The 55,133-nt window shown below is 67.0% G+C and carries 52 protein-coding genes, 1 tRNA gene and 1 riboswitch (1 of these 54 running past the window's edge); of the genes, 25 read left to right on the top strand and 28 right to left on the bottom strand.

Translation table 11 applies throughout. The features are described 5' to 3' along the window. Window positions 1-525, bottom strand: the 5' portion of a protein-coding gene (locus AC3WR5_RS29020; RefSeq protein WP_492489012.1) for an AraC family transcriptional regulator. Its footprint begins 402 nt before the window's first position; 525 of the gene's 927 nt are visible here — the first part of the coding sequence; it begins with the start codon at window positions 523-525; the stop codon falls past the left edge of the window. Between the two features lie 222 nt (window positions 526-747). Here AC3WR5_RS29020 and AC3WR5_RS29015 point away from each other — a divergent pair, with 222 nt between their 5' ends. Both AC3WR5_RS29015 and AC3WR5_RS29010 read left to right on the top strand, forming a co-directional pair. Continuing rightward, a complete protein-coding gene (locus tag AC3WR5_RS29015; RefSeq protein WP_492489010.1) occupies window positions 748-1,560 on the top strand; it encodes an SDR family NAD(P)-dependent oxidoreductase in 813 nt (270 codons plus the stop codon). After that, window positions 1,557-2,120 (top strand): DNA-3-methyladenine glycosylase I, encoded by a 564-nt coding sequence (locus tag AC3WR5_RS29010; protein ID WP_492489009.1) that lies wholly within the window; start codon window positions 1,557-1,559, stop codon window positions 2,118-2,120. The genes AC3WR5_RS29015 and AC3WR5_RS29010 overlap by 4 nt, the downstream gene beginning before the upstream one ends. Here AC3WR5_RS29010 and AC3WR5_RS29005 read toward each other — a convergent pair. Further along, complete coding sequence (locus AC3WR5_RS29005) at window positions 2,114-5,821, bottom strand: patatin-like phospholipase family protein (protein WP_492489008.1); 3,708 nt, start codon at window positions 5,819-5,821, stop codon at window positions 2,114-2,116. The genes AC3WR5_RS29010 and AC3WR5_RS29005 overlap by 7 nt on opposite strands. Before the next feature lie 233 nt (window positions 5,822-6,054). Here AC3WR5_RS29005 and AC3WR5_RS29000 point away from each other — a divergent pair, with 233 nt between their 5' ends. Continuing rightward, window positions 6,055-7,629, top strand: coding sequence for a methyl-accepting chemotaxis protein (locus AC3WR5_RS29000; protein ID WP_492489006.1), 1,575 nt, complete (start codon window positions 6,055-6,057; stop codon window positions 7,627-7,629). Window positions 7,630-7,753: 124 nt separating this feature from the next. After that, a complete protein-coding gene (locus tag AC3WR5_RS28995) occupies window positions 7,754-8,863 on the top strand; it encodes a beta/gamma-crystallin (protein WP_141286305.1) in 1,110 nt (369 codons plus the stop codon). Window positions 8,864-8,920: 57 nt separating this feature from the next. Here AC3WR5_RS28995 and AC3WR5_RS28990 read toward each other — a convergent pair. Both AC3WR5_RS28990 and AC3WR5_RS28985 read right to left on the bottom strand, forming a co-directional pair. After that, window positions 8,921-9,010: transfer RNA gene (locus AC3WR5_RS28990), tRNA-Ser, on the bottom strand. 23 nt (window positions 9,011-9,033) lie between these two features. Next, window positions 9,034-9,855 carry a symmetrical bis(5'-nucleosyl)-tetraphosphatase gene (locus tag AC3WR5_RS28985; protein WP_492489004.1) on the bottom strand — a complete coding sequence of 274 codons (822 nt, stop codon included), beginning with the start codon at window positions 9,853-9,855 and terminating at the stop codon, window positions 9,034-9,036. Window positions 9,856-9,925: 70 nt separating this feature from the next. Between AC3WR5_RS28985 and AC3WR5_RS28980 the strand changes: the two genes are divergently transcribed. Together AC3WR5_RS28980 and AC3WR5_RS28975 are read left to right on the top strand one after the other, a co-directional pair. Continuing rightward, complete coding sequence (locus tag AC3WR5_RS28980) at window positions 9,926-11,230, top strand: hemolysin family protein (RefSeq protein ID WP_492489003.1); 1,305 nt, start codon at window positions 9,926-9,928, stop codon at window positions 11,228-11,230. After that, window positions 11,227-11,976 (top strand): SapC family protein, encoded by a 750-nt coding sequence (locus AC3WR5_RS28975; protein ID WP_492489002.1) that lies wholly within the window; start codon window positions 11,227-11,229, stop codon window positions 11,974-11,976. Before AC3WR5_RS28980 ends, AC3WR5_RS28975 begins: the two co-directional genes overlap by 4 nt. Before the next feature lie 78 nt (window positions 11,977-12,054). On the opposite strand, the gene AC3WR5_RS28970 is transcribed toward AC3WR5_RS28975, so the two are convergent. Beyond that, a complete protein-coding gene (locus AC3WR5_RS28970) occupies window positions 12,055-12,648 on the bottom strand; it encodes a tRNA-uridine aminocarboxypropyltransferase (RefSeq protein WP_492489001.1) in 594 nt (197 codons plus the stop codon). Then, a complete protein-coding gene (locus AC3WR5_RS28965) occupies window positions 12,645-13,058 on the bottom strand; it encodes a hypothetical protein (RefSeq protein WP_492489000.1) in 414 nt (137 codons plus the stop codon). Before AC3WR5_RS28965 ends, AC3WR5_RS28970 begins: the two co-directional genes overlap by 4 nt. A 911-nt stretch (window positions 13,059-13,969) precedes the next feature. Between AC3WR5_RS28965 and AC3WR5_RS28960 the strand changes: the two genes are divergently transcribed. Continuing rightward, the gene (locus AC3WR5_RS28960) at window positions 13,970-16,006 is read left to right on the top strand and encodes an alpha/beta hydrolase family protein (protein WP_492488999.1); all 2,037 of its coding nucleotides are present in this window, start codon (window positions 13,970-13,972) and stop codon (window positions 16,004-16,006) included. 47 nt (window positions 16,007-16,053) lie between these two features. On the opposite strand, the gene AC3WR5_RS28955 is transcribed toward AC3WR5_RS28960, so the two are convergent. The 3 genes from AC3WR5_RS28955 to AC3WR5_RS28945 all read right to left on the bottom strand — a co-directional run bounded on the left by AC3WR5_RS28955 (window position 16,054) and on the right by AC3WR5_RS28945 (window position 19,512). After that, window positions 16,054-18,585, bottom strand: a complete 2,532-nt coding sequence (locus AC3WR5_RS28955) for a GspE/PulE family protein (protein ID WP_492488997.1) — start codon at window positions 18,583-18,585, stop codon at window positions 16,054-16,056. A 135-nt stretch (window positions 18,586-18,720) separates the two neighbouring features. Further along, complete coding sequence (locus tag AC3WR5_RS28950; RefSeq protein ID WP_141286291.1) at window positions 18,721-18,945, bottom strand: anti-sigma factor family protein; 225 nt, start codon at window positions 18,943-18,945, stop codon at window positions 18,721-18,723. A 6-nt stretch (window positions 18,946-18,951) separates the two neighbouring features. After that, window positions 18,952-19,512 carry a sigma-70 family RNA polymerase sigma factor gene (locus AC3WR5_RS28945; RefSeq protein WP_141286289.1) on the bottom strand — a complete coding sequence of 187 codons (561 nt, stop codon included), beginning with the start codon at window positions 19,510-19,512 and terminating at the stop codon, window positions 18,952-18,954. A 204-nt stretch (window positions 19,513-19,716) separates the two neighbouring features. On the opposite strand from AC3WR5_RS28945, the gene AC3WR5_RS28940 reads away from it, so the two are divergent. The 4 genes from AC3WR5_RS28940 to AC3WR5_RS28925 are packed head-to-tail and all read left to right on the top strand — an operon-like array spanning window position 19,717 to window position 22,262. After that, window positions 19,717-19,998: a BufA1 family periplasmic bufferin-type metallophore gene (locus tag AC3WR5_RS28940; RefSeq protein WP_141286287.1), complete on the top strand. Its 282-nt coding sequence runs from the start codon at window positions 19,717-19,719 to the stop codon at window positions 19,996-19,998. Window positions 19,999-20,035: 37 nt separating this feature from the next. Next, on the top strand, window positions 20,036-20,914 hold the full coding sequence (locus tag AC3WR5_RS28935; protein WP_492488995.1) for an MbnB/TglH/ChrH family RiPP precursor modification enzyme: 879 nt from the start codon (window positions 20,036-20,038) through the stop codon (window positions 20,912-20,914). Further along, window positions 20,911-21,750, top strand: a complete 840-nt coding sequence (locus AC3WR5_RS28930) for an HvfC/BufC family peptide modification chaperone (protein WP_492488994.1) — start codon at window positions 20,911-20,913, stop codon at window positions 21,748-21,750. The genes AC3WR5_RS28935 and AC3WR5_RS28930 overlap by 4 nt, the downstream gene beginning before the upstream one ends. Beyond that, window positions 21,747-22,262, top strand: coding sequence for a DoxX family protein (locus AC3WR5_RS28925; protein WP_492488992.1), 516 nt, complete (start codon window positions 21,747-21,749; stop codon window positions 22,260-22,262). The genes AC3WR5_RS28930 and AC3WR5_RS28925 overlap by 4 nt, the downstream gene beginning before the upstream one ends. A gap of 23 nt (window positions 22,263-22,285) precedes the next feature. On the opposite strand, the gene tolA is transcribed toward AC3WR5_RS28925, so the two are convergent. The 10 genes from tolA to ribD form a co-directional block, all read right to left on the bottom strand. Beyond that, window positions 22,286-23,236 (bottom strand): cell envelope integrity protein TolA, encoded by a 951-nt coding sequence (gene tolA, locus AC3WR5_RS28920; protein ID WP_492488990.1) that lies wholly within the window; start codon window positions 23,234-23,236, stop codon window positions 22,286-22,288. Window positions 23,237-23,240: 4 nt separating this feature from the next. Continuing rightward, the gene (locus tag AC3WR5_RS28915) at window positions 23,241-23,669 is read right to left on the bottom strand and encodes an ExbD/TolR family protein (protein ID WP_492488989.1); all 429 of its coding nucleotides are present in this window, start codon (window positions 23,667-23,669) and stop codon (window positions 23,241-23,243) included. Window positions 23,670-23,685: 16 nt separating this feature from the next. Continuing rightward, the gene (gene tolQ / locus AC3WR5_RS28910; protein WP_141290446.1) at window positions 23,686-24,372 is read right to left on the bottom strand and encodes a protein TolQ; all 687 of its coding nucleotides are present in this window, start codon (window positions 24,370-24,372) and stop codon (window positions 23,686-23,688) included. Then, window positions 24,369-24,800, bottom strand: a complete 432-nt coding sequence (ybgC, locus tag AC3WR5_RS28905; protein WP_141290448.1) for a tol-pal system-associated acyl-CoA thioesterase — start codon at window positions 24,798-24,800, stop codon at window positions 24,369-24,371. The genes tolQ and ybgC overlap by 4 nt, the downstream gene beginning before the upstream one ends. Window positions 24,801-24,880: 80 nt before the next feature. Next, window positions 24,881-26,182: a serine/threonine-protein kinase gene (locus AC3WR5_RS28900; protein WP_492488988.1), complete on the bottom strand. Its 1,302-nt coding sequence runs from the start codon at window positions 26,180-26,182 to the stop codon at window positions 24,881-24,883. Window positions 26,183-26,252: 70 nt separating this feature from the next. After that, complete coding sequence (locus AC3WR5_RS28895; protein ID WP_492488986.1) at window positions 26,253-27,437, bottom strand: pyridoxal phosphate-dependent aminotransferase; 1,185 nt, start codon at window positions 27,435-27,437, stop codon at window positions 26,253-26,255. Between the two features lie 66 nt (window positions 27,438-27,503). Beyond that, window positions 27,504-27,998, bottom strand: coding sequence for a transcription antitermination factor NusB (gene nusB / locus AC3WR5_RS28890; protein WP_231011806.1), 495 nt, complete (start codon window positions 27,996-27,998; stop codon window positions 27,504-27,506). After that, window positions 27,995-28,459, bottom strand: a complete 465-nt coding sequence (gene ribH / locus AC3WR5_RS28885; protein WP_141291016.1) for a 6,7-dimethyl-8-ribityllumazine synthase — start codon at window positions 28,457-28,459, stop codon at window positions 27,995-27,997. The genes nusB and ribH overlap by 4 nt, the downstream gene beginning before the upstream one ends. Window positions 28,460-28,525: 66 nt before the next feature. After that, a complete protein-coding gene (ribBA, locus tag AC3WR5_RS28880; protein WP_231011805.1) occupies window positions 28,526-29,623 on the bottom strand; it encodes a bifunctional 3,4-dihydroxy-2-butanone-4-phosphate synthase/GTP cyclohydrolase II in 1,098 nt (365 codons plus the stop codon). A gap of 87 nt (window positions 29,624-29,710) precedes the next feature. Further along, a complete protein-coding gene (gene ribD / locus AC3WR5_RS28875) occupies window positions 29,711-30,832 on the bottom strand; it encodes a bifunctional diaminohydroxyphosphoribosylaminopyrimidine deaminase/5-amino-6-(5-phosphoribosylamino)uracil reductase RibD (protein WP_492488983.1) in 1,122 nt (373 codons plus the stop codon). 200 nt (window positions 30,833-31,032) lie between these two features. On the opposite strand from ribD, the gene AC3WR5_RS28870 reads away from it, so the two are divergent. From AC3WR5_RS28870 to AC3WR5_RS28850, 5 genes are all read left to right on the top strand, one after another. Then, entirely contained in the window at window positions 31,033-31,614 is a 582-nt protein-coding gene (locus tag AC3WR5_RS28870; protein WP_492488981.1) for a GspH/FimT family pseudopilin, read from the top strand. A 114-nt stretch (window positions 31,615-31,728) separates the two neighbouring features. Beyond that, entirely contained in the window at window positions 31,729-32,295 is a 567-nt protein-coding gene (locus tag AC3WR5_RS28865) for a GspH/FimT family pseudopilin (RefSeq protein WP_492488980.1), read from the top strand. A 44-nt stretch (window positions 32,296-32,339) separates the two neighbouring features. Continuing rightward, on the top strand, window positions 32,340-32,852 hold the full coding sequence (gene pilV / locus AC3WR5_RS28860; RefSeq protein ID WP_492488978.1) for a type IV pilus modification protein PilV: 513 nt from the start codon (window positions 32,340-32,342) through the stop codon (window positions 32,850-32,852). Beyond that, window positions 32,849-33,736 carry a PilW family protein gene (locus AC3WR5_RS28855; protein ID WP_492488976.1) on the top strand — a complete coding sequence of 296 codons (888 nt, stop codon included), beginning with the start codon at window positions 32,849-32,851 and terminating at the stop codon, window positions 33,734-33,736. The genes pilV and AC3WR5_RS28855 overlap by 4 nt, the downstream gene beginning before the upstream one ends. Continuing rightward, window positions 33,733-34,290: a pilus assembly PilX family protein gene (locus AC3WR5_RS28850; RefSeq protein WP_492488974.1), complete on the top strand. Its 558-nt coding sequence runs from the start codon at window positions 33,733-33,735 to the stop codon at window positions 34,288-34,290. The genes AC3WR5_RS28855 and AC3WR5_RS28850 overlap by 4 nt, the downstream gene beginning before the upstream one ends. A 75-nt stretch (window positions 34,291-34,365) precedes the next feature. Here AC3WR5_RS28850 and AC3WR5_RS28845 read toward each other — a convergent pair whose 3' ends face one another. Continuing rightward, entirely contained in the window at window positions 34,366-34,563 is a 198-nt protein-coding gene (locus AC3WR5_RS28845; RefSeq protein ID WP_492488972.1) for a hypothetical protein, read from the bottom strand. 40 nt (window positions 34,564-34,603) lie between these two features. Here AC3WR5_RS28845 and AC3WR5_RS28840 point away from each other — a divergent pair, with 40 nt between their 5' ends. Together AC3WR5_RS28840 and AC3WR5_RS28835 are read left to right on the top strand one after the other, a co-directional pair. Then, a complete protein-coding gene (locus tag AC3WR5_RS28840; protein ID WP_492488971.1) occupies window positions 34,604-38,221 on the top strand; it encodes a pilus assembly protein in 3,618 nt (1,205 codons plus the stop codon). 34 nt (window positions 38,222-38,255) lie between these two features. Beyond that, window positions 38,256-38,702, top strand: a complete 447-nt coding sequence (locus tag AC3WR5_RS28835; protein WP_492489114.1) for a type IV pilin protein — start codon at window positions 38,256-38,258, stop codon at window positions 38,700-38,702. Between the two features lie 36 nt (window positions 38,703-38,738). Here the strand turns inward: AC3WR5_RS28835 and nrdR are convergent, their stop codons facing one another. The 3 genes from nrdR to AC3WR5_RS28820 form a co-directional block, all read right to left on the bottom strand. Then, entirely contained in the window at window positions 38,739-39,182 is a 444-nt protein-coding gene (gene nrdR, locus AC3WR5_RS28830) for a transcriptional regulator NrdR (protein WP_141287540.1), read from the bottom strand. Between the two features lie 125 nt (window positions 39,183-39,307). Then, window positions 39,308-40,558 (bottom strand): serine hydroxymethyltransferase, encoded by a 1,251-nt coding sequence (glyA, locus tag AC3WR5_RS28825; protein ID WP_492488968.1) that lies wholly within the window; start codon window positions 40,556-40,558, stop codon window positions 39,308-39,310. 77 nt (window positions 40,559-40,635) lie between these two features. Further along, window positions 40,636-40,753, bottom strand: a riboswitch (ZMP/ZTP riboswitch). A 135-nt stretch (window positions 40,754-40,888) separates the two neighbouring features. Next, window positions 40,889-41,863 carry a lytic transglycosylase domain-containing protein gene (locus AC3WR5_RS28820; protein WP_231011798.1) on the bottom strand — a complete coding sequence of 325 codons (975 nt, stop codon included), beginning with the start codon at window positions 41,861-41,863 and terminating at the stop codon, window positions 40,889-40,891. A gap of 262 nt (window positions 41,864-42,125) precedes the next feature. On the opposite strand from AC3WR5_RS28820, the gene AC3WR5_RS28815 reads away from it, so the two are divergent. The 4 genes from AC3WR5_RS28815 to AC3WR5_RS28800 all read left to right on the top strand — a co-directional run bounded on the left by AC3WR5_RS28815 (window position 42,126) and on the right by AC3WR5_RS28800 (window position 47,492). Further along, a complete protein-coding gene (locus AC3WR5_RS28815; RefSeq protein WP_492488965.1) occupies window positions 42,126-43,700 on the top strand; it encodes a UbiD family decarboxylase domain-containing protein in 1,575 nt (524 codons plus the stop codon). A gap of 481 nt (window positions 43,701-44,181) precedes the next feature. Continuing rightward, complete coding sequence (gene msrA / locus AC3WR5_RS28810; protein WP_492489113.1) at window positions 44,182-44,733, top strand: peptide-methionine (S)-S-oxide reductase MsrA; 552 nt, start codon at window positions 44,182-44,184, stop codon at window positions 44,731-44,733. 6 nt (window positions 44,734-44,739) lie between these two features. Beyond that, window positions 44,740-45,141: a hypothetical protein gene (locus AC3WR5_RS28805; protein ID WP_492488964.1), complete on the top strand. Its 402-nt coding sequence runs from the start codon at window positions 44,740-44,742 to the stop codon at window positions 45,139-45,141. Window positions 45,142-45,344: 203 nt separating this feature from the next. After that, window positions 45,345-47,492, top strand: a complete 2,148-nt coding sequence (locus tag AC3WR5_RS28800; RefSeq protein ID WP_492488963.1) for a TonB-dependent receptor — start codon at window positions 45,345-45,347, stop codon at window positions 47,490-47,492. A gap of 99 nt (window positions 47,493-47,591) precedes the next feature. On the opposite strand, the gene pdxH is transcribed toward AC3WR5_RS28800, so the two are convergent. Then, window positions 47,592-48,227 (bottom strand): pyridoxamine 5'-phosphate oxidase, encoded by a 636-nt coding sequence (pdxH, locus tag AC3WR5_RS28795; RefSeq protein WP_492488961.1) that lies wholly within the window; start codon window positions 48,225-48,227, stop codon window positions 47,592-47,594. Between the two features lie 160 nt (window positions 48,228-48,387). Here pdxH and AC3WR5_RS28790 point away from each other — a divergent pair, with 160 nt between their 5' ends. The 3 genes from AC3WR5_RS28790 to eda all read left to right on the top strand — a co-directional run bounded on the left by AC3WR5_RS28790 (window position 48,388) and on the right by eda (window position 51,734). Continuing rightward, on the top strand, window positions 48,388-48,999 hold the full coding sequence (locus AC3WR5_RS28790) for a nucleotidyltransferase family protein (protein WP_492488959.1): 612 nt from the start codon (window positions 48,388-48,390) through the stop codon (window positions 48,997-48,999). Window positions 49,000-49,225: 226 nt separating this feature from the next. Continuing rightward, window positions 49,226-51,055: a phosphogluconate dehydratase gene (gene edd, locus AC3WR5_RS28785; protein WP_492488957.1), complete on the top strand. Its 1,830-nt coding sequence runs from the start codon at window positions 49,226-49,228 to the stop codon at window positions 51,053-51,055. A gap of 55 nt (window positions 51,056-51,110) precedes the next feature. Then, window positions 51,111-51,734, top strand: coding sequence for a bifunctional 4-hydroxy-2-oxoglutarate aldolase/2-dehydro-3-deoxy-phosphogluconate aldolase (gene eda / locus AC3WR5_RS28780; protein ID WP_492489111.1), 624 nt, complete (start codon window positions 51,111-51,113; stop codon window positions 51,732-51,734). Between the two features lies 1 nt (window position 51,735). Here the strand turns inward: eda and AC3WR5_RS28775 are convergent, their stop codons facing one another. The 4 genes from AC3WR5_RS28775 to AC3WR5_RS28760 form a co-directional block, all read right to left on the bottom strand. Continuing rightward, complete coding sequence (locus AC3WR5_RS28775) at window positions 51,736-52,383, bottom strand: FMN-binding negative transcriptional regulator (RefSeq protein ID WP_492488956.1); 648 nt, start codon at window positions 52,381-52,383, stop codon at window positions 51,736-51,738. A 71-nt stretch (window positions 52,384-52,454) separates the two neighbouring features. Continuing rightward, a complete protein-coding gene (locus tag AC3WR5_RS28770) occupies window positions 52,455-53,420 on the bottom strand; it encodes an MBL fold metallo-hydrolase (protein WP_492488954.1) in 966 nt (321 codons plus the stop codon). 59 nt (window positions 53,421-53,479) lie between these two features. Then, entirely contained in the window at window positions 53,480-54,685 is a 1,206-nt protein-coding gene (locus tag AC3WR5_RS28765; protein WP_492488953.1) for a hypothetical protein, read from the bottom strand. A gap of 181 nt (window positions 54,686-54,866) precedes the next feature. Next, on the bottom strand, window positions 54,867-55,133 hold a 267-nt coding region (locus tag AC3WR5_RS28760; RefSeq protein WP_492488951.1), incomplete at its 5' end, for an ExbD/TolR family protein.

Raw genomic sequence — 55,133 nt, 5'->3', positions numbered from 1 at the left:
GCGGTACAGGATCTCTTCCTGCAGCAGCGGCGCCAGCGCCGGGATGTCGCGCGGCGTGTCCAGCAGCCGCATCAGCCGCAGCGTGGCCTCCAGCAGCGCCGGGCAGGCCTTGTGCACGGCCACGCCGCGCGGCGCCCCATGCGCAGGCGTGAGCGTGGCCGGTGGCAGGCGGCGCAGCAGGGCTTGCAGGCGGTCCGCCGGAATGGCCATGCCCAGCCCCAGGTGCGGTCGCTCGGGGCTGGCTTCGAGGATGCGCGAAACGACCGGCAGGTCGACCGACATCAGCAGGTAGTCGCCCACGCCGTAGTGGTAGACCTCGTTGCCCACGGTCAGGCTCTTGCGGCCCTGCAACACCATGCCGAAACACGGCCACTGGGCACCGAAGGACGTGGCCGCGCCTGCGGTGCGGCGGTGGCAGCTGAAGCCTTCGATCTGGGTCTCGCAAGGGCCTTCCTCGCTGGCCTGCTCGGTAAAACGGGCAAGGCGTTCAGTCAGCTCGGCACATTGGGCGTCAATCGAGGGCATGCAAAAGGCTTGGCGGGACAGCGGTATGGGCAGGTTCTCATCTTGCCGCAGCAGCGCGGTCCAGGCAGCGGCACCGAGGCCGGTTTGCAGGATCGGGCAAGACACTCGCAGGAACAAGCTACCGCCGGGTGGGCGAGGCGCCGGATCATGCAGGCCTTCACGCTTGCGGCCGAACTCGCCTTGGCCAGCCCCTTTCAGACGCTCCCCACGCCCTTGCCCACGATGCCGCTTGCCACGCTTGCCCCGCCGCCTTCACCTGCCCGCCGCCCCGCCCTGGCGCTGCCGCGCCCGCCCGGCCAGCGGCTGCGCGGGCGCGTTGCACTGGTGACCGGTGCCACCCGCGGCAGCGGCGCGGCCATTGCCCGCGCCTTTGGCGCCGAGGGTGCGGCGGTGGTGGTGCACTACGCGACCGACCGCGCCGCCGCGCAGCGCGTGGTGGCCGACATCGCCGCCCAGGGTGGCCGCGCCTTCGCGGTGCCGGCCGACCTGGCCAGGCCCGATGACGTGCGCCGACTGTTGATCGAGACCCGCGCGGCTTTTGGCCGGCCGGACCTGGTGGTCAACCATGCGGCGATCCGGCGCAGCGTGCCGATCGAGCAGATCAGCGAGGCCGAGATCCGCCAGCTGTTCGAGGTCAATGTGTTTGGCGCGCTGCGGGTGGTGCAGGAGGCACTGAAGCACTTCGGCCCGGAGGGCGGCTGCATCATGAACATTGCCGCGCCCGAGCCTGCCCCTGGCGGCGTGCCGGCCAGTGCCCATGCCGCCACGCAGGGCGCACTGGCGCAGCTCACGCGTGGCCTGGCGCATGAGCTGGCCGGGCGCGGCATCCGCGTCAATGCCATCGTGCCGGCGCCGGACCTGCCGCTGCCAGCCGATCCCGATGGCGAGCTGACCTGGGAGCCACACGCCGCCAGCGACGCCGTGGCCCGCCAGGCCCTGCAGTTCGCACTGGCCGGCGCCGCGCCGGACGAGCTGCCGCCACTCCCCGCGCCGCGCACTCGCCGCCGGCCGGCTGCGCGACACTCCAGCCCATGAGTGTTTCCACCCCGCCCACCCGCTGCGCCTGGGCCGGCAGCGACCCCTTGATGCAGGCCTACCACGACACCGAATGGGGCGTGCCCGAGCATGACAGCCGCGCGCTGTGGGAAAAGCTGATGCTGGACGGCTTCCAGGCGGGCCTGGCCTGGATCACCGTGCTGCGCAAGCGCGAGGCGCTGCGGGCCGGTTTCGCCGGCTTCCAGCCCGAGAAGGTGGCCCGCTTCGGCGAGGCCGACGTGGCGCGGCTGCTGGGCGACGCCGGCATCATCCGCTCGCGCGCCAAGATCGCGGCGACCATCAAGGGCGCGCAGATCTACTGCGAGATGGCCGAACGCGGCGAGTCCTTCAGCGAGTTCTGCTGGGGCTTCACCGATGGCCGTGTGCTGATGGGCGACGGCCACCAGCGGCCCACCGAGACGGCGCTGTCGCAGCAGATCTCCAAGGCGCTCAAGCAGCGCGGCTTCAAGTTCGTCGGCCCGGTCATCGTCTATGCCTGGATGCAGGCGATGGGCATGGTGAACGACCATGACCACGCCTGTTTCAGGCGCGTTCAGTAGCCCGCTGGCGCCTGCGCCGTGGCGGCAGGTGGCGCCAGCCAGACCTCGATCACGCCCGGCGTGGGCGTGAGGCGCGAGGGCAGCGGCTGGATGGTCCAGCTGCCTTCGACCTTCACGCGGCTGGTCAGCAGCTTGGCGCAGGCGTCCCAGTCCGGTGCCTGGTGGTCATGCACCACCAGGCGGTTGACGGCCGCGGCCTTGGGCGCGTGTCGGCCGTTGCGCCGTGCGCTGTCCCACACGTCTTCCACCGCCGGCACCTTGGCGCCCAGCAGTTGCCACTGCTCGCGCAGTGCGGCCACGCTGTCGCGCTGCTCGGGCCCGAAGATCTGCACGTACACCGTCTTGCCGGCGCACAGTTGCGACGGCGGTCGCTCGACCTTCTTGCCCGGCTGCGGTGGCGGCGGTGGAGGTGGAGGCGGCAGGGTTTCGCTGGCCGGGCCGTCGGGGCTTGAGCCAACGATCACTGGCAGGTCTGGTGGCGGTGGTGGCGCCGTGGGGGCGGGCTCCGGCGGCGGGGGCGGCAGGGCCGCGGTGACCAGCTTCGGGGCAACCGGCGGGCAGTTGACACGGTCTCCGGCCGAGGCGCCGTAGTCGCGGATCCAGTACTGCGGCAGGCAGACCGGCGTGGCGTCGTCGAGCAGGCACGAGAGGTTCTGGTCGCGGTTCAGCAGCAGCTCGCAGGATGGGTGGCGAGGGGACGAGGCCTTGCAGCTGTCCCGGGTGCTGGTCAGGATGGTCTGCAACAGCCGCGATTGGTGGAAGGCCTGGCTGTTGCTGTCGTTGCACGAGGCATCGCTGATGCGCAGCAGCGCGGTGGCGATCTCGCCCAGCCCGGTGTCCGCCGGGTGCAGGCCGGGGCCGGGGGCCAGGTGGCCGTAGAGGTCGGTGAGTTCCTTCAGCACCACCGGATCGACGCTGCGGGCCTTGTGCACCTTGTCCAGCTGCTCGTTGATCGCCTGCCAGCCGGTGGCGCCCAGCGTGGCCATCGCGCCCAGGCTGATGGACGCGGTGACGGCGCCGGTGGCGGCAATGCGCGAGGGCAGGCGCTTGGGGGCGGTCTGGCTGTGCTTCTCGCCCGAGGTGTCGGCCACGGCGATGCTGCCGTCGTCCGGCTCGAACCAATCGCCGGCATGGTGGCAGAGGTGGCAGATGAAGCTGTGGGTCAGCTGGCGGCCCAGTGCGTCGCCCAGCTGGAAGTAGCTTTCCCACTGGGCTTCGCTGAAGAACTGGTCGGTGGTCGGCTCCTGCGGGAACAGCGGGTTGTCGGCCTTGAAGTTGACCAGGTCGACCGGCAGGCCGTCGCACATGTTGGGCTTGACGATGACCAGGTGGCCGGTCTTGCCGCTGCGCCGGTAGTGCACCTGGGCCAGCGCCAGGCAGGCCTGGCTGTCCGCGGAGGCCAGGTCGTTGAGCGAGCCGAAGGCGGTTGGGACCTGGGTCATCGGCGGTTCGCAGGGTGGGCAGTCGGCGGCTTCGGGCGGCGGGGGCGGTGCGGCGAATTGCTGCAGGCGGGGCTTCAGGAAGACGATGTCGGCCTGCAGGTCGATGCGGGCCTTGCGCACCAGGTTTTCCAGGTCACCGAAGGCGTAGCGCGGGTCGGCTGCGCAGTCGGCCAGCACGATGAGCCGGCATTCCTCGCGCAGCAGGGCGTAGGCGCCGGTGTTCTCGAAGTGGCCGCCGTCGCTGAGGAACCAGTCGCGGCGCAGGTCGCCATCAAAGCGGCCGCGCAGCTCGGCCAGCAGCTGGCCGTACTTGCCGGTGATGGGCGGCAGCGGCTCGCCAGCGCCGCGCTGCACCGGGCTGCTGTCCCACCAGTGGCCCAGGCGCACGCCGGCCAGCGTGAGCAGTGCGGCCAGGCCCGAGCGGGTGCTGGCGCCCAGGCCGGGTGCCACCGCGGCGCCGGAAATGGCGGTCCAGCTGCCCAGGCTGAGGCAGCCGGGCGCGGCCACGCTGCGCCAGTCGCCCGGGCCCACGCACACCTGGCCCTGCGGGCCCACGCTCATCGGCAGGCCCTTGCGGTCCTGGTTGAACAGGCCGCCACGCGGCACGCGGGTCTGGTTCAGGCAGACGTTGATCAGGTGCACAGGCCCGCCGGCCAGGTGGGGCTGGTAGTCGGCCATGGGCACGTCGTCGGCCGGGTGCACTTCGGCGATGGCGACCTGCAGGTCTTGCGCCGAGAGCTGGCGCGGGTAAGGCGCGGTGGCGGCGGATGTGCCGGGCGTGAAGCGCTGCACGTTGGCAGCACCCAGGTAGCTGCGCACCAGCCGTGCGCGGTAGAAGGCGAACAGCGAGGAGCGATTCAGGAACTCGCGGTTGTGCGCCGAGACCAGCAGCATGCCCAGCGGCGGCAGCACGCCGATGGCCAGCCACTCCCAGCTCAGCCGGTACTGCAGCAGCTGCGAGCTGCGGTTCAGCGGGAACAGCGAGAGCGTGGCGCTGCGGTGCAGCAGGCTGATCCAGAACACCAGCAGCACCAGCACGGCCAGCGCGCCCAGCACATTGGCCAGGTCCATCAGTCGGCCGCGCATCGCAGGCGTGAGGCTGCGCGGCAGGTCCGAGATCTTGGGCAGAACCGCGCGCAGCACCACCACCGTCAGCGCGATGGCGGTGCCGGCCGCGCCCTGGTTCCAGTCGGTCACCTTGGCCAGGGTCCAGGCCAGGCTGTCGACCAGGCCCAGGCCGGCGATCACCAGGCCGAGCTGCAGCGTGGCAGCGAGCCGGCTGGTCAGCTGGTTGCGCGAGCGGTCCGGCTCGCTGGTGGCGGCGCGGGTCAGGCGCCAGGCCTGCAGCGTCCCGGCCGGCCAGGCCAGCAGCATGCCGCCGGCGCAGAGCATCATCAGCGCCGGCACCTGCAGGTCGCCTTCTGCCGCAGCGCCGTCGGCGCCCTGAGCGTCCTGCCACTGGTAGACCAGCCAGAGGCACAACGCGAGGCTGAGGGCCGCGGTGAGCCAGCGCGAGCCGGGCAGGCAGCGGCCGGCGGTGGCCGGCAGGATCCAGTAGGTGGTGGAGAGCACCGCGCCCCACCAGACCAGCGGCGGCAGCAGCAGCCAGGGGGTGGGCCAGTTGGACAGCACGGCCAGCGTGTCAACCGAGACGCCCGGCGGCCGCCAGCAGCCGGGGCTGCCGTAGATGCAGTCGGCCCAGGCCCAGATGGCCAGGTCGAAGCCCACCAGCAGGCCGCCCAGCAGCAGGCTCATGACGGCCAGCTCGACGTGCACGCCGACGAGGTTGCGGCCGAAGTTGGCCGCCGCGAACAAGGTGTCCTGGCCGCCGCGAGGGATCAGGTAGCGGCCGTTGGCGCGCAGCCAGAAGGCAAACCAGCGCCGGTCGGCATCGGCCAGCGCCTGCTCGATCTTGTCCGCCCCCTGGCCGCTGCTGCGCGCCTCCTGGAACAGCTTGCCGATCATCGCGCCGATGTAGCCGCCGCCCGAGACGGTGGACATCAGGTCGAAGCGGTGGAAGATGCCGTTGCCGGCCAGCGCCTTCAGCAGCCCGAAGCAGAAGGTGGCACTGCGCACGCCGCCGCCCGACAGCGCCAGGCCCCAGCGGCCGCTGTCCAGCCCGGCCTGCAGCTCGGCTGAGAGTTTGGCCCGGCGTGCGGCCACCAGCGCGGCCATGCCGTCGGTGGCGGCATCGGCCGGCGGCGCTGCTTGCGTCGCTGTTTCAGGCGGCTCGGCGGGCGAAGGGACAGGTGGCGTCATCGAAGGCTCCAGGGCAGGCCTGGCCGCCTGCGGGCGTTGGCGCCAGCCTGCGCGCCGCCCCGGGGCGCGGCAATCCCTCTTCGGAGTGAGCAGGTGCACCCGCCGGGCAGGCTGCGCCGCCTGCGCGCACCGAAGAGTGCGGCAAATCACGCTGCGCCCATGGCGTCCCTTGAGCTTGGCGTTTCGGTGCCGATACAGCGCAAGATCAATCGGCATCGGCAAGGGAGCGTGTCATGGGCATGACCAGCAACATGAAGATCGGGACCCGTCTGTCCCTGGGGTTTGGCGTCGTCATCGCCATTGCACTGGGCATGGCCGGCGTCGGCTTTGCGAAGCTGTCCGAGATCCAGCGCTCGGTCGAGCAGCTGACCAGCGACCGCCTGGTCAAGGTCGACCAGCTCTCGCAGACCAAGGACAACATGAACGTGGTGGCGCGTGGTGTGCGCAACATCGTGCTGATGTCCGAGCCCGAAGGTCGGGCCAAGGAAAAGCAGCGCATTGACGAGATGCGGGCCAAGAATGCCGAGCTGGCCCGGCTGCTGGATGCCTCGGTGCACAGCGAGCGTGGCCACGCGCTGCTGGCCGCGGTGCAGGCAGCGCTCAAGCCGTATGAGGTGGCGATGGACAAGGCCATTGCGCTGGGCATGGCCAACGACGACGAAGAGGCCACGCGCATGCTGCTGAAGGACGTGCGGCCCCTGCAGCAGGCGTATTTCAAGGCAGTGGACGAGCTGGTGGCGATGCAGCAGCAGGAGATGCGCGACGCGGTCACGCAGATCCAGGGCGACGCAGCCTCCAGCAGCGTGCTGATGCTGGTGCTGGCCACGGTGGCGGCGGTCTGCGGTGGCCTGCTGGCCTTCCTGATCCGCCGATCGGTGGTGACGCCGCTGCGCCAGGCCGTGGGCGTGGCGCGCACGGTGGCCTCGGGTGACCTGAGCTCGAAGATCGAGGTGACCTCACGCGACGAAACCGGTGAGCTGCTGCAGGCAATGAAGGACATGAACGAAGGCCTGGTGCGCCTGGTCTCGCAGGTGCGCGACAGCAGCGAGAGCATTGCCACCGGCTCGGCCGAGATCGCCACCGGCGCGGCCGACCTGAGCCAGCGCACCGAGGAGCAGGCCAGCAACCTGCAGCAGACAGCGGCCTCGATGGAGCAGCTGACCGGCTCGGTGCGCAACAGCAGCGATTCGGCCCGCCAGGCCAGCGAGCTGGCCGCGCGTGGCGTGGACGCGGCGCTGCGTGGCGGTCAGGCGGTTGGCCAGATGGTCAGCACGATGGCAGACATCTCGCAGGCCTCGCGCCAGGTGGCCGACATCCTGTCGGTGATCGACGGCATTGCCTTCCAGACCAACATCCTGGCGCTGAATGCCGCGGTCGAAGCCGCGCGGGCCGGCGAGCAGGGCAAGGGTTTTGCGGTCGTGGCCAGCGAAGTGCGCACGCTGGCGCAGCGCTCGGCCGACGCGGCCAGGCAGATCAAGACGCTGATCCAGCACAGCGTGGAGCGGGTCGAGGCCGGCACGCGGCAGGTCGCGCTGGCGGGTGGCGAGATGGACGCGATCGTCGCCGAGGTGCGGCGGGTCAGTGGGCTGATCGGCGAGATATCCACTGCCAGCGCCGAGCAGAGCACCGGCATTGGCCAGATCGGCGACGCCGTCAGCCAGCTGGACGACGTGACCCAGCAGAACGCCGCGCTGGTCGAGCAGAGCAGCGCAGCAGCCGAGAGCCTGCGCGAGCAGTCGGCGCGGCTGGCCGGCCTGGTGCGCGCGTTCCGGCTGGAAGGCGCAGCGGCCGTGCCGATGCCGGCCTGAGCCATCGCACTACACCCGCTTACCAACACGCCAACAGGGCCTTGTCATCAGGGAGGGCGGGCGGTGCGTTGTGCTGACCGGGCCGGCTGACGCTGGTCCGGCTTTCCACAACGACATTCGCCCGATGAAACCCCTCTTCAAACTGGCGCTGGCCGTGTTGGCCACCGCGGCCGCCTGCCACGCCTCGGCCGAGATCACCTTCTTCGAGCACCCCGACTTCCAGGGTCGCGCCGTCACGCTGCACCACCCGGTCGACAACTTCGAGCGACGCGGGTTCAACGACCAAGCCTCCTCGGTCATCGTGCGCGGCGAGCCTTGGGAGGTTTGCGAACACGCCGATTTCGGTGGGCGCTGCGTGGTGTTGCGGCCGGGCGAGTACCCGTCGTTGCATGAATTCCACCTGAGCAACAAGCTCTCTTCGGCCCGCGAGGCTGGCCGCGATGAGGGTCGTTACGACCCACCCCCGCCGCCGCCCATTCAGGCGCAAGGCCAGGTCACGCTGTTCGAGCATGACGGCTTTCGCGGCCGCTCATTCAGCGCCGAGCAGGACATCCCTGACTTCCGACGCTTCGGCTTCAATGATCGAGCCTCGTCGGTGACGGTGGCCGGCGGTGCCTGGGAGGTCTGCGAGCATCCTGAATACAGTGGTCGCTGCATGATCCTGCGACCCGGCCGTTACCCGGATCTCGGCTCGATGGGCATGAACGACCGCGTGTCGTCGATGCGCTGGCTGCGTCCGGCGGCGCACTACGAAGAGTGGCGCTACGCCCCGTCACCAGTGCCGCTGCCTGCTCCGGTTCCGGTTTACGACTGGCACCGCCGTCCCCAGGAGCGCCTGGTCGAAGTGCCGGTGAGCGCGGTGCATGCGGTCTACACCGGACCGCAGCAGCAGCGCTGCTGGATCGAGCGTGAACAGGTGGTGCAGCGCGAGCCCAATCCGGCCGGTGCGCTGGTGGGCGGCGTGATTGGCGGCATCCTGGGTCACCAGATCGGTGGCGGCCACGGCAGTGGCGCGGTCGGGGCTTTTGCGGGCGCGGTGGTCGGCGCCAATGCTGGTGGTGGGACGGTGGTGTCGACCCAGGGTGTGCAGCGCTGCGCCAGCAGCCCGCCGCAAGGCCGCCCGGACTACTGGGACGTGACCTACTACTACCGCGGCGTGGAACACCACGTGCAGACCTCGAATCCGCCCGGCCCGTCGCTGACGATCAGCGAGGACGGTGAACCGCGGCTGTGAGGGCTGGGAGTGCTTTCGCCAGAGCTGCTGAACGGGCCGCGGAGCGGCTGGTAGGACTGGCGGAAGCGGTGAGATTCGAACTCACGGAGGGGATGAACCCTCGCCGGTTTTCAAGACCGGTGCCTTAAACCGCTCGGCCACGCTTCCATTGCTGGGGCAGCGATGGTAACTCAGCCCGGGGCCTGCGCCTGCAGGCACTGGACCTGAATGACCTCGCGGCGGCCGCCGTCCACCCGCACGGCGGTCAACTGGCCGCCCCAGATGCAGCCGGTGTCCAGCGCCAGCAGCTCGGGGCTGTCGATGAGGCCCAGCGTGGACCAGTGGCCGAAGGCCATCGGCTGGCCTGCCGTGAGGCGGGTTTCGTGTTCGAACCAGGGGCGCATGCCGGGTGGGGCGGCGTCGGCGCCGTCCTTGGTCGCGAAGTCCAGCGTGCCGTCGGCCGCGCAGAAGCGGATGCGGGTCAGCACGTTGACGACCGCGCGCAGGCGGTCGTTGCCTTGCAGCGTGTCGTCCCAGCGGGCGGGGCGGTCGCCGTACATGACCTGCAGGAAGTCGTTCAGGCCGGGGCCCTGGATCATGGCCTCGACCTCGCGCGCCAGCGAGAGCGTCTGCCCGGGGGTCCATTGCGGCACCACGCCGGCATGCACCATCAGCCAGCCGTCGCTGAGGTCGGCCAGCTTGCGCTGGCGCATCCAGTCCAGCCAGGCTTCGCGCTCGGTGTCTTCGAGGATGGGTGCCAGCGTGTCCTTGCGGTTGGGCTTGCGCACGCCAGCGGCCACGGCCAGCAGGTGCAGGTCGTGGTTGCCGAGCAGGCAGGTGGCGCTGCCGCCAAGCGCGCGCAGGCTGCGCAACGTGCCGAGTGAATCAGGGCCGCGATTGACCAGGTCGCCGAGCAGGTGCACGTGGTCGCGAGAACGCGAGAAGTCGATCTGGGCGAGCAGGCGCGCCAAGGCGTCGCAACAGCCCTGGAGGTCGCCGATGAGGTAGTGCATGGGGCGATTCTGCTACGCTCGCAACCCCATTCACTTCGCGTTGCGGCCCGGAATTTGCAGGCCGCGTTCCATGGACTTTGCCCTACTTGCGTTCCTGATCTTCATCAACGGGCTGTTCGCCATGTCGGAAATGGCGCTTGCCGCCAGCCGCAAGGCGCGGCTGCAGGTGATGGTGGAGGCCGGGGAGCGCGGCGCGAGCGCAGCCATCGCGCTGCACGAGAACCCCACGCGCTTCCTGTCCACGGTGCAGATCGGCATCACTTCGATTGGCGTGCTCAACGGCATCGTCGGTGAGGCGGCCTTCTCGGCGCCGGTGGCGTTGTGGCTGAGGTCCATCATTCCTGCGCTGGGCGAGCGCGCCGCGGACCTGACGGCCACCGCGCTGGTGGTGATGATCATCACCATCCTCAGCATCATCTTTGGCGAGCTGGTGCCCAAGCGCCTGGGCCAGATGTACCCCGAGACGGTGGCGCGGCTGGTGGCGCAGCCGATGCAGTGGCTGTCGATCGGCGCACGACCGCTGGTCTGGCTGCTGGCGGCCTGTACCGAGACCACGCTGCGGTTGTTCGGCATCAAGGGTGGCCCGTCGCGCAGCGTGACGGAAGAAGAGATTGCCGCCAGCCTGGAAGAGGGGCTGGATGCGGGCGTGATCGAGGCGCAGGAGCACCAGATGGTGCGCAATGTGTTCCGCCTGGACGACCGGCAGATCGGCTCGATGATGATTCCGCGCGCGGAAATCACCTGGCTGGACGTCAACGCGAGCATCGAGGAAGTGCTGCGCGTGGTGGCCGAAGAGGAGCACTCGCGCTACCCGGTCTGCCGCGGCGGGCTGGACGATGTGATTGGCGTGGTCGCCGCGCACAGCCTGATCCGTCCGGTCGCTGAGAGCCGGCTGGCCTCGCTGGCCGACCACTTGCAGCCGCCGGTGTTCGTGCCGGAGACGCTGTCGGGCATGGAGCTGCTGGAGCACTTCCGCACCACCGGCGCGGACCTGGTGTTCGTGGTCGACGAATATGGTGCGGTGCAGGGCGTGATCACGATGCGCGAGGTGATGGAAGCCATCACCGGCGAATTCAGCAACCCGGGCGAAGAAGACGCCTGGGCGGTGCAGCGTGCCGACGGCAGCTGGCTGGTCGACGGCCTGATGCCGACGCCCGAGCTGAAGGACCGGCTTGAATTGAAAGAATTGCCCGAGGAAGACCGCGGGCGCTACAACACCCTGGCAGGCATGATCATGCTGTTGCTGGGCCGGCTGCCGCACACCACCGACACGGTGGAGTGGGGCGGTTGGCGCTTCGAGGTGGTGGACCTCGATGGCAAGCGCGTCGACAAGGTGCTTGCCAGTCGCCTGCATGAATCTGGAGAACCCGATTGATCAACCCTGAACTGCACAAGAAACCCACCGCGCTGGATCGCGACAAGCATCGCAATCTGAAGCTGCGCACGGCCCTCAGCAACCTGAAGGCTTCCGCTGGCCTGAACTCGCTGTTCCTGACCACCGCCGAATTCGGCGATGCGTGCAAGGAATACCCCATCCTGTTCCTGGCCGCTGGCAAGGACGAGCAGGGCAAGGAGCAGGTCGCACCGGTCGCCGTTTTCGGCGTCACCCAGGGCGAAAACCTGTTCCTGCAGGCCGATGGCCGCTGGGACGCGTTCTACGTGCCGGCGGCCCTGCGCGCCTATCCGTTCACGATGGCGCGCGTCGGCCCGGACCAGTTCGCCGTGGTGCTGGACGAAAGCTGGGAAGGCTTCTCGACCGAGGAAGGCGAAGCCATCTTCGGTGCCGACGGCCAGCCCACGCCGATGATCACCGAGCTGCGCAAGTTCATCGAGCAGCTGGAAGTCGAGACCGAGCGCACGCGCCTGGCCGGCCAACGCATGATGGAGCTGAAGCTGCTGCAGCCCAAGCGCTTCGACGCCACGCTGCCAGACGGCAGCACGCTGACGGTCGATGGCTTCCTGGCCGTGGACGAAGAGCGCCTGGCGCAGCTGACCGATGCCGAGACGCTGGAACTGGCCCGCAATGGCCTGCTATCGCTCATGCACGCGCACCAGATCTCGATGGGCAACATGCGTCGCCTGATCGACCGCCGCGTCGCGGCATTGGCCAACAAGGCCTGATCGGCTCAGCCGGCCAGCTCGCCTTCCACGGCGAGCGCCGGCGCCTGTCTGGTCGGATCTCGCGCGGCCCGCATGCCATCAAGTGACCAGAGCCCGCTGCCGCACGAAGTCGTCGAACGCGGCCAGCAGCGGCAGGTAGTTTGCGGGGGCTTGTTCGAGTTGACCCAGCGCCAGGCAACAGGCTTCCAGCGTCGAGCGCTGGGCGGCCTGTGGTGCCTGGCGCAGCGAGCCATAGCGCGAAGGCGGCGGCGTGTGCAATGACAGGCGAGGCAGGGCTTGCAAGCCGGGGTTCAGCAGCAGCATCTTCAGGCTCTTGCGCCAGGTGCCGTCAATGACCACCAACTGGCCTGGCATGGCAGCGACGGCCGCAGGCACTGCTGGCTGCGAGCCCAGCACTGCTTCGGGATAGAGCAGCAGGCTGTGGCCCGGCGGGCCCAGCCAGTCGGCCAGCAAGCCTGGGTCGAACCGTTCGCCTGTTTCCAAGCGACAGTCGGCCAGGCTCAGCTGCAGCAACGGCACGCTGCCCTTCGGATGGCCGGTTTCCAGCGGATGCTGCAGCACCAGCACAGGCACCTCATTGGCTACCGGTCGCGCAAAGCTGCACAGGCAGCCGCGCAGGGGGCGGTGGCAATGCGGGCAGGCGGGCCGCTGCGGCGCGACGCTTTCGCTCATGCGGTGGGCAGGCCCAGTTGCCAGCCATTGCCCAGGCGCAGGTCCTGTAAGCGCCGGCCGGCCTCGGTGAAATGGACCTCGCAACCCTCGGGTGCGCCGACCGCGTCCAGCACCTCGCGGAGCAACTGCCGCGCCGGGCCCAGCGCTCGGACCTCGATGTCCAGCCGCCACCAGGCCGGCCGGCGCGTGCCCTGCGCGTCTGGCGGCCCCAGCGAATCACCGCTGCTGACGACCTCGCCGCAGCCATCCTGCTGCAGCCGCCAGTGCAGCGTGGCGGACAAGGCTTCCCGCGTGGGCCGAGCCAGCCTGGCCAGCGGCAGCTTCAGGTAGATGAACTGCGGCGGCACAGGCGCTGTCGCCTGCTCCTTGATGGCAGGGGCGGATTTCCAGTGGGTCCACCAAGAGGCCATGGGAGCAGGGTCGACGGATTGTGAAGGTGGGCGGACCGCGATCTTGGCATGCCCCGGCGCACAATGCCTTTCCCTTGCCGCCTCGACCGAACATCTCCGCTCGTGCCATGCCCGAAGCCCCCTCCGAGCGCCTTGGGCGCTCGCTGCTGGCCCAGGGCGCTGAACGGTCCGTCGACGAGGCCAGTGCCCGCATCGCGGCTGCGCTGCAGCCGGTGTCAGTCGAAACCGGTGTGGCCCTGGCGCAGCCCCTCCTTTCGCCGCCGGACGTGCCCGGCACGACAACTCGGCGATGGACGGCTACGCGCTGCGCGGCGCCGGCCAGCTCACCCACCTGCGCTGGCAAGGCGCCACGGCTCCCTTGCGCTGCCGGTCGGCCGTCGCCTCCAGCCTGCCGACTTCGGCCTGATCGCATCCCTCGGCCTGCCCGGAGTGGCGGTCCGCCCGCGCTCCATTCGCTTTTGGTCGCTGCAGACTGCCGCAGGTCATCCCGAAGGCCTTGGCTTTTTGCCCTGCCAGGCAACCCGATCGCCGCACTGGTCAGCTTTTACGTGCTGGTGCGGGATGCACTGCTGCAACTCGCTGGCGCGTCACTCGCGCCACGGCCGCGCCTACGTGCCACGGCTGCCGAGCCGATGCGCAAACGGCCCGGGCAGCGAGTGCCTGCCCACCATCGTTTCCCTCACCCCTGATGACTGCTGGCAGGTCCGTTTCACTGGTTCGCTAGGCCCGCCGCACTTCGGCAGCATGGTGAAGGCGAATGCTTTAGTGGTGTTGGGGGAGGAACAGGGGGCCATCTCTGCAGGGATGAAGTCGAGGTCTGGCTGCTTGCTAGGCTGGTGTAAACCGCCTGTTACCCGCTAGCATGACGCTGCCGTGCCCGAGCAGCGCGGCGTCATCTGGAGGGAGTTCTCGTGAGGGGTCAGGTTTTTCAGGCCGTCAAAGGCCGTGGTTTGTTTGCGTCGATCATGGCGGGCGTGTGGTTCGGCTGGATGTGTGTTGCGGTCGGCATTTCTCCCGCTGCTGCAGCAGAGCCAGCGGCAAAGGCATCGGCTGTGCCGACGGCGGTCTTCGCTGCGCACCCTGCGCTGACGGGGCTCTCGCTGTCTCCGGACGGCCAGCGCATGCTGGGCATCCTGCAGCGCGATGGCAAATCGGTGCTGGTCACGGCCAAGTGGGACGGCTCCGAGATGCGCGGCATCATGGAGTCTGACAACCAGAAGTTTCTCTTCAACTGGGCGCATTGGGTCAACAACAAGCGACTCGTCGCCAGCCTGCGTTTTCCCTCTTATACCCGGGGTGTGAAACTCTTCGAGACGCGGGCGCTGGCGATGGATGTTGATGGCGAAAACATCGTCAACTTGGTGCCGCCGCCGCGCGAGCACAAATCGGAGAAGCTGGCTCAGGACCAGGACACGGTGATCGACTGGTTGCCAGACGATGGCCAGCACGTGTTGATGACCATCCTCGATGATTTCGAGGTCTATGCGCCCGGTGTCTACAACGTGGACGTCAACACCGGAAAGCGCACGCTGGTGCTGGGCCCCAGGCGAGATGTTTGGGAATGGCGGACAGACCGTCAACATCGGGTGCGGCTGGGCATTCGCCGTTGGCAGGACAAGGATCTGGTCGAGGTGATTGGGCGCGACCCTGAGGGAAGCGACTGGCGCCCCTTGTGGTCCTTCTCCAGTTTCAGCCGGGACGACGTCTGGCCACTGGCTTTTGGCAAGGACCCGCAAACCTTGTATGTCAGAGCCTTGAAGGGGGAGCGGCGCGCCCTTTACTTGGCACATCTCGACAAGCTGAATGCCGAGGGCCACCCTAGCATGGAGCTGGTGGCTGCCGATGAGCACGAGGACATGGACCTCGGGCGATTTCTCCCCGATGGCGAACTGATCGGCGTCGGCCGTGTGCATGAGGGGGATGCCCAGCGCACCTTCTTGCAGGAGCCGATGAAGGAACTGGCACGCGGCATCGACCAGAGCCTGCCCCATCGCTACAACTACGTCTATGGATTTAGCAGGGATCTGACCCGCTACGTGGTGGAGTCTGACGGCAACGGCGTGCCGGGGCAGATTTTTGTTGGTGACCGCAAGGCCGGGACGCTGAAACTGGTGGGTGAGCAATACCCCGAATTGAAGTCGGAACAGCTGGTGGGCAAGCGGCGCGTTCGGTTCAAGGCGCGCGATGGCCTGGAGATCCACGGTTTCTTGACCGTGCCTGCAGGTGACACCCCCGAGGTGGGTTGGCCGATGGTGCTGCTACCGCACGGCGGGCCCATCTCGGCGGACGACATCGAGTTCGACACCTGGACTGAATTTCTCGCTTCGCGAGGCTACGCGGTGATGCAGATCAACTTCCGGGGTTCTGAAAGCCTGGGCCGCAGTTTCCGGGATGCGGGTTTGCAGCGCTGGGGCCTAGAAATGCAGGACGATTTGACAGATGGTGTGAAGTGGGCAGTGGACCGCCAGATTGCCAATCCGAAGCGGCTTTGCGTCGTTGGCGCAAGCTATGGTGGCTACGCTGCGCTGATGGGCGTGGTCAAGACACCGGACCTTTACCGTTGTGCGGTCAGCTTCGCTGGTGTCAGCAATCTGATCGACCTGTCGCGACATTGGCAGAGCTTCATGAATGCCAAGGTTGCAGACAAGCAGGTTGGCAACTATTGGAACGACCGTGAGCGTCTGAAGCAGACCTCACCCAGCGAGCGGGCTGCCGAAATCAAGGTTCCGGTGCTTCTTGTGCACGGCACCAACGACGTTCAGGTGCCCTACAGCCAGTCGGAAACCATGGCCAAGGCCCTGAAGGCGGCAGGCAAGCCCTATCAGTTCATCACCCAGGAGGGAGGGGACCACAACCTCTCTCGCCAAAGCGACAGCCTGCAGTTCCTGGACGAGGTGCAGCGTTTCCTCGACAAGAACATCGGCCCGGAATCGCCAGCGGCGAAGTGAGATCCCGGCGGGCGAGTTGACAGCGGCTCGCTTGATTCGAGTCGTTCTCAAACATTGCTCGTCGCCCGCACCTCTTCCAAGGTCGTCAACCCCGCCAGCACCTTCTCAATGCCATCCTGCCGCAGCGTGCGCAGGCCTTCTGCCAGCGCTTGCTGCTGGATGTCGTCGGCGCGGGTGCTGGTCTGGATGAGGTGGCGGAGTTGGCGGGATACGGTGAGCAGTTCGTGCACGCCGACGCGGCCACGCACCCCCGTCTGGCTGCAGTGGCTGCAGCCGGGGCTGTGGTAGCGCAGCAGGCGGCCTTGTTCGTCGCCGAAGCGCTGTTGCCATTCGCTCAGCAGGCCGTCGCGCGTGGGGGAGCCGGCGCGGCCGCGGGACCAGGCGTGCAGGTAGTCGTCCAGCAGTTCGTCGCGCTGTTCGGCTGACATCGGCTCGGTGGTGCGGCAGTGGGCGCACAGCTTGCGGACCAGGCGCTGGGCCAGCACGGCGAGCAGCGAGTCGGCAAAGTTGAACGGGTCCATGCCCATGTCCAGCAGCCGGGTGACCGTTTCGGCGGCGCTGTTGGTGTGCAGCGTGGACAGCACCAGGTGGCCCGTCAGCGAGGATTCGACGGCGATCTTGGCGGTCTCCTGGTCGCGGATTTCGCCGACCATGATGACGTCCGGATCGGCGCGCAGGAAGGCGCGCAAGGCCTTGGCAAAGGTCCAGTCGATCTTCGGGTTCACCTGTACCTGGCGCAGGCCGGGCTGGGTGATTTCGACCGGGTCCTCGGCCGTCCAGATCTTGCGCTCGGGCACGTTGATGTGGCTGAGCGCGGAGTGCAGCGTGGTGGTCTTGCCGGAACCCGTGGGGCCGACGCACAGCACCAGGCCGTAGGGGCGCTCGACGGCTTCTTTCAACGCCTTGATGTTGCGCGGCGACAGGCTCAGCTGGTCCAGCGGGATGGGCCGGGCCGAGGCCAGGATGCGCAGCACCGCGTCTTCAAGGTTGTTGCTGGTCGGGATGGTCGCCACGCGCAGTTCGACCGGGCAGGACGGCACGAAACGCGCGAAGTTGATCTTGCCGTCCTGTGGGCGGCGGCGCTCCGAGATGTCCAGGTCGCACATGATCTTGATGCGGGCGATCATGGCGCTGCGGTAGCTGGGCGGCAGTTCCAGGTAGGGACGCAGCATGCCGTCGCGGCGGAAGCGGATGCGCAGCTTCTCCGAGCCTGGGTGGCTCTCGACGTGAATGTCGGACACGCCCTGGCTGTAGGCCTCGACGATCATGGTGTTGATCAGCCGCACCAGTGTGTTGTCGGACTGCTCGATGGTGTCGTCGGCCGGCACGTCCACGGTGCGGCTCAACTCCAGGTCGGCCAGCAGCCTCTCGGTGCCGCCTTCGTCGAAATTCAGGCCCACCGGTTCGATCAGGCCGATGCTGAGCGAGTCTTCATAGCCGTGCTTCTGGTAGGCCACCTGGATGACGTGGGCCAGGTTGTCGCTGGCGGAGAGCACCGGCACGATCTTGCCTTGGGCGAGGAAGGCCAGTTCTTCCAGCACGTCGCCGCGCGACGGGTCTTCCAGTGCCACCACCAGCCGGCCGGCAAGCGCCTGCAGCGGCAGCACGTTCATGCGCCTGGCCACGGGCAGCGGAATCTGCTTGAGCGCCGCCGGGTCCACCGGGTAGGTGTCGACCTGCACCACCGGGTAGCCCATCTTGCGGGCCAGCGCGGTGCGCAACTCGTTGCGGTCGATGTGGCCGCCGCGCACCAGCAACTCGCCCAGTGGCACCGAGCGGTTGCCGCGTTGTTCTGCCAGCGCGTGGTCCAGTTGCGCAGGCGTGATGAAACCGAGCGCCAGCAAGGCTTCGCCGATGCGCACCATCGGCATGCGGGACTGCGAGGACAGCGCAGTTTCCAGTTGCTCGCGCGAGAGCACGTTCTGGTTCATCAGCACGTCGCCCAGGCGCTGCTCGCGCAGGCCTTCCTGCTCGGCCAGCACGTTGGCGATCTGGGCCGGCGTGGCGCTGTGAGCGGCCAGCAGCACCTCGCCCAGCACCGGGCCGAAGCTGGCGCGCGCGTACACGCCCTTGGCGCAGAAGACGCGCCGCACCGTGCCACCTTCGTCCAGCGGCTGAAACAGGAACAGGCCATGCACGTTCTCGACGTGGCCAATGGTGCGGCCAGTGAGTTGCGTGCCATCGCCCAGCTCGAGCTGATACGCCACCGTGGGGTGGAAGTCCATCAGCTCGGCGGGCGCCGCCCCGCGACTCATGAACGAAGGCGACAGCGGGGCCAGCAGGGTCAGCCTGCGGAACTGCGAGAGCTTGACTGGTACCGTCGTGCGCGAAGGCGGCAGCTGCACCAGCAGCTGATCCTCGGCCGGCGAGAACAGCGTCATGCGCGCCTTCATGATCTTGCCGTTCAGGCCCTCGATCTCGCAGGCCTCGGGTTCGCACTGCGGCAAGCCTGGCGAATAGCAAGGGTAGGGCGGCGTGGGCCAGACGAAGCCGCCTGGGGCAAGGCCCTGGCCTGCGGCAGGCGGCGGGTGGCCCTCCGGCGGGGCCAGTGACAGCGGCGGAAGCGACAGGTCGGTCATCTCGGGCGGGCAGCGCGGCGGCAAGGCCCCGGTGGCCGAACGGCATCCGGGGAAACGGCCCCATCGTAGGGTGCTCGCGCTGGCAGGAAAGCCAGGAGAAACGGGTGGAAAGCGCGGCTGATGCCGGCCCGCGCATCAGGCGTGCGGCGGGCCGCCTGCGTCGTCTTCCAGCGTGTCGCGGTATTGCTTCCAGCGGCCGGTGGCGCTGCGCATCACGCGCAGTTGGCCCTTGAAGCGGGTGCAGGCCTCGCAGATCATCAGGTGCAGCCGCAGGCCCAGGCGCTCGCCGGTGCGCAGCGTGCGGTCCTCGGATTGCAGCAGCAGCGTGCTGGCCTGGCGGCAGTTGAGCTTGAAACGCATGAAAGATTAGGCGGCTTTTTGGCCGAACCAGTTGAGCTGCAGGCAGTCGCGCAGCCGCAGGCGGGCACGGTGCAGCAGCACCCACAGGTTGGTCGTGCTGATGCTCAATTCCTTACAAACTTCGTCGGTCTCCAGTTCCAGCCATTCCCGCATCAGGAACACCCGGCCCTGCGTTGCCGGCAGTTTTTCGACGCAGGCATCCATCACCTTCAGGAACTGCTGCTGGCCCAGCGAAGCTTCCGGGTGGTCGCTCCAGTCGGCCGGCACTTCGCGCCAGTGGCCTGTGGCGTCGAACAGCTGTTCGTCCAGATCCTCGCAGTCGTCCTGCGACAGCACGTTGAGCTCACGCGAGTGGCGGCGCAACTGGTCGATCAGCTTGTGCTTCAGGATGCCGACCAGCCAGGTCTTCAGCTGCGACTGGCCGGTGAAGGCCTGCGGCTTCTCCAGCGCCGCCAGCAAGGTGTCCGACACTGCGTCTTCGGCCAGCGCGTCGTTGCGCAACTGCGAGCGGGCGTAGCGCATCAGCTGGGGCCGCAAAGTCTCTACCGCACGGGCAAAGTCGGTCATGGTCGACGCCGCCTGCGAAGGCGGTGGCAAAAACAAGTCAGCGCGCAGTGTAAGGAATGCGGCCTGGCCGCCGACACAGCCATGTCGCCGTGCTGCAAGCCGTGAAGTCCACCGGGCCTCGCGGTCAAGCACCAAGACCACAAGCCTTCGGCTTGACCTAATCTCGCTTCATTTCATCCGCCCCATTTCTCCAAGGAGCTTTTCATGAACTCGCATCAACTCGTTTCTTCCGCCCTGGCCGCAGCCCTGTCGCTGGGCCTGGGCGCCGCTGCCACCACCGCCCACGCGGCAGAGGCCAAGGAGAAGTGCTACGGCATCACCAAAGCCGGCGCCAATGACTGCGCGAACCTGAGCGGCAGCCACTCCTGCGCCGGCCAGGCCACGACCGGCACCGACCCGGCCGAATGGAAGTACGTGGCCAAGGGCACCTGCAAGTCCATGAAGGGCATGACGGCCGAAGAGGCCAAGGCCGCGATGAAGAAGTAAGACCTGCCCGACTTCTCGACACCCACCACGCGCCGCCATGTCCCACCCGCTGTCTCCCTTGCCTTCCACCAGCGTGGGGATTGGCTGGCGCCAGTCGCACGAACGCGAGCTGCTGGAAGGCGGCGCGCCGCAGCTGGGCTTCATCGAAGTCCATTCCGAGAACTTCTTTGCCGCTGGCGGCGCGGCACTGGCCACGCTGTGTCGGGCGCGCGAAAGCCACGCGGTCAGCCTGCATGGCGTGGGCCTGGCGCTGGGCTCGGCCGTGGGGCTGGACCCGTGGCACCTGGACCGGCTGGCGGCGCTGGTCGAGCGCATCGAGCCGGTGCTGGTGTCCGACCATGCCTGCTTTGCCCGCGCCGCGCTGCCGGGTGGCCAGGCGGTGCTGCATGGCAGCGACCTGCTGCCGCTGGCCTTCAACCGCGCCTCACTGGCGCTGATGGCCCGGCACGTCACGCAGGTGCAGGAACGGCTGCGCCGGCCGATGCTGGTCGAGAACCTGTCGGCCTATCTGCGCGCCGAGCCGGTCAGCGACGAGATGGCCGAGCCGGAGTTCTTCAATGCACTGGCGCGGCAGACCGGCTGTGGCCTGCTGCTGGACGTCAACAATCTGGTCGTCAACGCACTGAACGATGGCGGGCCGGACCCGGTTGTTGCGGCGTGTGCCTGGATCGACGCACTGGACCCGGCCATCGTTGGCGAGATGCACCTGGCCGGCTACAACGACAGCGGCGCGCTGGTCATTGACGACCACGGCTCGACGGTGCGCGAGCCGGTCTGGCAGGTCTACCGCCATGCGCTGGCCCGGCTCGGCGCGCGGCCCACACTGGTCGAATGGGACACGGACCTGCCGGCGTGGCCAGTGCTGCTGGGCGAGGCCGAACGGGCCCGCGCAGAGATGCAAAAGGTGTTGGCATGACCGACAACGCCCTTCGCGCCGAAGCCCAGCGCCAGGCCGCTTTGCTGGCTGCGCTGCTGGCACCGCGCACGCCGGCTGCGCTGCCCGCCGGTTGGGCGGCGCTGCCAGGCCGTGGTGCCAAGTCTGCAGCCGGCTTGCAGGCCTACCGCGGCAACGCAGCGGCGCACGCGGCTCGCGCGTTGGCCGATGCGCATCCCGTCTTCGCCCAACTGGTGGGCGACGAAACCGTGGCCGCGCTGGCCTGGCGCCTGTGGTGCAGCCAGCCGCCAGCGCATGGCGACCTGGGTGGCTGGGGCGAAGGGCTGGCCGAGCTGGTGGCCTCGCTGCCGGAGCTGGCCGAAGACGCCTACCTGCCCGATGTGGCGCGGCTGGACTGGTGCGTGCACCTGGCCTCGCGCGCCGCCGATGCAGCACCTGCAGCCGAAGGCGTTGCCGGCCTGGGCTTGCTGGCCAGCCATGCGCCGGACGCGCTGCGCCTGCAGTTCACCCCGGGGTTGGCATTGCTGGCCTCACGCTTTCCCGTCGTGTCCATCTGGCGGGCGCACCAGCCCGTGGCGGAGGCTGACAACGCCGACCGCTTTGCCGCGGCCCGCGCGGCGCTGGCCGAAGCGCGAGGCGAGGCGGCGCTGGTTTGCCGCAGCGGCTGGCGCGTGCAGGTCAGCGAACTGTCCGCTGCAGATGCCGCATTCACCACCGCACTGCTCGCCGGCCAAAGCCTGGGCCGGGCGCTGGCCGGGCAGCCGCCGGAAGACTTCACCGCCTGGCTGGTGCGCGCGCTGCAAGCCGGCTGGTTGCAGGCGGTCCAACCCCACATTCCTGGACACACCCCATCATGATCAAGCCTCTGCAGACTCCTGTGATGTCGATGGCGCCCATGGGCAACACGCGCCGCTCGCCATTGCCCGCATTCGTGGCCCCGGCCTGGGCGGCGGTCGAAAGAAGTCTTCAAGCCCTGCAGCCGCTGGCCCAGCTGGCAGCGCGCGTCTACGTTGCAAAGGTATTTTTCCTCTCCGGGCTGACCAAGATCCACGACTGGGACACCACGCTGGCGCTGTTCCAGGACGAATACCACGTGCCGCTGCTGCCGCCCGAAGTGGCGGCCTACGCGGGCACCTGTGGCGAACTGGGCCTGCCGGTGCTGCTGGTGCTGGGGCTGGCGGGGCGCTTCGCCGCGGCGGGCCTGAGCGTGGTGAACGTCATGGCCGTGCTGAGCCTGGCCGAGATCACCGCGCCGGCGCTGCAGCAGCACCAGTTCTGGGGCACGCTGCTGGTGGCGCTGTTGCTCTGGGGACCGGGAAAGTGGTCAGTGGACGCGTGGCTCAAGCCGCGCCTGCTGCCGAACAACTGACGCGGACCAGCTTCAGGACCAGACTACTCAGATGGCTTGAAGCTGATCGTCATCGCTGACGGCACGGTGCCGTCGGTATCGCGCGGCAGCTTGGCGGTGCGGTCGATGGCGCGGATGACGGCCTCGTCCCAAGCCGCACTGCCGCTGGACTTGCTCAGCTTGCGGCCGATGATGCTGCCGTCCGGCGCAACGCGAACCTCGACCTCGGCGGTCGGGTTGCCGGGCACGGGATCGGTTAGCACGATGTTGGGCTTGATGTAGGCCTTGATGCGGCCGGCGTAGTTGGCCGAGGGGCCGGCGCTGCGTGCGGCCGTGCCGGTGCTGTTCTCGGCACCGGTGCCGCCAAGCTGGGCGTTCATGCGGCGGATGTTGTCCTGCCGCTGGGCTTCGCGCCGGTCGGCCTCGGCCTTGTCCTTCTTGGCCTGGTCGAGCTTGGTCTTCTTCTCGGCCGCCTTGCGGTCGGCCTCGTCCTGCTCGGCCTTGGCTTCGCGCTCGGCCTTGGCCTTGTCTTCCTTGTCCTTGCGCTCCGCCTGCTGGCGCTTGTCGCGGGCGCGCTGGTCCTCGGCTTCCTTGCGGGCCTGCGCGTCGCGTTCAGCCTCCAGGCGCTCGGCTTCCTTCTGGGCCTTGCGCTTGCGGTCCTGCTCGATGGCGATTTCGGCGTCGCGCTGGTCCTGCGCGGCTGTGTCGGGTGGCGGTGGCGTGGCGGCCTTGGGCGGCGGCTGGGTGGTTTCCTGCGCCGGTTCCGGTGGCGGTTCGACGGCTGCGGGTGCCGCGATCTGTGGCGTGGCGGCCCAGAGTTCGGCTTCCACGCCCTCCGGGTCCTGGGTGTGCCACTGCACGCCCAGTGCCAGCCCGGCGATCAGCAGCCCATGGGCCAACAGCGAGACCAGCAGGCCGACGCTTTGCTGGTCGGCGCTGGGCGGCCGCAGCGACTCGCGCGGCAAGGCCAGGGACGGCGGCAGGGGTGACGCCACCTCGTCAACCGCCTTGCTTGACCGACAGGCCCACGCGCTGCACGCCGTTTTTCTGCAGCGTGTCCATGACCTTCACGATGGTCTCGTAGCGCACCTGCTTGTCGCCCGAGATGACCACCGGGATGTTGGCGCTGCCGTTCTGGGCCGCCTTCACCTGCGCGGCAAGCTGGGCCAGCGTGATGGTGCTGGGCTCGCCCTTGTCGATCTTGATCTTGAGCTGGCTTTCGCTGGTGACCAGGATCTCGATCACGCCCTCGGGCCGCTGCTTGGCCTTGCCCACGCTCGGCAGGTCCACCACGCTGGTGGTGATCATGGGCGCGCTGACCATGAAGATGATCAGCAGCACCAGCATCACGTCGATGAACGGGACCATGTTGATCTCGTTCATCGAGCGGCGGCGGCCGCCGGCGCCACGGGAAGCAACTGCGGGCATGCGGTGCTCCGGTGGCTCAGCGCTGCGCGCCGGCAGGGCCGGCCACGTTGCGCTGCAGGATGTTGGAGAACTCCTCGATGAAGCTCTCCAGCTGGATTGCCACGCGGTCGATCTGGCGCGCGAAGCGGTTGTAGCCGACGACCGCGGGAATGGCCGCGAACAGGCCGATGGCCGTTGCCACCAGCGCCTCGGCAATGCCTGGTGCCACGGTGGACAGCGACACCGTCTGCAAGCTGCCCAGGCCGACAAACGCGTTCATGATCCCCCAGACGGTGCCGAACAGGCCGACGTACGGGCTGACCGAGCCGACCGAGGCCAGGAAGCCGAGGTTGCCTTCGATCGCGTCCAGCTCGCGCTGCAGCGTGGCGCGCATCGCGCGGCGGGCGCCGTCGAGCTGGCTGCCGGTGTCGAGCTGGCGCTCGCGCAGCTTCATGAATTCACGCATGCCGCTGGCGAACAGGCGCTCTATCGGTGCGCCGTCCGGCTTGGCGCTGGCGTTCTTGTACAGGTCGTTGAGGTTCTTGCCGGACCAGAATTCCTGCTCGAAGGCGTCGTTGCCGCTCTTGATGCGGGCCATGCCGAACAGCTTGGCGAAGATCAGGCTCCAGCTGACCAGCGAGACCAGCAGCAGGCCGGCGACGACGAGCTGCACGACCAGGCTGGCATGCAGCACGAGCGAGACGATGGAGAGATCCTGGTTCATGGTGGCGTGAGGCGGCTGAGCACGTCGGAGGGAATGCGTTGCGGGCGAAAGCTGGTGTGGTCCACGCAGGCGATCTGGATGTTGCCTTCGCAGAGCAGCTCGTCGCCGCGCCAGGCGTGTTGGTGCACGGTGAGCGTGGCGCGGCCGAGTTCGGCGCGGGTCACGGCGATCTGCAAGGCGTCGTCCAGCCGGGCGGGCCGCAAGTAGCGTACCCGCGTGTCAATGACGATGAAGATGGCGCCGGTGCGCTCGCGCAGCTCGTGCTGGCCAACACCGGCCGCGCGCAGCCATTCGGTGCGCGCGCGCTCGAAGAACTTCAGGTAGTTGGCGTAGAAGACGACGCCGCCGGCGTCGGTGTCTTCCCAGTAGACGCGCAGCGGGTGCATGTGCAGCAGCGGCGGTGCCGGGATGAGGGCAGTCTGACTCATGGGTGCCGACGATGATACGCGAGCACTGTTGCGCCGCAGCGGCCTGGCCTGCCGCGCCGTCTTCCGGCAGAGGCCTGGCTTCAGGGCGCCGATGCGCCGACCGTTGCCGCGCTCGCCGATGCCGGTTCGGAGGCAGCCACGCCGGCCACGATGCCGGCCGCGGAAGCCGCGTCGCTGGCCGCCTCTGCGGGTGCCGGGGCGGGTACGGCCGCGGCGCTGGCCGGCGCGCTCGCGGGCATGGCCTGGGTGATGACAGGCGCGCTGCCCAGCAGGCCGCGCAGGCCGGGGCCCTTGTTGAACCACCACCAGGCAGCACCCGCCGCCAGCCCGGCCACCAGCACCAGGCTGAGCAGCGGCAGCATGCGCCCGCCCTTGCTTTCAGGGTTGGACAGGCCCTGGGCTTCGTCCGAACTGCGCCATTCGCGCAGGGCGGCTGCCAGGTGGCGGGCCGAGGGGTAGCGGGCCTCGGGTGAGCGGGCCATGGCGCGCGCGGCGATGGCCGAGAGGCCGGCCGGCACGGCCGGGTCCACCATCCTGGCCTGCGGCTGGGTCGAGTTCAGCACCGCGTGGCTGATCTCTTCCATGCTCTGGCCGGTGTAGGGCTGGCGGCCGGTGAGCAGCTCGTACAGCACCACGCCCAGCGAATACACGTCGCAGCGGCGATCGACCTTGGTGTGGCGCAACTGCTCGGGCGAGAGGTAATGCGGCGAGCCGGCCGAAGGGGTGACCGAGGTCGAGCCGTCGCGCCGGGCGACGCGGGCGATGCCGAAGTCGAGCACCTTGGGCTGGCGCTTGTCGACCATGAAGATGTTGGCCGGCTTGATGTCGCAGTGGATCACGCCCTTGCCGTGGGCATAGGCCAGCGCCTCGGCCACGCGGCGCACCAGGCCTGCGGCCTCCATCGGCGTGGGCCGCCAGCCCTGGCGCAGCATCTGCCGCAGGTCCAGGCCCTGCAGCGGCTCCATTGCGACGTAGACGCCCTGGTCCGAGCTGCCGGCGTCATACACCGTGACGATGTGTGGATGCGACAGGCGCGCGGCGGCGCGGGCCTCGTTGAGAATCAGTTCGTCCGGCGCGCCGAGCGCACCGGGTTGCTGGTGCCAGCGCAGCTGCAGCGTCTTGACCGCGACACGCCGCGACAGCAGCGGGTCCCAGGCGCCATAGACGGTGCCCAATCCGCCTTCGCCGAGCACGGTGCGCAGCTGATAGCGTCCGATGACGCCCATCGCGGCTGGCAGGTCACCCGGCTCGGCTTGGCCCGCCTGTTGCGCATGCAGCAGGTCGAATTGACTCCGGGTGCGGTCTTCCACCACCGTGTTTTGGAAGACGGGCGACGCGCTGCCGGTACTGCTTTGACGCGTCTTGAAAATATTCCAGGGCATGGCGGGCAGCATAAGCAACCCGGCCCTGCAAACTGTGGCGCCGAGTCTGCTGTTGCAGAGTCAAATGGGATCAGGTTGAAACAAAACGTGATAAGCGGGCTGCCGCTTCCTGGAGTTGCGGCAGGCTGCTGGCAAATGAGAGACGCAGGTAACGCTCGGCCGCCGCGGGTCCGAAGTCTCGCCCCGGCGTGAGGGCCACATGGGCCTGCTGCATCAGGTCCATGCAGAAGTCCCAGCTGCTGTTCGAGAAGCGGCTGCAGTCGGCCCAGGCGTAGAACGCGCCGTCCGGCATCACCGGCACGGTCAGGCCGATTTCATTGAGCGCGCCGACGATGAAGTCGCGCCGTTCGCGGAAGGCCTGGCGGCGCTGCTCGTAGACAGCCAGCGACTCGGCTTCGAAGCAGGCCAGCGCGGCATGCTGGGCAATGCTGGAGGCGCAGATGTAGAGGTTCTGCTGCAGTTTCTCGATCGGCGCAACCAGGGTGGGCGGCACCACCAGCCAGCCCAGGCGCCAGCCGGTCATGTTGAAGTACTTCGAGAAGCTGTTGATCGAGATCACGTCCTCGCCCAGCGCCAGCGCGCTGTGGGCATAGCGGTCGTCGTACGACAGGCCGAGGTAGATCTCGTCGACCAGCGTCAGCCCGCCGCGGGCGCGGGCCTCGGTGACGATGCGGCCCAGTTCGCCCGGCGCGATCGAGGTGCCGGTGGGGTTGGACGGCGAGGCCAGCAGCACTGCGCGGGTGTTGGGCGTCCAGCGGGCGGCCACGGTGTCTGCGTCCAGCTGGAAACGCTGCTCGGGGCCGGCCGGCAGCGCCACTGCCTTGGCGCCCGCTGCGGCCACGAAGTGCCGGTTGCAGGGATAGGACGGATCCGGCATCAGCACCTCGTCGCCTGCCTCGAACAAGGCCAGGCAGGCGAGCTGCAGCGCGGCCGACGCACCAGCGGTGATGACGATGCGGCTGGCCGGCACGTCCAGGCCGAAGCGGTCGCGGTACCAGTGCGACAGCGCCCGGCGCAGCGCCGGCAGGCCATTGGCATCGGTGTACTGGGTGCGGCCGGCGCGGATCGCCGCATCGGCCGCGGCCTGCACCAGCGGCGGTGCGCTGAAGTCCGGTTCGCCGATGTTCAGGTAGATCATCGGCGTGCCGCCGCGCGCCGGGTCGCACTCCGGCGTTGCTGCGATGCGCGCCGCGGCCTTGGCGCACTCCATCACGTAGAACGGTTCGATGTGGTCCAGGCGGCTGGCGAGTTTCATGGGGCCGACGGCAGAAGCGGGGCAGGGGAACGGTTGGCCATGCGCCGGCAGGCGCGGGCCGTGAGCTCAGCCGCCGCGGGCGGCGCGGGCCTTTTGCACTTCGGCTGGCCGCAGCGCCGCGGCGGTCTTGTCCAGCACGCCGTTGACGTACTTGTGGCCATCGGTGCCGCCGAAGCTCTTGGCCAGTTCCACCGCTTCGTTGATCGCCACCCGGTACGGGATGTCCAGGCAGTGCTTCAGCTCGTAGGCGCCGATCAGCAGCACCGCGTGCTCGACCGGTGAAAGCTCGTTGGTCGCCCGGTCCACGCTGGCGCTGAGCACCTGGTCCAGGTCGGCGGCCTCGGCAATGCAGCCGTGCAGCAGCGCGTCGAAATGCGCATGGTCGGCCTTGTTGAAGCCTTCCTGCTCGCGCATGTGGGCGTCGATCACGCCGGCCTCGGCGCCGGAGATCAGCCATTCGTACAGGCCTTGCAGCGCGACTTCGCGGGCCAGCCGGCGCGGCGACTTTGAACCGCTGCTGCGCTTCTTGGCCGGGGCGGACGGAGTAGAGGGCGCGTTCACAGCAGGTCGTCCATCAGGTTGGCCATCTCGATCGCGACGCGGGCCGCGTCGCGGCCCTTTTCTTCGGCGCGGGCCCAGGCCTGGGCTTCGTTCTCGACGGTGAGGATCGCATTGGCGATCGGGATTTCATGGTCCAGCGAAACCCGGCTCACGCCGGCGCCGCTTTCGTTCGAGACCAGTTCGAAGTGGTAGGTCTCGCCGCGGATGATGCAGCCCAGCGCGATCAGCGCGTCGTAGTCCTCGCTCTCGGCCATGGCCTTGAGGGCGATGGGCACTTCCAGCGCGCCAGGCACCGTGACCTGCAGGACGTTCTTGTCCTTCACGCCGCAGGCCGCCAGTTCGGCCAGGCAGGCCTCGGCCAGCTTGGTGGTCAGTGCGTCGTTGAAACGCGCCCGGACGATGCCGATCGACAGGTCGTCGCCGTTCAGCGAGCCGCTCTGGCCCTTGTCAGCACCTTGCATGGTGGGAAGTCCTTGGCAGGAGAGAAAGTGAAAAGAACAGAGGCGCAGACGAGCGGGCAGACCCGCTCATGCGCCCACGAAGCCGGTGACTTCCAGCCCGAAGCCGACCATGCTGGGCATGCGGCGCGGGCTGCCCAGCAGCTTCATGCGGGTCACGCCCAGCTCGCGCAGGATTTGCGCGCCCACGCCGTAGGTGCGCAGGTCCACCGGCGGCCTGGCGTGCGGCTCGCCGCCTGCTGGCGGCAGCAGCTTGCCGATCAGCGCTTCGCTGGCCTCGCGGCCGCAGTTCAGCAGGACGGCCAGGCCGGCCGGGCTGGCCTTCAGCGCGGCCAGGGCCTTGGGCAGCGGCCACGAATGGCCGTGTTCGCTGCCGGTGTCCAGTACGTCCAGCAGCGACAGCGGCTCGTGCACGCGCACCAGCACTTCGTCGCTCGGCAGCCAGTGGCCGCTGGCCAGCGCCAGGTGCACACCGCCAGAGCGGTCACGGAAGACGTGGGCCTCGAAGCTGCCTTGCGCAGTTTCGAGCGTGCGCTGGCCCAGGCGGGTGACCAGCGATTCGTTGCGGCTGCGGTAGGTGATCAGGTCGGCAATGGTGCCGATCTTCAGGCCATGCTCGGCAGCGAAAACTTCCAGGTCCGGCAGGCGGGCCATGCTGCCGTCGTCGTTCATGATCTCGCAGATCACCGAAGCGGGCATGAGCCCGGCCATCGCGGCCAGGTCGCAGCCGGCTTCGGTATGGCCGGCGCGCATCAGCACGCCGCCGTCCTGCGCCTGCAGCGGGAAGATGTGGCCGGGCTGAACCAGGTCGCGCGGCAACGCGTCTCGCGCCACCGCGGCTTGCACGGTGCGCGCACGGTCGGCCGCGGAAATGCCGGTGCTCACGCCTTCGGCGGCTTCGATGGACACGGTGAAGGCAGTGCCATGCGCCGTGCCATTGCGCGCGGCCATGGGGGGAAGCTGCAGGCGCTCGCAGCGCTCGCGGGTCAGCGTCAGGCAGATCAGGCCACGGCCGAACTTGGCCATGAAGTTGATCGCTTCTGGTGTGACGTGTTCGGCGGCGATGACCAGATCGCCCTCGTTTTCGCGGTCTTCTTCGTCGACCAGGATGACCATGCGGCCAGCTGCCAGTTCGGCAACCAGCTCGGGAACGGGTGAAATCGGCATCCCGCTATTGTAGGTGCCGGGCCCTCTGCGATGCTTTGATCGGGCCGGTGCGATGCTGCGGCTGGCTCGCCGCGGCCACGGCAAATGTCACGCTGCCGGCTCGCCTGCGCGCCGCATCAGCAAGCGCAGGTCGTCGCCCACAGCCGCCTGCGCATGGAAGCGGTAGCGCCAGGCACCGTCCAGGCTTTGCAGCGGGCCGAGTGCCGCCATCCCGCGGCCGGCGCCCAGCAGCATGGGCGCGAGGTAGACCAGGCACTCGTCCACCAGCCCTGCCTGCAGCCAGCCAGCATTCAGCCGTGGGCCGGCTTCGACGTGCAGTTCGTTGACCTGCCGCCGGCCCAGGTCAGCCAGCACGGCGGCCAGGTCGACCCTGCCTGACTCGCCCGGGCAGCACACCACTTCTGCGCCACGGGCCTGCAGCGCTGCGACGCGTTCGGTCGCAGGTTCAGCTGCGTAGAACAGCAGCGGGCCATCCGCCTCGAACAGCCTGGCGCTCAAGGGCGTGTCCAAGCGGGCGTCCACGATTGCGCGCAGCGGTTGGCGTGGTGTGTCCACCAGCCGCACGTCCAGCCGCGGATCGTCGGCCAGCACCGTGCCGATGCCGCTCAGCAGCGCACCGGCGCGGCGACGCCAGGCATGCCCGTCGCGCCGCGCGGCCTCGCCCGTGATCCACTGGCTCTGGCCATTTTCTAGCGCGGTGCGACCGTCCAGCGAAGCGGCGATCTTCATCCGCACCCAGGGCCGGCCATGGCGCATGCGGTGGAAGAAGCCGATGTTCAGCGCTTCGCTCTCGGCTTGCGCGTCCGGCCCGGCCGTCTCCACCTGGATGCCTGCGGCACGCAGCCGCGCCAGCCCCTGGCCCGCGACCAGCGGATTCGGATCACTCGCCGCCACGGTCACCCGGGCAATGCCGGCGGCAATCAGCGCATCACAGCACGGTGGCGTGCGCCCATGGTGTGAACACGGCTCCAGCGTCACGTAGGCCGTGCCGTCCTGGACCGACAGGCCACGGGTGGCGGCGTCCCGCAATGCCATCACCTCCGCATGCGCTTGTCCGGCTTGCTGTGTATGCCCCTCGCCCAGTGGCACTCCGTCCACAGAAGTGATGACGCAACCGACCCGCGGGTTGGGCTCCGTGAGCCCAATGGCCTGCGCCGCGAGGACCAAGGCGCGGGCCATGGCGGCGGTCGGGGTGAGAGGGGAATTCATAAGGGTAAACCAGGAAGAAACGCGCATTTCCGCACGGAAAGGGGGAGAGGCACCGGCGGATTTTCCCCCCAAAGGTGGGGGCGGCAGCAGTGCGCGCAGGCCTCCCTGAGGGGGAATGACGGCATGTGCGGGGATCTGAAAAATGCGTTCCATGCCGCCCCAAGCCGGCACAGCAAACCAAAAACCCCGAGGAGGATCCCATGTTCAAGCGCCAAGTTCAGGCCGCTCGCCAAGCCAAGCCCCAACGCGGCTTCACATTGGTCGAATGTGTGGTCGCCACCTCTGTGGCCGGCGTGCTGGCGGCGATTGGGGTGCCGAGCATGAGCAGCGTGATGGCAAGGCAGGCGGTGCAGGCGGAGTTGAACGAGTTTCAGGGGGCGGTGCTGCGGGCTCGCAGCGAGGCGATGCATCGCGGCGAAGTGGTCACTGTGTGCGGGCTGGACCGCGCGTCCTCCACCACCGATCACCCGCATTGCATGGCCAGTGGCAAGGATTGGAGCGCGGGTTGGGTTGTGTTCGTCGACCGTGGTGACCGCGGGGACATGGATGAGGACGACGACCAGTTGGTGGCCGTTCATCAGGCCAGTGCAAAGGCGGGCAGCGTGGCAAGTACGCTGAGGTATCTGAGCTTCCAGCCGACCGGCATCTCGGCCAGCGCCGCTTCGCACTTCCAGTTTCGTCCCAAGGGGGCTGATGCAAGCGACGCCAACCCTCGCGACAGCCGGATGGCATGCATCAGCAAGCCAGGGCGTATTCGGGTGGTGGAGGCTGCCAGTTGCTGAGACATCGCATGTGTCGCCGCGTTGCGTAGCCGGAAGCCGCCGCCTGTCGGGCTTGCGGGGCCGCTGATCCTGGGCTCGCAGCGAGCCTTGGGAGGTGCGGGGCATTATGCCGCCATGTCATCGTGCATTACATCTGCAACCCGCATTGGCCGCCATGTGCGTGGCGTGACGCTGGTTGAATTGCTGGTCACTGTCGCGGTCGCGGCCATCTTGGCCATGATCGCTGTACCGGCCATGCAAGACACGCTGGCGACCCGGGCAGTGTCTTCTTCGGCTGACGACCTTGCCGCGGCTCTGCGGCAAGCCCGCTCCGAGGCACTCAAGCGTGGCATGCCTGTCTCCGTCTGTGCCACCAGCGACCCCAACGCCGCCAGCGCCGCCTGTGCGACTGTCCCATGGACCAGCGGCTGGCTGGTCTTCACCGATCAAGACGCCAATGGCGACTTGGGAACGGGCGAGCAACTGGTGCACGTGTTCTCCGGGGGGCGGTCGGTGGGGTCCATCAGCGAAGCCGATGACAACGCATTTGTGACGTTCGCGGCCAACGGCCTGTTGAAAGACGGAACGCATCGGCAATGGGCACTTGATCCCAAATCGGGCACGACGGACGCTGCCAAGCGTGTCGTGTGCCTGAACCTCGCCGGACGTGTGAAAGTGGTCAAGCCGGAGGACGGATGCTGAACCCCGGAGCCATGACGAGGCGCACTCAAGTGCGTGGCTCGTCCATGATCGAAGTGCTGGTGGCCATCTTCATCGCTTCACTGGGCATTCTTGCGCTGGCCGGCCTGCTGGGGACTTCGTCACGCTTTGGCAAGACCTCCGAATTTCGCTCGGTTGCAACGCTGTTGGCGGCTGACATGGCCGACCGCATGCGTGCCAATCCCGCCGCAGCGAGCAGCTATGCGCTGAGCAGTGCTGTGTTGGCAACCGCGGCGCCAGATAGCCTTGGCGATTGCGTCATCCCGGACAGTTGCACCAAGGAGGAGATTGCGGCACGCGACATTGCAGCATGGAGCCGGGTCCTTTATCAGAGCCTGCCCAACGGCACCGGCTATGTGACCCAGACCGATGCCGTGAACCATGTGTTCGACATGTGGGTGATTTGGCGAGATCCTGATGCCCTGAGTCGAGGTGACCTGAACGCCAAGACGGACGGCGACGATAAATCGAGTGCATGTCCGCCTGAGTTTTCGGAAGAAAACAATCCTCGATGCATGTTCTTCAGGGTGGGGCTATGAGCAGGCAAGTTCTTAGCGTGAGGCTGGGTCAGCGTGGTTTCACGCTGGTTGAGCTGATGATTTCAATGGTCATCGGCCTCGTGGTGATGGGGGCAGTGTATGCGGCCTATTTGGCTTCCGCCAGCAGCACGCGCAGCAGCCGCGCAGTGGCGCAGATGACCGAAGACGCCACGGTGGCGATCAACATCCTGCGCGGTTATCTGGCCGAGGGTGGCTACAGCCGGCCGGTCGCACCTGCGTCATCTGGCACAGGTTTGGCCAGGGCGGCGGGCACGGCGCCCGACAAATGGTTGTTCGGGTGCCAGCACGGATTCTCGGATCTGACGGCTGCGATGGCCGACCTTGCTTGTGACACCAGCGCGGCGGATGCGCCTCCTGCCGTGGCCGTGGCGTTCGAGGCGAACAAGGAGAACAGCGTCACCACTGTTTCCGGGGGCACGACTTATCCCACCGACTGCCTGGGGGCGGCGCTCAAGACACCCGTGACCGGTGCCTATCCGTATACGCTGTCGTACAGCCGTTTCTACGTCAAAGACAACGAACTGTATTGCCTGGGCTCGGGCAGCACCGCTGGGCAGCCCTTGGTTGAAAACATCTACGACATGCAGATCACCTACGGTGTCGGGGGTGCTGCGGCGCCGGACACGACGCGTGTGGTGACTTACAAGGACGCTGACGGTGTGACGGCCTTGGGGCCTTGGTCGCGTGTGCTGTCCGTCAGGATCTGCCTTGTCGTGCGCAGCGAGGACGTCGTGGCGGAGGCGCCGGACACGTACCAAGGATGCGACGCATTTGCTGCTCCCGTTGCTGCCCCGGACAAGCACCTGTACCGGGCCTTCGTTTCCACAATTGTTTTGCATAACCGCATGGGAGTGCCCCCATGAATCTGGTCGATCGGAAATTTGGAAATCGACGGGCGCAAGGCGGCGTCGTGCTGATCGTGGCGATGGTGATGCTGGTCATCATTGGCCTGATGTCCGTGTCTGTCATGCGTGGTGCGTTGAACGCGGACTTGGTGGCCAACAACGCCAGATCTCAGACTTCGGCGATGCAGGCTGCCCAGATCGCCTTGCGCTATTGCGAGCGCAATAGCGACCCTTCCAAAGTTGGTCCTGTGACGATTTTGGATGCGCCTGCGGACGACGATGGGAATCTTCACACCCCGGGTCCGACGAATTGGAACAATTTCGCCAACTGGTTCGGCAGCAGCCCGAAACGGTTTCAGTTGACCGGTGACATCATGAAGTCAGACGGCAGTTCCTTTGTGCCCGATCACATGCCCGAATGCATGGTGGAAAAGACAACGCTGGAGGATGGCGTTACACCCGCCTTCATCATCACAGCCCGCGGCTTCAGCCCTGACTATCAGCAGGACGACGCGGGCAAGGCCACCGCAGGTTCGGTTGTTTGGGTCCAATCCACCATCGGGCGGTCCTGACCCTCGCTTATTTGCTGACCTCATTTCACGCGGAACTGTGCCTCAGGCACGGTTCAGGAGTGCCCAAATGAATACTCATGTTTCCAGGCCGCGCATGCGGCTGTCGCCCTGGGCCATCGTCCCTGCTGCGTTGTTGTGCATTGGCTCAATTTGCTTGGACGCTGGCGCGGCCGAGCCTTCCCAAACACCCTTGACCAGTCGAGTGGGCGACAGTCCGCCGCCCAACGTGATGATCACGTTGGACGATTCCGGTTCCATGGTGTCGGACTTCATGCCAGTCGGTCCCGTGAATGTTCAAGGCACGACCGTTCAGTTGGACAGCACCAAAGTTGGTGACCATCTGGGTGCTTTCATCGGGGACCCGCGCAAGAGCGGGCTCGGTCAGTTGGACGGATACATTCCTGCGCTCTATCAAAGGGCCGGATTTGCCGTAGATCTGTACCAGATGCAGTTCCGCTCGCCGGATGTGAATACCATCTGGTACAACCCGGAAGTGCGGTATCGCCCATGGCTCAAGCCGCAGGCATTGTCTGACGGTACTGGCGTCTACATGGACAACGCAACGCCTAGTGCTGCCTTGTGGGATCCAACCGGCACAGGGACGTTTGACCTCACGACCACTCAAAGTCAAGCGAATGTCACTTGGTGCACCGCATACAACACGACCTGCACCAAGTCAAAAAAGGATTTCTATCCAGGCCTGTTTTATCGATTGAAGAGTGGTAAGTCGCCCTCTTCAACCGCTAATTTCGAGGAGTACAACGTCAATGACGCGGCTCATTACAGTCCCTCGAAAACCGCAAAGGCGGCAGCCAGAACCGATTGCGCTGCTGCAACGACTTGTACGCAGACTGAGGAGCGAATTAACTTCGCCAATTGGTTTACTTATGCCCGCATGCGAGAGACCCTTGCAAAGGGCGCTTTGACCGAGGCATTGTTTGGATTCCAAAACAAGTTGCGTGTAGGCTTCGGGCGGATCAATAAAGGGTCGTCTCAGGTCGATGGGATCAACTACAACGTTGTGCAGCTGGCAGTTCGAAATCTTGATTCCACGCAGCTCAATACCGTGCTGACGGCTGTCCAAGCCTTCAAGTCGGGCAATAGTACGCCGCTGCGGCTTGCGGTGGACCATGTTGGTAAGTATTTCAAGGGCAGGACGGATGCAAATAGTCCCTGGTTGAATACAATTGGTGATACGGCGTCAGGGAAACTGAGCTGCCGTCGATCCATTAATTTGTTGACCACTGATGGCTACTACAACGACACCTACAAAGCGGCTGGCGACCTGACCAATGTGGACGGCAACGTAGGAAACATGGCTGATGGGACGTCGAAAGGTACGTTCGATTACCCTTACGACGGCGCCACAGGTACCGTGAATCCAGGCAATTTTAGTCCGACTCATTACGTCGCGCAGCGGCCCTATGTTGACGGGAAAAGTGCGACTGATACCGCCAACATCGCTTCGGATACGCTGACCGATGCAGCCATGAAGTGGTACATCCAGGACTTGGATGGCACTGTGGTCAACAAGGTGACACCTACCGACACCGACATTGCGTTCTGGCAGCATTTGACCCAGTTCATGATCGGCATTGGCGTGAAGGGCACGCTCGATTCATCCACGCCTACTGCCAAGGCTGCGACGCTCGCCGCTTTGTCAGATCCCAATGGCACGACGGTCTGGCCGAAGAACGACAGTGACATTCGCAAGATTGACGACATGTGGCATGCCGCGGTGAATACCGGCGGTGACTTCTATTCGGTCAAGAACGGCGCAGAGCTGTCTTCAGCCATTACCAATGTGTTCAGCAAGGCGACAGGCGTCGACTCTCGCGAGGCCGGTGTCGCAACGGTGGCTTCGACGCTCACCACGACGAACCTGAAGTTCGTACCGCAGTACAAGTCTGGCGCCTGGTACGGCGACGTCTACGCCTATCAGCTTGATACCAGCGGCAATGTGGTCGGCACCAAGGCCAAGTGGCAGGCGTCGACGAAGCTGCCGGCCGCCGCGTCGCGCAAGCTTTACAGCTGGAGTGGGACGGCAGGTGTGGAGTTCAAGAGCACCACAATTCCGGCGGCGGACCTGACCACCATCGGGTCGGCGACCCTGGTGGACTACATTCGTGGCGACACCACCAACGAAGGCAATTCGCTCACCTATCGCCCGCGTGGCGGGCAGTTCCTTGGTGACTTCATCAACTCGCCGCCGGTGTATGTGCGTGACTTGCTGGACTCCAGCTACGGCAGCCTCACCGATACGACCGAAGCCGGCAGCTATGCCAGCTTCCTGGCTGCCAAGAAAGCGCGGACCGAGGGTGCTCTCGCGGTGGGCGGCAATGCCGGCGTGTTCCACATTTTCCGTGGCTCGGACGGCGTGGAAACCTTCGGCTACCTCCCCCGAGCAGGCTTCCCCAGCCTCAACCTGATTGCGTCCAAGACCTACGGCACCACCAACAACTTCCATCGCTTTTTTGTCGACGGCCCCACGGCCGAGGCGGATGCTTACATCACCACCAAAGGTTCCTCGGGGGCCGCGTGGGCCAACATGCTCGTCGGCAGCATGGGCGCGGGAGGCAAGAGCGTCTTTGCACTGCATGTCCCGACCTCAGACCCCACGACCCTCACGGCCAATTCTGTTCAATGGGAATTGAACAATGACGCCGACCTGGGCTTCGTGATGAATGACATGCGCACCGGCAAGATCCATGGTGCGGGATGGTATGCGTTCATTGGCAACGGTCCCTACAGCACCAATGGCAACGCTGCCTTGTTGATCGTGGATCTGCAAACCGGCTCGGTGGTGAAGAAGATTGTCGTGCCGACCAGCGGCGCCAACGGGCTTGGCGGCATCCGGCTGCTGCGCAACAGCAGCACCATGGAGGTCTACGCTGCCTACGCGGGTGACCTGCAGGGCAATCTTTGGCGGTTTGACTTTGGCAACAGTGACCCCAGCAGCTGGGTGGTTTCGTTCATTGGCACGCCGCTGTTCAAGGCCACCGATGCGGCCGGCAAGGCTCAACCCATCGTGGCGGCTCCCGCAGTGGTGCCGCACGTTTCCAAGGGTTACATAGTGACCTTTGGTACTGGTCGCCTGATTGACGCGAGCGATTCTGCGGTCACGGATGTCCAGACTTATTACGGCGTGTGGGATGACACCGCGATCAACGGGTCGGCTGCCGCCGTGGCATCCCCGTTTTATGCGGCTTCGACCAGCGGGGGGACAGCCCCTTATCGCAGTGTGCTGATCGAGCAGACGGTTAACAGCACGCCAGTGGCCGGGACGGATGCCAATGCGGGTACTTCTTATTACACCATTTCCAGTAACCCGGTGGACTGGACCACGAAGAAGGGCTGGTTCATCGACCTTCACCTTCAGGCGGGACAGCGCACGGTCTACCCGGCTCAAACCATCCTGAACTACGTCTATTTCAGCACCATTGTTCCGGCAGTGCAGGCGGCAGCCTGTGAAGCCACGGTGGGTTCAGGTTACAACTTCGTGGTGGATGGGGTGACCGGGGCTGCCATCACGACGCAGGCTTTCGATACTAATGGTGATGGGAAGGTTGACAGCTCCGACGAGGTCGTTGGGGGCTACCAGACGTTAGCGGACGGCGTGGACAAATTGCTCACGAACCAGACCGGTCTGGTGAACGAGTATTCGACCAGTCGTTGCCTGCCCGACCTCAATTCGCAGTGTCCCCCTGACAGCTGCTTGGTGGTCATCGTCAACACCACCAACCAAGCACAGCAACTCTGCGTACCGGGTCCGCACTGTACCTGGGATGATCCTCAAGGCGATGCACGTTGCTTGTGCCCGGACGGCGTGACTCATAAGAAGTCTGAGACCGACACCTGCACATCGGTGATCACCGACCGTGTGTGGCGTCAGATCATGAACCCGCCTCAGCCTGCGGCACCCAGCCCGTGAGTTCGAGCAACGTTTGCAAATGAGCAGCCGCACCATGACGCATTTCTCTCGCCCCGAGCCTGCGGCTCGGTCGGCTGGCTTTACCCTGATCGAATTGATGATCGTATTGGCCATCATCGGCATCCTGGCTGCCATCGCCTACCCAAGCTATACCAGCCAGATGAGGAAGGGGCGGCGGGCCGATGCAGAAACTGTGATGAACGAGGCTGTGCAATACCTGCAACGCTACTACGCGGCTCACAACAATTACACCAGCGCCAATTTAGAGGACGCGGGAGTCAACAAGTCCCCAAAATCTGGCACTGCGACCTATTACGAGATCACGCTCGACCCAGACATTGCCTCGCCCCAAGACTTCAGACTGCTGGCAGAGCCGAAAGGGGCGCAGGCAGATGACGCGTGCGGCACGCTCTCTTTAACCGCAGCGGGCCAGAAAGGGCAATCAGGCGGCGACGGCATGACGGCCCAGTGTTGGCAGTGAGGCGCTTGCTGCGTTCCGATGAACACAGCGGGAGCTTCAAATCTCCTTGATCAACCTGCTGAACTCATCCACATCCTCAAAGCTTCGGTAAACCGAAGCGAAGCGCACGTAGGCCACCTTGTCTAGGCGCTTCAATTCCCGCATCACCAGTTCGCCCAAGCGGGTTGAGGGAACTTCGCGCAGCCCGCTGGCGAGCAGCTTTTCCTGGATGCGCTCCATGGCCGCATCCACTTGCTCGATGCTCACCTGGCGCTTGCGCAGCGCCAGTTGCATGGAGCCGCGCAGCTTCTCCGGCATGAACTCCACGCGGGCGCCGCTGCGCTTGACGATCGCCGGGAGGGCGATTTCGGCGCGTTCGTAGGTGGTGAAGCGCTTGTCGCAGCTGGTGCATTTGCGTCGGCGGCGCACCACGTCCCCTTCGTCGGATTCGCGGGTTTCGGCGACCTGGGTTTCGGTGTGACTGCAGTAGGGGCAGCGCATGCGGGCTCTTTCTTGGGGGTGCTCTGGCTGGAAGCAAAACGAGCCCGGCTGTTGGGCGCGGGCTCGTGGGGCGTCAACTCGTCAACAGGTCCTGGTGGCTGACCTGCGTGGGGTGGCCATCTGCTTCAACGGTAGACCGGGAAGTCACGCGTCAGTGCAGCAACCTTGTCGCGCACGTGGGCCAGGTTGGCTTGGTCATGTGGATTGTCCAGCACGTCGGCGATCAGGTGCGCGGTCTGGCGGGCCTGGTCTTCCTTGAAGCCGCGGGTGGTCATGGCCGGCGTGCCCAAGCGGATGCCGCTGGTGACCATCGGCTTTTGCGGGTCGTTCGGGATGCCGTTCTTGTTGCAGGTCATGTGCGCCGCGCCGAGGATGGCTTCGGCTTCCTTGCCGGTCAGGCCCTTGGGGCGCAGATCCACGAGCATGACATGGCTTTCGGTGCGGCCGGAGACGATGCGCAAGCCGCGCTCGATCAGCGTGTCGGCCAGCACCTTGGCGTTCTTGGCGACCTGTTCCTGGTAGGCCTTGAAATCGGGCGCCAGCGCCTCCTTGAAGGCCACAGCCTTGCCGGCGATCACGTGCATCAGCGGCCCGCCCTGAATGCCGGGGAAGATGGCCGAGTTGATCTTCTTGGCGACCTCTTCGCTGTTCATCAGGATGATGCCGCCACGCGGGCCGCGCAGGCTTTTGTGGGTGGTGGAGGTCACCACGTCGGCATGCGGCACCGGGTTCGGGTAGACGCCTGCGGCGATCAGGCCGGCGTAGTGCGCCATGTCGACCATGAAATATGCGCCGATTTCCTTGGCGATCCTGGCGAAACGCTCGAAGTCGATGCGCAGCGCGAAGGCCGACGCGCCGGCGATGATCAGCTTGGGCTTGTGTTCGCGGGCCTGGCGTTCCATCGCTTCATAGTCGATGTCTTCCTGCGCATCCAGGCCATAGCTGACGACCTTGAACCACTTGCCGCTCATGTTCAACGGCATGCCGTGCGTCAGGTGACCGCCTTCGGCCAGGCTCATGCCCATGATGGTGTCGCCGGGCTGCAGCAGTCCGAAGAACACGGCCTGGTTGGCCTGCGAGCCGGAGTTGGGCTGCACGTTGGCGAAGTTGGCGCCAAACAGCTGCTTGACGCGGTCGATGGCGAGTTGCTCGACCACGTCCACGTTTTCGCAGCCACCGTAATAGCGCTTGCCGGGGTAGCCCTCGGCGTACTTGTTGGTCAGCTGCGAGCCTTGCGCGGCCATCACGGCCGGCGAGGTGTAGTTTTCCGAGGCGATCAGCTCGATGTGTTCTTCCTGGCGCAGGTTTTCAGCCTGGATGGCGGCCCACAGGTCAGGATCGACCTTGGCAATCGTCGATTCGGAGCGGTCGAACATGGGAGGCATTCCTTCAATCGGGGGCGGATGAGCCCTGCCGTCCCGCTGCAGGCCGACTTCGGCTTGCGCTGCAGGAGGAGGGTTGCCCAGGCGAACGGCTGATGCAAGCGGCCTGGGGCCGCTCCGCGCTTCCCGGTGGTGATCCACCTCGGGATGCCCTGTGAGGGCACCTTATCGCCAGTCGCGCGTGAAGAAGAGAAAGAGAGAAAACAGGTCCAGCCAAACGCGCAATGAACGCTGGGCAGCACGGCCGCTAGTGTAGCGGCTCGCCTCGTTTTGGTGGCAAGCCCGGGCGGCTCAGTGACGCGCCCCGGCCTTGGCCAATTTGACTCAACTTGCCAGCGCGACTTGCGCGCGGCCAACTGCTGGCTCGGCCGCAGCAGACGGCCCGGGGGCATCCGGATGAACCGGCAGCGACGCGGCGGGCATGGAAGCGGGCAGCGCAGGTGCCAGCGGCGTGACCGCGCCTGGGGCGACCGACAGGGCCTGCGCATTGTTGGCCGCGGTCATCACGGCATTCGGCACCGTCACCGGCACGCTCTGGCCAGCCGCCACGCGCAGCAGGTGACGCTGTTCAGCCAGCACCTTGCCGGCATAACCGCCGTCTTCTTCCTGGTTGCCCGCGCCCACGTAGAAACGCAGGCCGGCTTCCAGCCCACCGGCGCGGGAGATGCATTCCTTGAGCACCTGCACGCCCACCCGCAGGTTGGTCACCGGATCAAAAGCCGTCAGCTTGCCGCCGAAGGCTTCGTATTTCTGGTTGTGCACGCCAGTCATGACCTGCATCAGCCCTTGCGCGCCCACGGGGCTTTGCGCGAAGGGGTTGAAGCTGGATTCGATCGCGACGATCGCCAGGATCAGCGTCGGGTCCAGCTGCGCGCGCTGGCCGACGTGCCACGCTTCCTGCACCAGGCGGGCGACAGGCTCCGGCGCCACGCGGTAGCGGCGCGACAGCCAGGTCGTCACCACGGCCTGCTGGCGGTTCAGCGCCGCCGGGTCCATCGCAAGCGCGCGGGCCAGGTTCCCGGCGTCCGGGTCGTCCGGCATGGCCACGAAATCCGTTTCGGCCGGTGCATTGCGCGCGGTGTTGCGCGCCTGCAGCCAGTCGTACATGCGTTGCTCGGTCGCGCTGCGCAGGTCAGCGCGGCTGAACGTGAAGACAATGGCGGCAAGCACCAGCAGTCCCACCAGGGCCAAAACGTTGTGGCTGACCTCCAGCAGGCCATGCCCCACATCGCGCAGGAACACGCCAGCACTGCGGCGTCCTGCGTCGGCCATGCGCTGCCACCATGAAGGTTCAGACATGTCCATCCTTTCCTCGGGCGCCACGCGTCGCAGCGTCTGCGGCAGGAAGCCGATCAGGGATGCTGGGGGTGGCGATAATCGATTGCCAAGTCGGGCCGGTGCATATGTGCACGCCAGCATCGCAAACTTGACCGAACGGCTGCCTTGTCGCGGCGCCTCTTGGCGAGGGCGCGGGCTAACCTGGATTGGTTGATGGAGCAGATTGTAGGCAGGCGAAATAACCAGTCAACCATAAGGACTTAAGTCCTTATAACGAAACAATATGAAATACCGGGATCTTCGCGGCTTCATTGGCGCTTTGGAATCGCGCGGTGCGCTCAAGCGGGTGCAGGCGCCTGTGTCGCCGCACCTCGAAATGACGGCCTTGGCCGACCAGGTCCTGCGCGCTGGCGGCCCCGCATTGCTGTTCGAGCAGCCTGCTTTTGCCTCGATAACGCCGCATTCAGCACCGAACGTGCCGGTGCTCGCCAATCTGTTCGGTACACCGCAGCGCGTGGCCTGGGGCATGGGCGCTGAAGCGGTGGACGAGTTGCGCGACGTGGGCCGGCTGCTGGCCGCGCTGAAGGAGCCGGACCCCCCTAAAAGCCTCAGGGAAGCCGGCAAGCTGTGGGACATGGCCAAGGCCGTCTGGGACATGAAGCCGGCCAAGGTCGGCTCGCCGCCGTGCCAGGAAGTGGTGCTGCAAGGCGCCGAGGTGGACCTGGGCCGCTGGCCGATCCAGTTCTGCTGGCCTGGTGACGCCGCGCCCTTGATCACCTGGGGCTTGGTGATCACCCGCGGGCCGCGCAACGTGCCGCAACCTCGCTTGCGCCAGAACCTGGGCATCTACCGCCAGCAGGTGATAGCCCGCAACGAGGTCATCATGCGCTGGCTGGCGCACCGGGGCGGCGCGCTGGATTTCCGCGACTTTGCGCGCGTCAACCCAGGCCAGCCGTTCCCCATCGCCGTCGCGCTCGGTGCGGATCCGGCGACCACGCTGGGCGCCGTGACACCCGTGCCGGACAGCCTGTCCGAATACCAGTTCGCCGGCCTGCTGCGTGGTGGCCGCACCGAGCTGGCCGACAGCAGCGTCGGCGAGGGCGACCTGAAGCTGCAGGTGCCGGCGCGGGCCGAGATGGTGCTGGAAGGGCACATTCCCACCGCGCCCGCCGGCTTCACCGGCCACAGCGAGCACGGTGTGCCCGTCAAGGAAGTCGGCGGCTACCTGCATGCGCTCGAAGGCCCGTATGGCGACCACACCGGCTACTACAACGAGCAGGACTGGTTTCCGGTGTTCCGCATTGATAGGCTCACCCACAGGCGCGACCCGATCTATCACTCGACCTACACCGGCAAACCGCCGGACGAGCCGGCCGTGCTGGGCGTGGCGCTGAACGAGGTGTTCGTGCCGCTGCTGCAAAAGCAGTTTCCAGAGATCGTCGACTTCTACCTGCCGCCCGAGGGTTGCAGCTACCGCATGGCGCTGATCTCCATCCGCAAGGCCTACCCCGGTCACGCCAAGCGGCTGATGTTCGGCCTGTGGAGCTTCCTGCGGCAGTTCATGTACACCAAGTTCATCGTGGTGACCGACGATGACGTGGACATCCGCAACTGGCAGGACGTGATGTGGGCCATCACCACCCGCATGGATCCGGTGCGCGACACCACGCTGGTCGAGCAGACGCCGATCGACTACCTGGACTTCGCCTCGCCCGTCAGCGGCCTGGGCGGCAAGATGGGGCTGGACGCGACCAACAAGTGGCCTGGCGAAACCAGCCGCGAATGGGGCCGCGTGATTGCGATGGACGATGCGGTTCAGACCCGCATGAAGGCCTTGTTCGACCAGCTCAACCTCTGAGCATCGGCCAGCCGCGGGTGCTGTGCAAGAAATAACGAATGGGTGGCACCGGTGCAGGGATACGCGCTTGCGCTTACGCCCCCTTGGCGCTAATCTGAACCCGCCTCTTCACTGAGGTACTTCATGAAGACGCCATCGCGGCGTCTTTGAGGCCCGGGCCCATTTCTCGCCCGATCCTCGCTGGATGGCGAATGCCGTCCACAAGACCTCCGGGCCGGCAACGGGCCGGAGGTCTTCGTACTTGTGGGCCGCACTTTCTTGCCGCACTCATGGGGTCGCACTCATGGTGCCGCACTGGCGGCCTGCACCGGGGCTTGCACCGGCCGCCAGCGGCTTCAGATAAGGGGGAGCCGGCACGGCGGGCCCTCAGCCCGTCAAAATGCAACTTGCGCCGGTTTTGCCGCACCGCTTCGGATGCGCGCGTTGCGCCACCACAGGACCCGCCATGACCGCTGCCTTTGCCTCTTCCCCCCTGTCTACCATGCCTGCAAACGCCGATGCGAGCGCGCCCCAGCTGATCACGCTAGCGGGGGGATGCTTCTGGTGCCTGGAAGGCGTTTACGAACAGGTTCAGGGCGTGCTGTCCGTGCAGTCCGGTTATGCCAACGGGCAGGTGGACAATCCCAGCTACGAGCAGGTCTGCGCCGGCACGACCGGCCATGCCGAGGTGGTGCAGCTGCGCTTCGACCCGGCCCAGGTCAGCCTGCGCGAGCTGCTGGAAATCTTCTTCGTGATCCACGACCCAACCACGCTGAACCGCCAGGGCAATGACGTTGGCACCCAGTACCGCTCCGGCATCTATGTGAACGACGAAGCCCAGTTGCCGGTCTGCCGCGAGGTGCTGGCAGAAGTGCGGCAGGCGACCGACAAGCCGGTGGTCACCGAGCTGCAGCCCTTGAAGCGCTACTGGCCGGCCGAGGACTATCACCAGCACTACTTTGCCAACCACCCGGAGCAGGGCTATTGCGCCTACGTGGTGGCACCGAAGGTCGAGAAGTTCCGACGCAGCTTCACGCGCCTGGTGCGTGGCTGATTGCAGATGACCCGCAGGCGCTTCTGGCCAAGGTCGGTCCGGCTGAGCTGGCCGGCGGCGCTGGCACTGGCGTTTGCGCTGCTGTGCGCCCAGACCCTGGGCACGCTGCACAGCCTGCAGCACGGCAACGGCTTGCCGCGAGGTGCCGCACGGCAAGCCCTTGTCGCCAAGGCGATTGCCGCGCCACAAGCCAAATCGCTTGGCGCAACGCTCTGGTCTCACGCAGCCGGCCATGCCGACTGCCAGCTGCTCGATCAACTGCTGCACGCCGACCTGCTGCCCCAGGTCACGCTGGCGCTGCCAGCCGAAAGCCCGCGGCCGCCCCGGCTTGCGGTGGTGGTCCCGGTCGCCCTCCACGGGCAGCTTGAGCGGCCCTACCAGGCCCGCGCGCCCCCTTCGCTGGCCTGACGCCAGCCCCTTCGCTCCGTTCCCCGCCCACGCATCGCCGATGCGCATGCCGACCTGCGCCTTGCCGCAGGCCCTGGCCTGTGCGTCGCTGCTCGGTGGCGAGTCGTTGAGCCGACGCCTGCACGCGCCCCGCGTGCACCCGATTTGACTTGCCCGTCACCATCGCCTCGCGCGGGTCTGGTGGGGCGGGCCCTGGATTTCCAATGTTGCTGCCCACTTCCCTTGTTGCTTCCTCTTCCTCCCATCTCGCGCGACAGCAGTCGCCACACGCCTGGCCGCTGGCCCGGCTGCACCATGCCGCGCTGCTGGCCTTGGCGGCACTCTCCGCCGCGGCCCAGGCCCAAACCGTGACGGCAGCTGCGCCAAACCAGGCTGGCACCGCCGCTGCCGGCGCCCCCACCCAGGTCGTGATCACCGGCAACCCGCTGGGTGGCGACCCGGCCCAGGCCGCCAGCGTCTTGACAGGCGACAAACTCACGCTGCGACTGGCGCCGACGCTGGGCGAAACGCTGGACGGCCTGCCCGGTGTGTCTTCCAGCTGGTACGGCCCGAACAGCAACCGGCCCACCATCCGCGGGCTGGACGGGGACCGCGTTCGCCTGCTGGACAACGCCGGTGCCTCGGTCGACGCATCCAACCTGAGCTTCGACCATGCGGTGGCGCTGGACCCACTGGTGGTTGAACGTGTCGAAGTCCTGCGTGGCCCGGCCTCGCTGCTGTACGGTGGCAATGCCACCGGCGGCGTGGTCAACACCATCGACAACCGCATTCCCGCCACCGCGCTGGACGGGCTGGGCGGCAGGGTCGAACTGCGCGCTGGTGGCGCCGCGAGCGAGAAGTCCGCTTCCGGCCTGCTGGAAGGCGGGCAGGGCGGCTTCAACTGGCACCTGGATGGCTTCAAGCGCAAGACCGACGACTTGCGCGTGCCGCGTTTCACGCCGGTGGAAGACGGCGAGGCAGGCGAGCCGAGCACCAGGGTGCGCAATTCCGCTGCCGAGACAGAAGGCGGGGCCATCGGCGCGTCTTACGCCGACGCTGCTGGCTACCTGGGCGCCTCGCTGGACACCTACCGCAATGTCTATGGCGTGACCGTCGAGCCAGACGTGACCATTCACATGAAACGTGACCGCTTCAGCCTGGCCGGCGCACATGAGCTTGACGCGCTGGGTTTCGAGCAGCTCAGCTTCCGCTACGGCCACACCGACTACCGCCACCAGGAAGTCGAAGGCACAGGCGAAGTGGGCACCACGTTCGACAGCAGTGGCAACGACCTGCGGCTGGAGGCGCGCCACCGCGGCCTGTTTGGCAACGGGGCGCAGGGCGTGATCGGCCTGCAGGCCGAAACGCTGGACTTCTCGGCGCTGGGCGAGGAGGCTTTTGTGCCCAACACCCGCAGCCGCAATGCCGCGCTGTTCGCGCTGGAGGAACTGAATGCCTTGGGCGGCAAGCTCAGCCTGGGCCTGCGCGCCGAGCGCGCCACCGTGCATTCCGAGGGCGATCAACCGGATGCCGAGGGTCAGTTGGGCAAGCGCTTCGGTGCGGCCACCAACCGCGACTTCACGCCGCTGAGTGCCTCGGTGTCCGGCACATGGCCGCTCGCTTCGCAATGGTCTGTCAGCGCGTCGTTTGGCAACACCCAGCGCGCACCGGCTTATTACGAGCTGTTCGCCAACGGCCTGCACGTGGCCACCGCTTCCTATGAGCGTGGCAATGCCGACCTGGGCCTGGAGCGCAGCACGCATGCCGACCTGGGCCTGAACTGGGCCCAGGGGGCAGACAGCGCGAGCCTGCAACTGTTCGGCATGCGCTTTGCCAACTTCATCTCGCTGGAAGCCTCGGGCCGACAGGTGGACGAGGCTGGCGAACCCGGTGGCGATTCGCCTGAGTACGTGTTTCGCGGCGTGCGGGCGCAGCTCTGGGGTGTGGAGCTCGAAGGCCACACGCGTTTTGCCCGGCTGGGTGGCTGGCAGCTGGACCTGAGCAGCGGCCTGGACATGACGCGCGGCGAAAACCGCGACACCGGCGAGGCGCTGCCGCGCATCGCACCGCTGCGCGTGACGCTGGGCCTGGACGCCAACCAGGGCAACTGGCAGCTTGGCGCCCAGGTTCGCCATGCGGTCGAGCAGAACCGGGTGCCGGCGAGCGATGTGCGCACGCCCGGCTACACGCTGCTCAGCCTGTCGGCCAGCTACAAGCAGGCATGGGGTGCCAACACCGACGCGTTGTGGTTCCTGAAGCTGGACAACCTGGGCAACACCCTGGCCTACAGCGCCAGCTCGATCCAGACCATGCGCGAGTTGGCGCCGCTGCCGGGCCGTTCAGCCTCGGCGGGGGTGCGCGTCAGGTTCTGATCGTGGGGCGGCGCAGGCCAGCGCCGGGCCGCCCCAAGCGGCCTGCGCACCCGCCCGGCGGGTGGTCTCGCGTATCCCGCGAGACCGGGTGCCCCATTCCTAGGGTGCGAGGCGTTCGCGCAGCCACTGGCCGTCGACCATCCTGTATCGCAGGCGGTCATGCAGGCGCGACTTGCGGCCCTGCCAGAACTCCCAGCAGTCCGGCACCAGGCGGTAGCCGCCCCAGTGGGGTGGCCGCGCGGGCTGCAGGCCGTGGCTCAGCGCAGCCTTGGCGGCGTTGGCCACCAGCACCGCGCGTGAGCTGATCACCTGACTTTGTGGCGAAGCCCAGGCACCCAGGCGCGAGTCCAGCGGCCGGGACTGGAAATAGGCGTCCGACTCTTCGGCGCTGACCTTCTCGACCCGGCCTTCAACGCGCACCACGCGCTCTTGCGCCACCCAGTGGAACTGCAGCGCGGCAAACGGGTGCAGTGCCAGTTCCTGGCCCTTGCGGCTGTCGTAGTTGGTGAACCAGACCAGCCCGCGCGGGTCGGCGCCCTTGATCAGCACGATGCGGGTCGACGGCCTGCCATCAGCGCCCACCGTTGCCAGCGTCATCGCGTTCGGCTCGGGCACGCCCCCGTCCAGCGCGGCTTGCAGCCATTGCTGGAACTGCGGCAGCGGCGCGTCGGCGGCCTGGTCTTCATCGAATTCGGCAAGCTCGTAACTCTTGCGCAATTTGGCGAGATCACTCATCGGCAAAGTGTATGCGTGGCCATGTTTCCAATGGCCGATTCCGCAAATCGCCTGTCTGCGCTAGGGTGAGGCCTTAAGTGAAGCTCCCACTGGCCTGGGGGCTGCAAGGCTTTCATCCTTGGGCTCGTTCTTGTTGGGCAAAGTCGCCCCTCTTTCCGTCATGAAATCCCTTCCTGCCGTGGTGGTGCTGGGCGCCGGCCGCGGTTCCCGTTACCTGGGGCCGCGCCACAAGTTGGCCGAGCCGCTGGGCAGCCACTCCATCCTCAGCCACACGGTGCGCAACGCGATTGCCACCGGGCTGCCGGTGGTCGTGGTGACCACGCCTGCCTTTGCTGACGAGGCCGCCGGCCTGGTGGCGAAACGCGACGTGGTGGTGCTGGGCCACGGCACCGGCCCGGCGCCTGGCGGGATGGGCGACTCGATTGCCGCCGGTGTGGCCGCACGCTCAGGCGCGGCCGGCTGGCTGATGCTGCCGGCCGACATGCCCTTGGTGCAGCCGCTCACCCTGCTCGCCGTGGCCAACGCGCTGTCTCACCATGCCGTGGCCTATGCTCAGTTGCGCGGGCAGCGCGGCCATCCGGTCGGCTTTGGCGCGGAGCTGTTTTCCGAGCTGATGCGCCTCAGTGGCGAAGAGGGCGCCCGCCGGCTGGTGGCGCGTTATCCGGCCCATCCGGTCGATGTCGATGACCCAGGCGTGTTGCAGGACATGGACACCGAGGCTGACTTGGCCAGCCTGCGGGCCCGCTGGCGCTCCAACCTCGCAGCAGGCTGAGAGGCTGAGGCCAGCCCGCATTGCCCGCGTCGCGGGCATGGAAACCGCATCCTCACGCGCTCGCGATGCATGCTGCTGGTGACCTGCATGTGCGGGCCTTGGTTTGACCATGTAATCAAGTTACTTGATAATCAAAACCAAGGTTACATCGGTGCCGCCACTCGGCCTGCACGCCAGGCACGGCCCGCAGCCAATCCTTCTTCTGTCCTGGATCAGCCAATAGCCCATGACTTCTGAAACTTCACTGCACCCTGTCATCGCGGCCGTCACCGACCGCATCCGCAACCGCAGTGCCGCGCTGCGTGGCGCCTACCTGGCCCGCATTGACGCCTTGCGCAAGCGCCCACGTGGCGTGGACCGCCTTGGCTGTGCCAACGTGGCGCATGCAGTGGCCGGCGCCTCGGCCAACGAGAAGCTGCGCATCGTTGCCGAGAAGGCGCCCAACATCGGCATCGTCACCTCGTACAACGACATGCTGTCGGCGCACCAGCCGTACGAAGGCTACCCGGCGCTGATCCGCGAAACCGCGATGAAACTCGGTGCCAGTGCGCAGGTCGCCGGTGGCGTGCCGGCGATGTGCGACGGCGTGACCCAAGGTTATGCCGGCATGGAGCTGTCGCTGTTCTCGCGCGACACCATTGCGATGGGCACCGCGATTGCGTTGACGCACGACACCTTCGACGCTGCACTGCTGCTCGGCATCTGCGACAAGATCGTGCCGGGGCTGCTGATCGGCGCGCTGCACTTCGGCCACCTGCCTTGCGTCTTCGTGCCCGCCGGGCCAATGGGCTCGGGCTTGTCCAACAGCGACAAGGCCAAGGTGCGCGAGCAGGCGGCGCAAGGCCTGGTGGGCCGCGCGGAGTTGTTGAAAGCCGAGCAGGCTGCTTACCACAGCCCCGGCACCTGCACTTTCTACGGCACCGCCAACTCCAACCAGATGCTGCTGGAAGCCATGGGCCTGCACGTGCCCGGCGCGGCCTTCGTGCCGCCTAACACGCCCTTGCGCAAGGCCTTGACCGAAGACGCGGTGAGCCGCGTGCTGGCACTGCGGCAGCGCGAACTGCCGATCGGCCACCAGGTCGACGAGCGCTGCATCGTCAACGCGATGATCGCGCTGCTGGCCACTGGCGGCTCGACCAACCACCTGATCCACTGGGTTGCCGTAGCGCGCGCCGCCGGCATCCTGATCGACTGGACCGACTTCTCCGAACTCTCCGGCGTGATCCCGCTGCTGGCGCGGGTCTATCCGAACGGCGCGGCCGACGTGAACCAGTTCCAGGCCGCCGGTGGTCCGGCGTTCGTGATCCGCGAGCTGGTGCGGGCCGGTTTGATGCACGGCAACGTGCCGACAGTCGACGCCGATGGCATGGCCGCCTCCGGTCGCTTGCCCTTGCTGGATGAAGCCGGAGCCCTGCATTGGCAGGAACTGCCGGCCACCAGCGGAGACGAGACCGTGCTGCGCGGTGTCGCATCCCCGTTCTCCGCGACCGGGGGCCTGAAGCTGCTCTCAGGCAACCTGGGCCGCTCGGTGATCAAGGTCTCGGCCGTGCCGGAAGACAGGCACATCATCGAGGCGCCCGCGGTCGTGTTCGACAGCCAGGAAGCGCTGCTGGAAGCCTTCAAGAATGGCGTGCTGGAACGCGACCTGATCGCCGTCGTGCGCTTCCAGGGCCCGCACGCCAACGGCATGCCGGAACTGCACAAACTCACGCCGCCGCTGGCCGTTTTGCAAGGCAAGGGCTTCCAGGTTGCGCTGGTGACCGATGGCCGCATGAGCGGCGCGTCCGGCAAGGTACCGGCCGCCATCCACGTCAGCCCCGAAGCGCTGGCCGGTGGCCCGCTGGGCAAGGTGCGTGACGGCGACCTGTTGCGCCTGGACGCGGTGACCGGCACGCTGGAGGCCCTGGTGCCGGCCGAAGAGTGGGCCGCGCGCGTGCCCGCAAAGCGCAGCGACGCTCTGGCCGAGCTGCACGCCCATGACCTCGGCCGCGAGCTGTTCGCCGGCATGCGGCGCAATGTGCGCACGGCCGAAGAGGGCGCCTGCACCTGGCTGTGAAGCCACCGTCCTCATTGCATTCCAGAACCTGTCCCCCAGAGGAGATTTCCCCATGATGAACACGCTGGACCTCGCCGCCCAAGGCCCCGTGATCCCGGTGATCGTGATCGACAACCTCGCCGATGCGGTGCCGCTGGCGCAGGCCCTGGTCGCCGGTGGCGTGCGGGTGCTGGAGGTGACCTTGCGCACCCCCGTGGCGCTGCAGGCCATCGAGGCGATGGTCAAGGCCGTGCCGGGCGCGATCGTCGGCGCTGGCACCATCCGCAGTGCGGACGATGCGCGTGCCGCCAAGGCGGCTGGCGCGGTGTTTGGGGTCAGCCCGGGCTACACGCCGGAAGTTGGCGCGGCCTGCCGTGAACTTTCGCTGCCCTTGCTGCCAGGCGTGGCGACGGCCAGCGAAGTGATGATGGCCCAGGCCGATGGCCTGCGTTTCCTGAAGTTCTTCCCTGCCACCGCTGCCGGCGGCATTCCGATGCTGAAGGCCCTGGCCGGCCCGTTTCCGGATGTCGTGTTCTGCCCCACCGGCGGCATCAGCCTGCAGACCGCGCCCGATTTCCTGGCGCTGCCCAACGTCAAGGTCTGCGGTGGCTCCTGGCTGACGCCGGCTGATGCGGTGAAGGCCGGCGACTGGGCGCGCATCACGCGCCTGGCGCAAGAAGCTTCGGCGCTGGCGCGCTGATTCAGGGCGCGTTGCCTGCCACCAGCCTGGCCATGGCCGCGGCCTGTGCAGGTGTTTCAGGCAGCGCAGCCAGGCCTTGCGCCACGCCGGCCCGGTCGGCCTCCGGCCGGTTCTGGCTGACTTTCCATTTGCCCTGCAATTGGGTCACCTCGATGCGAAAGCCGACGATGGCTTTAAGCATGCTGTCGACGTAGTCCGCCGGCGCGTCGTCGACTGACCAGGGGTGTGGCTGGCTTGCTTCATGGGTGTCGGTCAAGGCATGCAGCAGCGCAAGCAGGGGCTCGCGCTCGGTGAAGGTCTGCAGCCGCCCGCGGGCCTGAACCACCGCGTAGTTCCAGGTTGGCACCACCTTGCCGCCGGCCGTCTGCTTGCTGGCGTACCAGTTCGGTGAGACATAGGCTTGCGGGCCCTGGAACACCGCCAGCACGGATTGGCCTTCGGCTGCCTGCCACAGCGGGTTGGCGCGCGCCACATGGCCGGTCAGCCAACCGGTGCCGGGTGTTTGGCTTGGTTGCCACAGCAGCGGCACCGGGTCGGCCTGTAGCTCTCCATTGGCATCGGTGTGCATCAGCATCGCCAGCGGGTGGGCCTGCATCAGCGCAGCGAGTTGTTCGGGCGCGTTCTGTTCGAAGTGGCGAGGCTGGTACATGGCGATGGCAGGCTGGCGTTGTGGGGCGCGGGCCTGACGATAGCGCAGGCCAGAAGGCCTGCAAGCCTGCCTCAGGCGGGTAGCCGGTCCAGCCAGCAGGCCATGCCTTGCGCATTCAGCTCCACGTCCAGCGCCAGCAAATCGGCCACGCGTTCGGCCGGCAGCGTGCTGCCAGCGGCGCGCAGGTCGCGCTGGTAGAGCGCGAGCAGGGCGTTGCTCAGCGCGGCATGTCTTTCAGGATGCTGGCGCAGCGCCAGGCCCAGCGCTTCGACCTCGTCCAGCAGGCGCAGCAGCGCTTCGGCCAGCGGTGCCACCGGGCTCAGCGCGCCATAGTGGGTCAGGTAGACGCGCTCGGGTTGCGCGGCCATCAGCCTGTGGATCGTCGCGCGAGCAGGGTCGGGCTCGAACTGCACCGGCGTGGTGGTCGGCAGGATCCACGGTTTGCCGTTCACATCCAGCTCCCGGTAGGACAGGCCGAAGCTGTCGCCGGTGAACCAGCCGCGCGAGACCGGGTCCCAGATGCAATGGTGGTGGCGGGCGTGGCCGGGTGTGTCGATCAGCGTCAGCGCGCGGCGGCCCAGCGTGATGGTCTGGCCGTCCGAGCTGGGCCGGGCGCGTTCGGCCGGCACCGGCACCAGCTGGCCGTAGGAACGGTCCATCTCGGCCTGGCCGTAGACGGCGAGTGCGCCCTGGTACAGCGCGCTGGGGTCGAGCATGTGGCGCAGCCCGCGTGGGTGCACCAGCAGGGTCGCGTTGGGCAGGTGCTGCATCAGGCTGCCAGCGCCACCGGCATGGTCCAGGTGCACATGGGTGGGAATGACCCAGTCGACCCGTGCGGGTGACAGGCCCAATGCCTGCAGCGAGGCCAGCAAGCGCGGCACGGCGTAGCCGGTGCCGGTGTCGATGAAGGCGGCGCGGCCATCGTCGACCATCAGGTAGGCAGCGTCGAAATTCGGCCGTTGGAAGCCGGTGTCCACGGCGTAGATGCCATGGCCGAGGTCTTGCAGGAAATCAGGCAGCGGAGCGGGGGTGTTCATGGGCAAGAAGCTTGCCGGTTCACCACCCGCCCGGCCCAATGATTTACGCGCGTCGGTTGTCAGGCGCCGGTGCCGAGCAAGGCCCACAGGCGGGCAATGTCGGCTGCGCCGTCGTTGCCCTGCACGCTGCGCAGCGTCTGCGTGGCCTTGGCCTTGTTCTTGCCACTGTGCAGCAGTGCCAGGCCCAGGCGAAGCTTGGCGTCGTCGGGCCGCTTCAGCTGGTCCTTGGCAATGCCTTGTTCGATCAGCGCAATGCCTTTGTCGGTCTGGCCGAAAGACACCAGTTGGGTGCCGACCAGCACCATCGCGTTGCCATCCTTGGCTTCGGCGACGTCCTTGTCCAGCCCGGCCTTGGCTTCGGCTTCCGACTTGATGGCCAGGTCTTCCAGGCGCTTGTGACGCGCGGCTTCCGGGCCGGTGCCCAGCACACCAGCGGCAATGCCCTTCTCGACCACCATCTTGCCTTCGCTGGGGAAGCCGGCCTGCAGCGCGAGCTGGGCCATTTCCATGTAGTCGTCGGCCTTGGTCAGGTTGCCGGTGGCCAGGCGAAGGCGCAGCAGGTCCAGCGAGTAGCGGTCATTCGAGAAGCCCGGCTTGCGCGGCAGGCGGCCCAGCGCGGCGGCCCAGTATTCCTTCTTCGGGTAGTAGGCCAGCAGCTTCTCAAGCACGGCGCTCTGGCCGGCGGCGTTGTTGGTGTGCTGGTAGGCGTCGGCCAGGCGCAGCAGGTCACCTTCGTCGGGCTTGCGACCGCCCTGCTCGGCGGCGGACACTGCAGCAGCGGCATCCTTGGCAATTGCGCCGTAGTCGCCGCTCTGGCCTTGCAGGTAGGCCTGGAGTTGCTTCAGCTGCGGGCTGTTTCCGCCCAGCGAAACAGCCTTCTGGGCCCATTGGCCAGCCTTGGCGTTGTCCTTCAGCTGCGAGTAGGCAAAGGCGATCGACTCGGCCATCTGCGCCTGCTCGGCCTGCGAGAGCTTGCCGGAGGCGATGGCGGCTTCAAACGAGCGGGCGGCGGTGGCGTTGTCGCCCGCGCGCTGGGCTGCGGCGCCGCGCATGCGGTCCACCATCAGTTGCTCGTTCGGGTTCTTGTTGGCGACGTTGTCGGCGTCACGCACCTTGGCCAGGGCTTCCTTGGCCTTGCCTGCCTTCAACATGTCGCCGGCCTGTTGCAGCGGCTTGGCAACTTCGGGGCGCAGCGCCTGGGCGTAGGCGGTGGAGAGGCAGCCTGCCATCAGCAGGGAGGCGGCAAGAACGCGCAGCTTGGTCATGGTGTACAGGGGATCCTGGGGGATCTCGAAAAAAACTCGATGAAGGGTGTGAGCCAGAAACGCCATCGGGGTTCGATCCGCTGACGGATGAGCCCCGATGGTCTGACTTGCCGGCTGACCTTGGTGAAGGTCATGGGGCAGTGTTGTGAGAGTTCTGATTGCAGACCGGCCGGCAAGCCGCTCAGTCCATGAACTGCTCGTTGCCGATGATGCCGATCTTGGTGACACCCAGGCGCTGGGCCTCGGCCATCACCATCGCGACGTGCTTGTAAGTCACCAGCTTGTTGGGCCGCAGGTGCACCTCGGGCTGGTCTGGCAGCTGCGCCAGCCGGTACAGCCGCGCCTGCAGGTCCGCCCTGGTGGGCACCAGCTCGCCGTTCCAGCCTATCGTGCCGTCGAAGTCGACGTCGATGCGCACGATCTCCGGCGGCTTGGGCGGCGGCTGGCT

This window comes from Ideonella sp. FW305-24, assembly GCF_058788035.1.
Note: the sequence above shows the minus strand (reverse complement) of the source record. Positions and strands in the feature narration are given on the sequence as shown.

Bases quoted from the DNA above. Each gene is read 5' to 3' on its own strand.
- AC3WR5_RS28820 (WP_231011798.1), bottom strand. From the start codon at position 41,863: ATGTCTGAACCTTCATGGTGGCAGCGCATGGCCGACGCAGGACGCCGC.
- AC3WR5_RS28965 (WP_492489000.1), bottom strand. From the start codon at position 13,058: ATGGCCTCTTGGTGGACCCACTGGAAATCCGCCCCTGCCATCAAGGAG.
- AC3WR5_RS28935 (WP_492488995.1), top strand. From the start codon at position 20,036: ATGTCCCACCCGCTGTCTCCCTTGCCTTCCACCAGCGTGGGGATTGGC.
- ribBA (WP_231011805.1), bottom strand. From the start codon at position 29,623: ATGCCGATTTCACCCGTTCCCGAGCTGGTTGCCGAACTGGCAGCTGGC.
- AC3WR5_RS28970 (WP_492489001.1), bottom strand. From the start codon at position 12,648: ATGAGCGAAAGCGTCGCGCCGCAGCGGCCCGCCTGCCCGCATTGCCAC.
- AC3WR5_RS28850 (WP_492488974.1), top strand. From the start codon at position 33,733: ATGAATCTGGTCGATCGGAAATTTGGAAATCGACGGGCGCAAGGCGGC.
- AC3WR5_RS28915 (WP_492488989.1), bottom strand. From the start codon at position 23,669: ATGCCCGCAGTTGCTTCCCGTGGCGCCGGCGGCCGCCGCCGCTCGATG.
- AC3WR5_RS28995 (WP_141286305.1), top strand. From the start codon at position 7,754: ATGAAACCCCTCTTCAAACTGGCGCTGGCCGTGTTGGCCACCGCGGCC.
- pdxH (WP_492488961.1), bottom strand. From the start codon at position 48,227: ATGAGTGATCTCGCCAAATTGCGCAAGAGTTACGAGCTTGCCGAATTC.
- tolQ (WP_141290446.1), bottom strand. From the start codon at position 24,372: ATGAACCAGGATCTCTCCATCGTCTCGCTCGTGCTGCATGCCAGCCTG.
- AC3WR5_RS28930 (WP_492488994.1), top strand. From the start codon at position 20,911: ATGACCGACAACGCCCTTCGCGCCGAAGCCCAGCGCCAGGCCGCTTTG.
- AC3WR5_RS28800 (WP_492488963.1), top strand. From the start codon at position 45,345: ATGTTGCTGCCCACTTCCCTTGTTGCTTCCTCTTCCTCCCATCTCGCG.
- AC3WR5_RS28775 (WP_492488956.1), bottom strand. From the start codon at position 52,383: ATGTACCAGCCTCGCCACTTCGAACAGAACGCGCCCGAACAACTCGCT.
- AC3WR5_RS28765 (WP_492488953.1), bottom strand. From the start codon at position 54,685: ATGACCAAGCTGCGCGTTCTTGCCGCCTCCCTGCTGATGGCAGGCTGC.
- AC3WR5_RS28790 (WP_492488959.1), top strand. From the start codon at position 48,388: ATGAAATCCCTTCCTGCCGTGGTGGTGCTGGGCGCCGGCCGCGGTTCC.
- AC3WR5_RS28900 (WP_492488988.1), bottom strand. From the start codon at position 26,182: ATGCCCTGGAATATTTTCAAGACGCGTCAAAGCAGTACCGGCAGCGCG.
- ybgC (WP_141290448.1), bottom strand. From the start codon at position 24,800: ATGAGTCAGACTGCCCTCATCCCGGCACCGCCGCTGCTGCACATGCAC.
- AC3WR5_RS28805 (WP_492488964.1), top strand. From the start codon at position 44,740: ATGACCCGCAGGCGCTTCTGGCCAAGGTCGGTCCGGCTGAGCTGGCCG.
- AC3WR5_RS28895 (WP_492488986.1), bottom strand. From the start codon at position 27,437: ATGAAACTCGCCAGCCGCCTGGACCACATCGAACCGTTCTACGTGATG.
- AC3WR5_RS28925 (WP_492488992.1), top strand. From the start codon at position 21,747: ATGATCAAGCCTCTGCAGACTCCTGTGATGTCGATGGCGCCCATGGGC.
- AC3WR5_RS28980 (WP_492489003.1), top strand. From the start codon at position 9,926: ATGGACTTTGCCCTACTTGCGTTCCTGATCTTCATCAACGGGCTGTTC.
- nrdR (WP_141287540.1), bottom strand. From the start codon at position 39,182: ATGCGCTGCCCCTACTGCAGTCACACCGAAACCCAGGTCGCCGAAACC.
- AC3WR5_RS29010 (WP_492489009.1), top strand. From the start codon at position 1,557: ATGAGTGTTTCCACCCCGCCCACCCGCTGCGCCTGGGCCGGCAGCGAC.
- eda (WP_492489111.1), top strand. From the start codon at position 51,111: ATGAACACGCTGGACCTCGCCGCCCAAGGCCCCGTGATCCCGGTGATC.
- AC3WR5_RS28985 (WP_492489004.1), bottom strand. From the start codon at position 9,855: ATGCACTACCTCATCGGCGACCTCCAGGGCTGTTGCGACGCCTTGGCG.
- AC3WR5_RS29005 (WP_492489008.1), bottom strand. From the start codon at position 5,821: ATGACGCCACCTGTCCCTTCGCCCGCCGAGCCGCCTGAAACAGCGACG.
- glyA (WP_492488968.1), bottom strand. From the start codon at position 40,558: ATGTTCGACCGCTCCGAATCGACGATTGCCAAGGTCGATCCTGACCTG.
- ribD (WP_492488983.1), bottom strand. From the start codon at position 30,832: ATGAATTCCCCTCTCACCCCGACCGCCGCCATGGCCCGCGCCTTGGTC.
- pilV (WP_492488978.1), top strand. From the start codon at position 32,340: ATGATCGAAGTGCTGGTGGCCATCTTCATCGCTTCACTGGGCATTCTT.
- AC3WR5_RS28855 (WP_492488976.1), top strand. From the start codon at position 32,849: ATGAGCAGGCAAGTTCTTAGCGTGAGGCTGGGTCAGCGTGGTTTCACG.
- edd (WP_492488957.1), top strand. From the start codon at position 49,226: ATGACTTCTGAAACTTCACTGCACCCTGTCATCGCGGCCGTCACCGAC.
- AC3WR5_RS28955 (WP_492488997.1), bottom strand. From the start codon at position 18,585: ATGACCGACCTGTCGCTTCCGCCGCTGTCACTGGCCCCGCCGGAGGGC.
- AC3WR5_RS28845 (WP_492488972.1), bottom strand. From the start codon at position 34,563: ATGAAGTCCGACACCATGGAACCGGAATCGTCCAACGTGATCATCACG.
- AC3WR5_RS28815 (WP_492488965.1), top strand. From the start codon at position 42,126: ATGAAATACCGGGATCTTCGCGGCTTCATTGGCGCTTTGGAATCGCGC.
- AC3WR5_RS28835 (WP_492489114.1), top strand. From the start codon at position 38,256: ATGACGCATTTCTCTCGCCCCGAGCCTGCGGCTCGGTCGGCTGGCTTT.
- AC3WR5_RS28770 (WP_492488954.1), bottom strand. From the start codon at position 53,420: ATGAACACCCCCGCTCCGCTGCCTGATTTCCTGCAAGACCTCGGCCAT.
- ribH (WP_141291016.1), bottom strand. From the start codon at position 28,459: ATGCAAGGTGCTGACAAGGGCCAGAGCGGCTCGCTGAACGGCGACGAC.
- AC3WR5_RS28940 (WP_141286287.1), top strand. From the start codon at position 19,717: ATGAACTCGCATCAACTCGTTTCTTCCGCCCTGGCCGCAGCCCTGTCG.
- AC3WR5_RS29000 (WP_492489006.1), top strand. From the start codon at position 6,055: ATGGGCATGACCAGCAACATGAAGATCGGGACCCGTCTGTCCCTGGGG.
- AC3WR5_RS29015 (WP_492489010.1), top strand. From the start codon at position 748: ATGCCGCTTGCCACGCTTGCCCCGCCGCCTTCACCTGCCCGCCGCCCC.
- AC3WR5_RS28870 (WP_492488981.1), top strand. From the start codon at position 31,033: ATGTTCAAGCGCCAAGTTCAGGCCGCTCGCCAAGCCAAGCCCCAACGC.
- AC3WR5_RS28865 (WP_492488980.1), top strand. From the start codon at position 31,729: ATGTCATCGTGCATTACATCTGCAACCCGCATTGGCCGCCATGTGCGT.
- msrA (WP_492489113.1), top strand. From the start codon at position 44,182: ATGCCTGCAAACGCCGATGCGAGCGCGCCCCAGCTGATCACGCTAGCG.
- AC3WR5_RS28950 (WP_141286291.1), bottom strand. From the start codon at position 18,945: ATGCGTTTCAAGCTCAACTGCCGCCAGGCCAGCACGCTGCTGCTGCAA.
- AC3WR5_RS28945 (WP_141286289.1), bottom strand. From the start codon at position 19,512: ATGACCGACTTTGCCCGTGCGGTAGAGACTTTGCGGCCCCAGCTGATG.